The 41815-nt window shown below is 58.7% G+C and carries 43 protein-coding genes and 3 tRNA genes; 15 read left to right on the top strand and 31 right to left on the bottom strand.

The features are described 5' to 3' along the window. Window positions 1-165: 165 nt before the first annotated feature. The 5 genes from NE562_RS14250 to NE562_RS14230 all read right to left on the bottom strand — a co-directional run bounded on the left by NE562_RS14250 (window position 166) and on the right by NE562_RS14230 (window position 5942). Window positions 166-984, bottom strand: a complete 819-nt coding sequence (locus NE562_RS14250) for an aldo/keto reductase (protein ID WP_280963098.1) — start codon at window positions 982-984, stop codon at window positions 166-168. A gap of 58 nt (window positions 985-1042) precedes the next feature. Next, a complete protein-coding gene (locus NE562_RS14245) occupies window positions 1043-2227 on the bottom strand; it encodes an iron-containing alcohol dehydrogenase (RefSeq protein ID WP_280963097.1) in 1185 nt (394 codons plus the stop codon). A 108-nt stretch (window positions 2228-2335) separates the two neighbouring features. After that, entirely contained in the window at window positions 2336-2719 is a 384-nt protein-coding gene (locus tag NE562_RS14240) for a winged helix-turn-helix transcriptional regulator (protein ID WP_419196013.1), read from the bottom strand. A 35-nt stretch (window positions 2720-2754) separates the two neighbouring features. Then, window positions 2755-4329 (bottom strand): response regulator transcription factor, encoded by a 1575-nt coding sequence (locus tag NE562_RS14235; protein ID WP_280963096.1) that lies wholly within the window; start codon window positions 4327-4329, stop codon window positions 2755-2757. Next, window positions 4317-5942, bottom strand: coding sequence for a sensor histidine kinase (locus tag NE562_RS14230; protein ID WP_280963095.1), 1626 nt, complete (start codon window positions 5940-5942; stop codon window positions 4317-4319). Before NE562_RS14230 ends, NE562_RS14235 begins: the two co-directional genes overlap by 13 nt. Window positions 5943-6075: 133 nt before the next feature. Between NE562_RS14230 and NE562_RS14225 the strand changes: the two genes are divergently transcribed. The 3 genes from NE562_RS14225 to NE562_RS14215 all read left to right on the top strand — a co-directional run bounded on the left by NE562_RS14225 (window position 6076) and on the right by NE562_RS14215 (window position 9798). Then, window positions 6076-7374 carry an ABC transporter substrate-binding protein gene (locus NE562_RS14225; RefSeq protein WP_280963094.1) on the top strand — a complete coding sequence of 433 codons (1299 nt, stop codon included), beginning with the start codon at window positions 6076-6078 and terminating at the stop codon, window positions 7372-7374. A gap of 156 nt (window positions 7375-7530) precedes the next feature. Next, window positions 7531-8478 (top strand): sugar phosphate isomerase/epimerase family protein, encoded by a 948-nt coding sequence (locus tag NE562_RS14220; RefSeq protein ID WP_280963093.1) that lies wholly within the window; start codon window positions 7531-7533, stop codon window positions 8476-8478. Between the two features lie 27 nt (window positions 8479-8505). Further along, window positions 8506-9798: an MFS transporter gene (locus NE562_RS14215; RefSeq protein ID WP_280963092.1), complete on the top strand. Its 1293-nt coding sequence runs from the start codon at window positions 8506-8508 to the stop codon at window positions 9796-9798. A 408-nt stretch (window positions 9799-10206) separates the two neighbouring features. Here the strand turns inward: NE562_RS14215 and NE562_RS14210 are convergent, their stop codons facing one another. The 14 genes from NE562_RS14210 to NE562_RS14145 form a co-directional block, all read right to left on the bottom strand. After that, window positions 10207-10455, bottom strand: a complete 249-nt coding sequence (locus NE562_RS14210) for an AbrB/MazE/SpoVT family DNA-binding domain-containing protein (protein ID WP_280963100.1) — start codon at window positions 10453-10455, stop codon at window positions 10207-10209. 237 nt (window positions 10456-10692) lie between these two features. Continuing rightward, a tRNA-Val gene (locus NE562_RS14205) sits at window positions 10693-10768 on the bottom strand. Between the two features lie 3 nt (window positions 10769-10771). Continuing rightward, window positions 10772-10846 (bottom strand) — tRNA-Glu (locus NE562_RS14200). A 9-nt stretch (window positions 10847-10855) separates the two neighbouring features. Next, window positions 10856-10932, bottom strand: a tRNA-Met gene (locus NE562_RS14195). Window positions 10933-11018: 86 nt separating this feature from the next. Beyond that, complete coding sequence (locus NE562_RS14190; RefSeq protein WP_280963091.1) at window positions 11019-11792, bottom strand: transglutaminase domain-containing protein; 774 nt, start codon at window positions 11790-11792, stop codon at window positions 11019-11021. A gap of 82 nt (window positions 11793-11874) precedes the next feature. Beyond that, a complete protein-coding gene (locus tag NE562_RS14185; protein ID WP_280963090.1) occupies window positions 11875-12657 on the bottom strand; it encodes a hypothetical protein in 783 nt (260 codons plus the stop codon). Window positions 12658-12679: 22 nt separating this feature from the next. Continuing rightward, complete coding sequence (locus NE562_RS14180) at window positions 12680-13405, bottom strand: 16S rRNA (uracil(1498)-N(3))-methyltransferase (protein ID WP_280963089.1); 726 nt, start codon at window positions 13403-13405, stop codon at window positions 12680-12682. 60 nt (window positions 13406-13465) lie between these two features. Further along, a complete protein-coding gene (gene prmA, locus NE562_RS14175; RefSeq protein ID WP_280963088.1) occupies window positions 13466-14437 on the bottom strand; it encodes a 50S ribosomal protein L11 methyltransferase in 972 nt (323 codons plus the stop codon). A gap of 43 nt (window positions 14438-14480) precedes the next feature. Next, complete coding sequence (locus NE562_RS14170; RefSeq protein ID WP_280963087.1) at window positions 14481-15506, bottom strand: hypothetical protein; 1026 nt, start codon at window positions 15504-15506, stop codon at window positions 14481-14483. Window positions 15507-15558: 52 nt separating this feature from the next. Then, entirely contained in the window at window positions 15559-16995 is a 1437-nt protein-coding gene (locus NE562_RS14165) for a S41 family peptidase (protein WP_280963086.1), read from the bottom strand. A 21-nt stretch (window positions 16996-17016) separates the two neighbouring features. After that, window positions 17017-18714, bottom strand: coding sequence for an arginine--tRNA ligase (gene argS / locus NE562_RS14160; protein ID WP_280963085.1), 1698 nt, complete (start codon window positions 18712-18714; stop codon window positions 17017-17019). Between the two features lie 41 nt (window positions 18715-18755). After that, complete coding sequence (locus NE562_RS14155) at window positions 18756-19190, bottom strand: DUF1934 domain-containing protein (RefSeq protein WP_280963084.1); 435 nt, start codon at window positions 19188-19190, stop codon at window positions 18756-18758. 49 nt (window positions 19191-19239) lie between these two features. Beyond that, on the bottom strand, window positions 19240-20040 hold the full coding sequence (murI, locus tag NE562_RS14150) for a glutamate racemase (RefSeq protein WP_280963083.1): 801 nt from the start codon (window positions 20038-20040) through the stop codon (window positions 19240-19242). Beyond that, a complete protein-coding gene (locus tag NE562_RS14145) occupies window positions 20033-21103 on the bottom strand; it encodes a D-alanine--D-alanine ligase family protein (protein ID WP_280963082.1) in 1071 nt (356 codons plus the stop codon). The genes murI and NE562_RS14145 overlap by 8 nt, the downstream gene beginning before the upstream one ends. Window positions 21104-21329: 226 nt before the next feature. On the opposite strand from NE562_RS14145, the gene NE562_RS14140 reads away from it, so the two are divergent. From NE562_RS14140 to NE562_RS14110, 6 genes are all read left to right on the top strand, one after another. Then, window positions 21330-21647 carry a PadR family transcriptional regulator gene (locus NE562_RS14140; RefSeq protein ID WP_280963081.1) on the top strand — a complete coding sequence of 106 codons (318 nt, stop codon included), beginning with the start codon at window positions 21330-21332 and terminating at the stop codon, window positions 21645-21647. Further along, window positions 21644-22312 (top strand): DUF1700 domain-containing protein, encoded by a 669-nt coding sequence (locus NE562_RS14135; RefSeq protein ID WP_280963080.1) that lies wholly within the window; start codon window positions 21644-21646, stop codon window positions 22310-22312. The genes NE562_RS14140 and NE562_RS14135 overlap by 4 nt, the downstream gene beginning before the upstream one ends. Further along, window positions 22309-23169 carry a DUF4097 domain-containing protein gene (locus tag NE562_RS14130; RefSeq protein ID WP_280963079.1) on the top strand — a complete coding sequence of 287 codons (861 nt, stop codon included), beginning with the start codon at window positions 22309-22311 and terminating at the stop codon, window positions 23167-23169. Before NE562_RS14135 ends, NE562_RS14130 begins: the two co-directional genes overlap by 4 nt. An 81-nt stretch (window positions 23170-23250) precedes the next feature. Further along, entirely contained in the window at window positions 23251-23448 is a 198-nt protein-coding gene (locus NE562_RS14125) for a PspC domain-containing protein (protein WP_280963078.1), read from the top strand. Window positions 23449-23473: 25 nt separating this feature from the next. Continuing rightward, window positions 23474-23872, top strand: coding sequence for a hypothetical protein (locus NE562_RS14120; protein ID WP_280963077.1), 399 nt, complete (start codon window positions 23474-23476; stop codon window positions 23870-23872). Between the two features lie 74 nt (window positions 23873-23946). After that, the gene (locus NE562_RS14110; RefSeq protein WP_317863589.1) at window positions 23947-24792 is read left to right on the top strand and encodes a GIY-YIG nuclease family protein; all 846 of its coding nucleotides are present in this window, start codon (window positions 23947-23949) and stop codon (window positions 24790-24792) included. 98 nt (window positions 24793-24890) lie between these two features. Here NE562_RS14110 and NE562_RS14105 read toward each other — a convergent pair whose 3' ends face one another. The 4 genes from NE562_RS14105 to NE562_RS14090 form a co-directional block, all read right to left on the bottom strand. After that, the gene (locus NE562_RS14105; protein ID WP_280963076.1) at window positions 24891-25115 is read right to left on the bottom strand and encodes a hypothetical protein; all 225 of its coding nucleotides are present in this window, start codon (window positions 25113-25115) and stop codon (window positions 24891-24893) included. After that, a complete protein-coding gene (secG, locus tag NE562_RS14100) occupies window positions 25115-25351 on the bottom strand; it encodes a preprotein translocase subunit SecG (RefSeq protein WP_280963075.1) in 237 nt (78 codons plus the stop codon). The genes NE562_RS14105 and secG overlap by 1 nt, the downstream gene beginning before the upstream one ends. Before the next feature lie 114 nt (window positions 25352-25465). Continuing rightward, window positions 25466-25975, bottom strand: coding sequence for a hypothetical protein (locus NE562_RS14095; protein WP_280963074.1), 510 nt, complete (start codon window positions 25973-25975; stop codon window positions 25466-25468). A 12-nt stretch (window positions 25976-25987) separates the two neighbouring features. Next, entirely contained in the window at window positions 25988-26914 is a 927-nt protein-coding gene (locus tag NE562_RS14090; protein ID WP_280963073.1) for a sugar phosphate nucleotidyltransferase, read from the bottom strand. Window positions 26915-27170: 256 nt separating this feature from the next. On the opposite strand from NE562_RS14090, the gene pyk reads away from it, so the two are divergent. From pyk to NE562_RS14070, 4 genes are all read left to right on the top strand, one after another. Next, complete coding sequence (pyk, locus tag NE562_RS14085) at window positions 27171-28637, top strand: pyruvate kinase (protein WP_280963072.1); 1467 nt, start codon at window positions 27171-27173, stop codon at window positions 28635-28637. Between the two features lie 6 nt (window positions 28638-28643). Continuing rightward, the gene (locus NE562_RS14080) at window positions 28644-29852 is read left to right on the top strand and encodes an LCP family protein (RefSeq protein WP_280963071.1); all 1209 of its coding nucleotides are present in this window, start codon (window positions 28644-28646) and stop codon (window positions 29850-29852) included. Window positions 29853-29926: 74 nt separating this feature from the next. Then, a complete protein-coding gene (locus NE562_RS14075) occupies window positions 29927-31177 on the top strand; it encodes a M16 family metallopeptidase (RefSeq protein WP_280963070.1) in 1251 nt (416 codons plus the stop codon). Between the two features lie 133 nt (window positions 31178-31310). Next, the gene (locus NE562_RS14070; protein WP_280963069.1) at window positions 31311-32375 is read left to right on the top strand and encodes an acyltransferase family protein; all 1065 of its coding nucleotides are present in this window, start codon (window positions 31311-31313) and stop codon (window positions 32373-32375) included. Between the two features lie 50 nt (window positions 32376-32425). On the opposite strand, the gene NE562_RS14065 is transcribed toward NE562_RS14070, so the two are convergent. Both NE562_RS14065 and NE562_RS14060 read right to left on the bottom strand, forming a co-directional pair. Next, entirely contained in the window at window positions 32426-34372 is a 1947-nt protein-coding gene (locus tag NE562_RS14065; RefSeq protein WP_280963068.1) for an LTA synthase family protein, read from the bottom strand. 83 nt (window positions 34373-34455) lie between these two features. Beyond that, window positions 34456-34788, bottom strand: a complete 333-nt coding sequence (locus NE562_RS14060; RefSeq protein WP_280963067.1) for a hypothetical protein — start codon at window positions 34786-34788, stop codon at window positions 34456-34458. Window positions 34789-34916: 128 nt separating this feature from the next. On the opposite strand from NE562_RS14060, the gene NE562_RS14055 reads away from it, so the two are divergent. Next, window positions 34917-35162, top strand: coding sequence for a helix-turn-helix domain-containing protein (locus NE562_RS14055; RefSeq protein ID WP_280963066.1), 246 nt, complete (start codon window positions 34917-34919; stop codon window positions 35160-35162). A gap of 47 nt (window positions 35163-35209) precedes the next feature. On the opposite strand, the gene NE562_RS14050 is transcribed toward NE562_RS14055, so the two are convergent. Next, complete coding sequence (locus NE562_RS14050; protein WP_280963065.1) at window positions 35210-36118, bottom strand: helix-turn-helix transcriptional regulator; 909 nt, start codon at window positions 36116-36118, stop codon at window positions 35210-35212. 238 nt (window positions 36119-36356) lie between these two features. On the opposite strand from NE562_RS14050, the gene NE562_RS14045 reads away from it, so the two are divergent. After that, complete coding sequence (locus NE562_RS14045) at window positions 36357-36590, top strand: hypothetical protein (RefSeq protein ID WP_280963064.1); 234 nt, start codon at window positions 36357-36359, stop codon at window positions 36588-36590. A gap of 198 nt (window positions 36591-36788) precedes the next feature. Here NE562_RS14045 and NE562_RS14040 read toward each other — a convergent pair whose 3' ends face one another. The 5 genes from NE562_RS14040 to NE562_RS14020 form a co-directional block, all read right to left on the bottom strand. Then, window positions 36789-37394 (bottom strand): hypothetical protein, encoded by a 606-nt coding sequence (locus NE562_RS14040; protein ID WP_280963063.1) that lies wholly within the window; start codon window positions 37392-37394, stop codon window positions 36789-36791. Next, window positions 37382-38107, bottom strand: coding sequence for a sigma-70 family RNA polymerase sigma factor (locus NE562_RS14035; protein ID WP_280963062.1), 726 nt, complete (start codon window positions 38105-38107; stop codon window positions 37382-37384). Before NE562_RS14035 ends, NE562_RS14040 begins: the two co-directional genes overlap by 13 nt. A gap of 93 nt (window positions 38108-38200) precedes the next feature. Further along, window positions 38201-40222, bottom strand: a complete 2022-nt coding sequence (locus NE562_RS14030; protein ID WP_280963061.1) for a carbohydrate-binding domain-containing protein — start codon at window positions 40220-40222, stop codon at window positions 38201-38203. A gap of 29 nt (window positions 40223-40251) precedes the next feature. Beyond that, entirely contained in the window at window positions 40252-40929 is a 678-nt protein-coding gene (locus tag NE562_RS14025) for a DUF4956 domain-containing protein (protein ID WP_280963060.1), read from the bottom strand. Beyond that, window positions 40922-41647 carry a polyphosphate polymerase domain-containing protein gene (locus NE562_RS14020; protein WP_280963059.1) on the bottom strand — a complete coding sequence of 242 codons (726 nt, stop codon included), beginning with the start codon at window positions 41645-41647 and terminating at the stop codon, window positions 40922-40924. The genes NE562_RS14025 and NE562_RS14020 overlap by 8 nt, the downstream gene beginning before the upstream one ends. Window positions 41648-41815 lie beyond the last annotated feature (168 nt).

Raw genomic sequence — 41815 nt, 5'->3', positions numbered from 1 at the left:
GGCGATTAAATGAGAGCAAACCGAGATACATGCTCCCGGTTTTTATGGATTTTGCTCTTGCGGCAAAATCCTATTTTATGCGCGCTGCGGCGCGAAGGGTTCTTTGACACGCTGAACAAAAAGATCGCGCTGCTTTTCGCAGCGCGATCTTTTTGTATGCAACGCTTAAAAATCAATATGGTCCGGGTCCGGGCCCACGCGCTGATTTTTATCCAGCGCGTCGATCGCCCGCATATCCTCTTCGCTCAGTTCAAAGTCGAAAAGCGCCATGTTGGAAACGATGCGCTCCCGATGCGCGGATTTCGGGATGACCACAACATTTCGCTGAATGTCCCACCGCAGAACGATCTGCGCCGTGGAACGGCCGTATTTCCGCGCCAGTTCGCCCAGCACCTCGTCTTTGAGCAGGTTGCTGCCGTTGCCGCCGAGCGGGCTCCAAACCTCGACCGCGATCCCTTGGCGGAAGCATGCGTTGATCAGCGCCTGATTGTTGAAATACGGATGACTTTCAATTTGATTGATAGCGGGCCGCACCTTGGCGACCGCCGCAAGCCGCTCCAAATGGCTTTGATTGAAGTTGCTCACGCCGATGGATTTAATCTTTCCGGCCGCGTAAAGCTCCTCCATATCGGCCCACGCCTGCTCGAAGCCGTCCACGGGCCAGTGGATCAGGTACAGATCGACATAGTCGGTCTGCAAAGCGGCAAGGCTTTCCGAGAAGGCCTCCTTCGCACGGCGCTTGCGTACATCATCGTTCCACAGCTTAGTCGTCAGAAAAATATCCTGACGCGCAACGCCGCTTTCCCGCAATCCGTCGCCAACGCTCTGTTCGTTGCCGTAAAAGCGCGCGGTGTCAATATGCCGGTAGCCAGCCTCCAGCGCCCACTTGACCGCATTTGCCGTTTGCGCGCCGTCCGGCGTTTGAAATACGCCAAGGCCCAGCTGCGGGATTTTTTCGCCGCTGTTTAGCTTTACATACTGCATCGTTATTTTTCCTCCTGTCCGGTCCGTATGCCGCGCTCGCCGGGACGGCGCGCCGCGTTTAGCGTTCGCTTGCCATACGGTAAATTTCAAACATGTCGGTTTCATACAGCACGCTGGCGGAGCCCTTATGTCCGCCGCTTGCCAGACTGCATTTGTGCGCCATATCCCGCATTTCCGCTTCCGTCGGGTTTAGCTTTAATTCCCGGAAGGAAGTCGGCATGTGTATCTCGCGGTAAAAGTCCTCCATCGCCTCAATGCCTTTCAGCGCGGTCGCCTCAGGCGCGCCGCCATCCTCGACCCCCATCACATTGACCGCAAAGCGATGAAAACGGGGCAGGCAATCAAGGTACACGTACCGCGCCCAACTGCCCCAGATCGCGGCTAGCCCGGCGCCGTGCGCCACATCGTACTTGCCGCCGATCTCGTGTTCCAGCATGTGCGTGGCAAAATCTCCGCCATCGTTACCGCAGCCGGTCAGACCGTTGTGGGACAGGCTGCCCGCCCACATCACCTCGGCGCGCGCGTCGTAGTCCATCGGGTTGCGTACCAGTATCCTTGCATTTTTCATGACCGTTCGCATCAACGCTTCCGCAATGCTGTCCGTCACCTCCATATTGCCGCCGGAGGTAAAGTAGCGCTCCATGGTATGCATCAAAATATCCGCGCAGCCACAGGCGGTCTGGTAATCGGGCAGCGTCATGGTCAGTTCCGGATTCATAACGGCAAAGCGCGGCCTGCCCAGATCATCGTCGTAAGCGCGTTTGTCCATGCCCTCTTCCTTGGTAATGACCGAGCCGTTGCTCATTTCGCTGCCAGTGGCGGCGATCGTCAGCACCACGCCCACCGGTAAACAAGCGTCCGCCGTGCGGGTGTGCTCGTACAGATCCCAAACATCGCCTTCGTTCGCCACGCCGTAGCCAATCGCCTTAGCCGAGTCGATCGCGCTGCCGCCGCCCACCGCTAGGATAAAATCCACGCCTTCCCGTTTGGCCAGCGCAATACCTTCATATACCAGAGACAGGCGTGGATTAGGCACCGCGCCGCCCAACTCCACATAGGCAATCCCCACCTTATCCATGGAAGCCTTGACGCGATCGAGTAAGCCGGACCGCTTGACGCTGCCGCCGCCATAATGGATCAAAACCTTTTTACAGTTTTGCGCCTTGATCAGCGCGCCGGTCCGCGTTTCCGCTCCCCTGCCAAAGACCACCTTGGTTGGGGCAAAATACTCAAAATCATACATAAACGACACCTTCCTCTTGTCTCATTCGCAACTTTCCTTGCTACGATCACAGTATAGCTCCGTATGAGAAATAACACAAGAAGGCACTTTTTATTCCCCAGCGCACTTTTATGTGCCCTTATCGCTTTTTCCCTTTTCATCCCCGGCGCAGGTAGCGTGTGTAAGCCGGTAGCGGTCTCCCACATTTTCATAGCCCCAATCGCACATGGCGTCCAGAATGGGGTACAGCGTTTCTCCATGCTTGGTCACCGCGTATTCCACCCCAACTGGAACGGTCGGAATGATGGTACGTTCGATGATGCCGTCCTGTTCCAACTCGCGCAGTTGGGCGGTTAAAGTTTTCTTTGGCGCTTCCCGCAAAAAACGCAAGATCTCATTATACCGCTTCGCGCCCTCGTGCTGCAATAAGTGTAAGATCAGCGGCTTCCACTTGCCGCCGATCACCTTTAGCGTGATCTCCATTTCGCTTGCCACGGTTATCTTTTCCATCATACGCTCCCTACTTTCTCCGGCCGCTTGCTAGGCCCTTATTTACGGCTATGGTTTTGCAGCATTTGGTCGCGGTATTCGGTCGGCGTCAGACCGACGTTTTGCTTGAACACCTTGGTGAAATAGTGCGAATCCGCAAAGCCGAGCGAGTAGGAGAGGTCCTTGAGCACAATGGAGGGATCGGCCTCGATCAGTTCCTTGGCTCGCTCCAACCGCAGCCTGCTTAGGTAAGCGTTAAACAGCATCCCCGTCTTTTTCTTGACGAGCTGCCCCAGATAAATATGGTTGACATGGAACAGATCGCCCAGCTCGCGCAGCGTCAGCTGCTGCGTAAAAGATCTATCGATATAGGCGATCACCTGAGCGCCGATATCGATCGTTTCCGCCGGGTAAACAATGCTGTCCACAAGCCGGCATAGCGTTTCTTCCATCTGGGGGAGATCATAAAACCGAAGCAGATGGTATTTTTGCAGCGAAGGATCAAATTCCTGAATCGATAAGCGGTTGTCCACCTTTCCATCCAGCATGAGAAAAACGCGCGGCAAATACTCTAAGATCAGCCGCGGGGACTGCGCGGTTTGTGCGACGATTTGGCGGATCGCAGCTTTTCCCTCGCCCTTCAAATGCAGATCGAGCACGATTTCCAGCCGGTCAAGCAACGGCGTCAGGGCTCCCGCAACGCTCGCCCCGCCCTGTGCCGGGCCGACGAACACCGTTTGCTCCGTTTGTGTAAAGCGGTTGAACATCCGCTGTAAGCACTGCTGATACGCCTGCGTCAGCTGCGCGCATTCCAACGTATCGCTCCACGAAAGCCATAGCTTGGTTTCCCCGTCCAGCCGAAACCCCTGCGCGATGGCCTGATACGTCTTTTCCCGCACGGCCGCTGAAAGCGGGGCGCGCTCCCGGTAGGTACACACCGCGGCATAGATATTTTTATACACATGCAGCAGCTTGCAGGTACTAAAAAGATATAGCGCTTCCAGCGCCTGTTCAAGCTGCGCGGTCGCGGCGGTGGTAAGGGTGTGCGCGCTGTCTCCGCCGGGCGCGCAAAAATTGATGCACACACAGGCGCAGCAGGGATTGCGCAGCGGATAGCCAGCCTGATCAAGCTGCTCTTGCAGGTCCATATAATCAATTTTATAGGTAAAAAACCTTTGGAACAGGTTTGCGACCCGCTGCTCCTGATAATGCCTGCGGTATACCTGTGTTTGCTGCCGTTCCTGCCGATCGCTTCGGTATTGGTATACTTGATCGCGCGCTTTTTTCAGGGTTTCGATCAGCTCGTCCGAATCAATGGGCTTTAATATGTAATTGACCACGTTGAGCTGAATCGCCTGCTTGACGTAGACAAAATCATCGTAGCCGCTGATGATGATAAACTGCACTTCCGGAAAGTTGTTGTGACAGCGCCCGATGGTATAAAATCCATCCGCGATCGGCATTTTTACATCGGTAATGACGATAGAGGGCTTCAGCTCCTCGATCAGTTCATAAGCCCGGTGCCCGTCCGCGGCTTCGCCGACGCAGACAAGGCCCAGCCCTTCCCAATCCACGCGCTTGATAATGCTTTTACGTATCAAATCATTGTCGTCCACCACGATCACACGCAGCACGGGCCATCCCCTCCTTTTTCCTCCTCCATGCGCGGGATGCATATCTCCACCCGCACGCCGCCGAGCGGGCTGCGCGACAGCCAAATCGCTTTGCCGATATGGTATTGCAAGCAAAGCCTCGCGTGTACATTGCGCAAGCCGATATGCTCTCGCCGCTGAATGAAATGCGCAAAATTCTCCGCGTCCTGCCGCAGCGCGGCTTCCAGCTGCGCAAGCTGTTCAGGGGGCATGCCCGCGCCGTCGTCGTCGATCCATATGCGCAGCAGCTCCGTCTGCGCGCAAATGGTCAGGTCAATTTGATGCGGTTGGTTTGAACTGTCCGCGAAGCCATGCTGAAAGCAGTTTTCCAGCAGCGGCTGCAGCGTCAGCTTAGGCACCGGCTGCCGGAGCAACCGGTCGTCCACCCGGTATTCGCAGCGGATCAAGTGGTTAAAGCGCACGTTCTGTAGGTACAGATAGTCTTTGGCATATTGCAGCTCGCGCTTTAGCGGTATGACATCGGGCGCGCGCAGGTTATAGCGAAACAACGTGCCCAGCTTTTGCGTCAGCACGGCGGTTTGATCGGCGTCCTCCAAAATGGCTTGGCTGCTGATCAGTTCCAGCGTGTTAAACAAAAAGTGCGGATTGATCTTTTCTTGCAGCACATCGAGTTCGGATTCGATGCGCAGTAAATTTTCCTTTTGGTTTTTATCCATCAATTCGCCGATGCGCGCCATGAGCGACTGGTACGAACGGGACAATAGGTCGATTTCCTCTAATTCGGACTCATAAATGCTGACATATCCCAGATCGCCCATCTCATTGCGCTTGATCGATGCGATGAGCGAGTTGATCGGCTGGATCAGCCGCCCCGCGATGCGCCGGGAAAATACCGCGCTGACGGCGAAAACAAAAACGCTGATCGGGATCAGGCACAGCAGCAACAACAGAACCGACTGGTAGCCGCTTTCCATATCGACCGACGCGGTGCACGGCATGGCCGTCCCCTGCGTATCATGCGCCGCTTCACGCACATAGCGGTAGCCCCGCTGCACGTCAAGCAGCACCCGGCCCGCGCTGTCGCACACCTGATAGCCCACCGTTTCGGGCATGGCCTGCCGCACGGAACGACTCAGGCTTTCGAGCGGAACAGGAAAGCAGAGGTAGCCCAGCACCTCGCTTCCTGTAAAATTATAAAACGGCGTAAAGTAACCGATCTGTGTTTCTGAAAGGGTATGCACGAAGGTTTGCCGCGTCTGCGCAGTTTCGGGCAGCGCGGCCGGATAGCGGGTCTCGGGGTAGATCTGCCGACCAAGATCATAGAGCGCCACGCCGCCGGGCAGCTCGGGCGGCGCGGTTTCCGCATCCTCCATGCCGCCCTGCGCGGCATAGGCCAAATAGGTGCGGATGCTTTGGCTGCGGTTTAGCGTTTTGCCCTGCTGTTCATACGCTTCCCAAAAGCGTTCGACGGACCGGCGCAGCACCTCTGCATTTTCGGCCGCGTGGCCCGCGCTTTGTAAATGCACGGTAAGGAACATGGCCGAAATGGAAAGCACGAAAATAGCGGCGATCAAAATAGCCGAGATACGCAGATGGGACTGCATCAGATAGCCGCGAATCGACCGTGTCCGCATAGCTTCATATCCCTTCCGCCCATACGCATTGTTTACCGCTATTATAGCATGCGCAGCCCAAGCGCTCAAGCAGTTTGCAAAATCCGCGCTCATCCTGTACAATAAAAGCAATTAATGGGGGGTGGATCATCCGATGAAAGCGAAAAACGCGGCGGCGCTGGCGCTGGCGGCCTGCCTTACGTTGCTGTGCGGCTGTTCCAGGCGGCAGGCCCAGATCACCGAGCTGAATATTTTAAACTGGGGCTATGAGGATACGCGCTACACGAATTTGTACCAAGCCGTTCAGACCTTTAACGCGCGGCACCCGGACCGTCCCTATGCCTTGCAAGTAGAAAAATACCGCGACGCGGACTGGGATGAGTATCAGGCCCTTTGCGAAAAACGGCACGAGGAGGGACGGCTCGACCTGTTTGCGACCGGTCACGAATACATCGGCGCGCTGGCGGACGGCGGCGTGATCGCCCCTATGGACGAACTGCTGCGCGGCGAGCTGTTTCAGCAGGAGTACTTCCCCACCGTTTGGTCCAGCGTGGAATACGAAGGGCAATATTGGGGCATGCCGATCGATCTGGACGTGCAGATGGTTTTTATCCACAAGGACGCGCTGCGCGCCGCGGGCTACACGGCGGCGGAAGCCTCGGCCCTGCCCGAACGCACCGCGCGCGGCGAGTTTACCATGGAGGCGCTGATCGATATCGCCCGCGCCGCGAAAGCGCAGGGCGGCTTTCGGTACGGCCTGCTGCACCGCCCGCCGAACGGCCAATTTTTCTATATGCTTGCCAGCGCCTATGGCGCGCTGGAGGGCAAGCCGGACGGCTCCATCACCTTTGACGAACAACGTTATGCGGAAATGCTCCGCTTTTATCAATCGCTGACGCAGGAGGGACTGCTGCCGCCCGATCTGACCGAATGGGAATGGGTCGCCGTCAATCAGGCGTTCGCCAGCGGCGATACGGCGGTGTATTTCGGCGCCAGCTATTCACTGTACGACGTGATGATCGAATGCGGCGCGCTGGCGGACGATGTAATCGAGCAGTACGTGCCCATTCTGTTCCCCGCCGTACGGCAAGGCGGGCGGCCCATCACCATTTCCCACCCCATGGTATATGTCATCGATTCCGGCAGCCGCCACCAAAAGGACATCGAAGAAATCCTCACCATTGCGTTTGCGGATAGTCAAAACTCCGTCAACCATTGTGTGACCACCTACCACCTGCCGACCTCTGTTTCGGCCGCGGAGAACGCGGTATTTCATAACAATGCGTTTTTGACCGGATCGATGTACATGCTGGATTATACCATTTTCCTCCCGGTCACCGCCGACATCCGCACAAAAATGACGTATTTATTCGAGGATGTGTCAGCGGCCGAGCGCGCCGCCGACACCCCGGAAGCGCTGGCGCAAGCCGCCGCCTTCCACTTTTCCCAATAAAATAACCCCGCGGGTATGCCCGCGGGGTTATTTTATTCCCCCTTTGTTCTATAGTTTTTCCATTTTGCATTGCCGCGTCGGCCTGTATGCTAAATACATCCAAGCAAAGCCCCTGTTAAAAACACTTCACTGTAATCAAGAAAGGATGTCGCTGCAATGTTAGCATTCAACACCGATTGGCTCGGAGAGAGCCAAAACATCTACGAGATCGAGGATTGCCTCAAGGCGATCGCGGACGCGGGCTTTTCCCACGTGCACTGGTGCCACAACTGGGATGGCGAGTACACTTACTCCGTAATGGAGATGCTGCAAATCCGCGGCTGGATGGAAAAATACAACCTGAAAATGAAGGGCATCCACGCCACCGAAGGCCACCACCGCACCAATGTGCTCGGCAAGTACAAATACCGTTGGGAGCGCGAAAACCGCCGCGACTACACCTCGGAAAACGAGTTTAACCGCATTGCCGGCGTTGAGCTGATCAAAAACCGCGTGGACATGGCGTATCTGCTGGACACGTCCGAGATCGTTTTGCACATGCAGCTGCCCTACCGCGCGTTTGAAGAAGACCCGTCCTCCCGCGACCGCTACTACGCGCAGGTCTGCAAATCCTTTGACGAGCTGGAATTTTACTGCAAAACGCGCGGCGTGCGGCTGTGCGTGGAAAACCTGCTCGGCACGCCGAACGAACACCAGATCTATCAATTCGATCTGCTCTTTGACCGGTATGACAGCGATTTCCTCGGCTACTGCTGCGATACCGGCCACGCTCTGGTCACGAGCAAGACCGACTGCTTGGAATTGCCCAAGCGCTATGTGGACCGCATGTTCTTCATCCACACCTCGGACAACATCGGGCTTCAGTCCCCGGACTGCTGGGAGGACGATATCAAAATGACCCACTGCGACCAGCACCGCCTGCCGTTCGAGGGCAAGTATGACTGGGACGGCTTTGCCAAGCTGGTCGCGCAGTCGCCTTATGAGTATCCGATCGTTTTAGAGGTTTCCAGCAACGATCCCACGGATACGGGGTATCTGGCCCGCGCCCGAGAAACGGGAGAGCGCCTGCGCAAACTGGTGGAAGACTACCGCGGCGCGCTGTAAGGCGGCAATATAGGGGGATGCCTTTTTATGAACATTTTAAGCCGGTTAGGCTTTGATCGGAAAACACTCATTCGCTTTATCATCATTGTTGCAAACAGCCAGATCATCTATTCCTTCAACGCGATCCGCGAGGTGCTATACAATCCCTACGTCGATGCGCTCGGCGTTTCGCACGCGCAGTTCGGCGTTTTGATGGGAATCATCGGCGCTATGTCCACCTTTGGCAACGTGCCGCTGGGCTGGATTCAGGATCGTTTCTCGGCGCGCAAGGTACTGACCGTCGATACGCTGATCGTCGGCGCGGTGGGCCTGTTTATCGCGCTCACGCCCACCACCAATTTCGCGCTGCTGCTGCCTTGCTTCATCATCATCGGTCTGTTCACCGAACCGCTTTACTGGGCAACCGTTCTCAAAAGCGTGCGCGCGGTCGCGAAAGAGGATAAACAGGCGACCGCCTTCGGCTTTCTGGAATTTGGCCGCGGCTTAGCGGATTTCCTGCAAAACGGCGTTTGCATCATCCTTTATACGGTTCTGGGCAGCACGTTCTTCGGCATCAAGGCCGCCATGGTGTTCAACGCGGCGGTCACGCTGGTATCCGCGCTTCTCGTTTGGTTCATCGTGCCGGAAGAAAATTTGATCCAAGTAAAGACGGGCGCAGGCAAAACCAAGATCGCCTTCTCCGGTCTGATCAAGGCGCTGAAAATGCCGGAGATATGGATGACCGGCATCGCCGCCTCGTGCGTTTACGCGACCTTCACCGCGGTCAGCACCTACTTCGTTCCCTATTTGCAGTCCGTTTATCTGTTGCCCGCAGCCATGGTCGGCATCTTCGGCTTGGTCAACACCTCGGTGGTCCGCTTCATATCCGGCCCGGTATCCGGCATTTTCGCGGATCAAAAGTTTAAAACCAGCGCGCACTGGATGCGCTTCTGCTATATCATTCTGGCGGCCATGCTGGCCGTTTCTCTCCTGATTCCCAAGACCTCCACCCTCGTCATTCCGGCGATGATCGTGTTGATGATCATTTCCGTGTTCTGCTATTTGGTACGCGGCGTGTACTTCGCGCCCATCGGCGAGTCCAACGTTCCCGCGGAAATGGGCGCTGCCGCCATGTCGGTCGCCTCCTTTATCGGCTATTCTCCGCAGCTTTGGGGCTATACCGTATTCGGCGCCATCATCGATCATTTCGACCCCACCACGGCGTATATGATCATTTTCGCCCTGCTGGTCTGCCTGTCTCTTTTGGGCATTTTCATGACGACCCTGTTGGGCCGCCGCATCCTAAAGCACCGTGCACAGGCCGAAACCGCGCAAGGCTGACGCATCCCACTCAGTGCGTCGCCAAAACTGATCGCGAACGGCCCGATTCACCCTTTTTTCCCTCTTTGACAAATCCCCGGAGCGCCTACAGGCGCTCCGGGGATTTCAGACTGTCAAAAACTATTTTTGACAGTCTGTCGATCGAAACAAAGCCCCATTTCGATCGAGATTCCGGCTTCTGCGCGCGCCTTTTAGGCACACTTGAAGTCGGTTTGTATAGCCCGTAGGCCTCTATCCACTGACCGCCGCCGTGCGGCGATTAAATGAGAGCAAACCGAGATACATGCTCCCGGTTTTTATGGATTTTGTTTCTTAAAACAAAATCCTATTTTATACGCGCTGCGGCGCGAAGGGTTCTTTGACACGCTGAAATCCCCGGAGCGCCTTCAGGCGCTCCGGGGATTTGGTTTATGCATTAACATTGGTCATCTCTTTCAAGCAGTCCGGGCAAACGTTTTTCCCTTTAAACCGGATAACATCCCTTGCATTGTCACAAAAAATACAGGCCGGTTCGTATTTCTGCAAAACGATTAGTTCCCCGTCAACAAAGATCTCCAGCGCGTCCTTGATTTTTATATCCAATGTACGGCGCAGCTCCATCGGTATCACAATCCGCCCAAGCTCATCACTTCTTCTAACCATTCCCGTGGATTTCACACATATCACCTCTAGAGGAAATTGTACCATATATAGCCTATCTATGCAATCGGTAAATGTTTCCTCCCGCTGGCCCACCGTATCCATAAAAAACAAAAAAAGACGCCCCAAAACGTCTTTTTTGATGGTGGGAGTTAACGGGCTCGAACCGCTGACCCTCTGCCGGTTGGTTCATGATGAGCCCAGTCTGTTTTGCACCTGCAAAACAAAAAAGACGCCCCAAGGCGTCTTTTTTGATGGTGGGAGTTAACGGGCTCGAACCGCTGACCCTCTGCTTGTAAGGCAGATGCTCTCCCAGCTGAGCTAAACTCCCAAATGGTGACCCGTGCGGGAATCGAACCCGCGTTACCGCCGTGAAAGGGCGGTGTCTTGACCGCTTGACCAACGGGCCAAAGAAAAGTGGTAGCGGTAATTGGACTTGAACCAATGACCTTCCGGGTATGAACCGGACGCTCTAGCCAACTAAGCTATACCGCCATTTTCTCTCCTGTCGACCGTTCGTCGGCGACGTATCTTATTATAAGCCACACATGCGGGATTGTCAAGAAAAATTTTAAAATATTTTATCCGAGGTTGTCGAGTAATCGTTCATAAAACGAGCGATCCCAAACATGCGTTTTGGCAAGCTCGTCACCGGTGCGCATAAAATACTCCGAAAAGACATATTCCCCCCGGTCGGGCACGGGGTCGTCGAAGGTACAGTCGATATAATAGGTGGTTCCGTTCAGCCGCACAGCATTCCAGCCGTGATCCATCTCCTCCGAGGTGACATAGACCGCGCGAATGCCTACCGCTTCACACAGCATGGCGTATGCGCGCCCGTAGCCCGCGCACACGGCCTTATGATCCAAAAGCGCGCCATCGGCCGCAAACGGCGCGGAAGAGCCGACACGGCGCTCGCTCTCCGCCGTATCGGTATCGTAGCGGCACTGGCGAATCAGCGCATCGTGCAGCGCGCGCAGCTTGGCGGTTTCGTCCATATCCTCGGTGACGACGCTTTGGGCCAGCGTTTTGGCATATTGCCGGGCCTCATCCTGCCGCACCGGTCGCGAGACCTCGACCACGAGCGCGGTTGTGCCGCCCGGCCGCGTGGTCGCGCGCAGGGCAAACGAATACGGATAGATCGCTTCCAGCGCGGTATACACGTCGTCCAGATTGATCTCTTCGGTGCGGAACACGGTTTCACCGGTATCACCGGCGCGCAGCGCCGTTTCCAGCATCGCGGCAGCCTCATAGGGGTTTTGCACCCGCGCCGCCGCAAAGCGCGGGTATAGTAAGTACAGCGCCACACAGGCGACCGCGCCCAGAACAATCAGCGCCTTGCCAAACCGCTTCATGCCGCACCCTCCCCGCTTGTATCGTGATTTGCCGTAAACAAAGCGGACGACCTCCGCCGCCCGCTCCGATCGATTCTTACGATCACATCAGCTTTACCGTGTAGTAGACCGCGGTGATAAACAGATAACCCGCGGCAACGCCCATGCAGATCAAGCTAATGCTCGGCACCACGGCGGCCAGAACGGCCAGCACGGTCATCAGCACCGGCGTCAGCACCAGCATGCCGTAGGCATTGCGGCTGAAGCTCAGATCAACCTTACGGCCGCCCAGCGTAAAGCGGCCCTTTTTGCCGTGCACGGCGGCGAGGATGATCAGGCCGATCACGGCGATTGCCGCCATCACGCCCGCCGCGATAAACGCAAGGTTCGGATGCGAATCAGATACCTGCGCCCGGCGCACGACCCAGATCAGGCCGACCGCCGCACCGCTGTAAAGCGCGATGCAGAAAAATTCCGGCGCATAGGAATGAAACACCAGATAGTAGACAGCCAATACCGGCAAAATGACGTACAGCGCCTTGATCGGCTGCACGCCGTAATACCCGATCACGCTCATCGCGAGCACCATCACCACGCTGACGATCAGCACGTTGCGCCCGCATATGATGCGGCGCGCCGCGCTGCGCTTGCCCGTGCGCTCCCACACAAGCAGGTAGAGGCCCCAAAGGACGCCGATCGCGCCGAGCACCAGCAGTCCCTTCTGCACCGCCATGCCCACGGCCCATGTGTTCGCGTAATCCAGCAGCCGCTGCAAGATCATGAGCAGCAGCACGCCCATCAGGCACACGGTAAACACAGTGAGCACCTTGTTTGTTGTATATTCTTCCTGGCTGATTGGCTTTTTGCTCGTATTGCTTTTGGCCAACGCTCTCAACTCCCTTTTCTTCTTACATATTGCCGCCGGCATACAGCACCGCGGCCAGCGCCGCGATCGGCGCGGTCTCACACCGCAGGATGCGCGTGCCGAGCGATACGCTCACAAGCCCCGCCCGTTCCGCGGCATCCTTTTCGCTGGGGGCAAAGCCGCCCTCCGGGCCGATCACCAGCGATACGCTCCGCCCTACGCCGTTCGACAGAACGTCGCGCAGGCCGGTGTGTTTTTCGTTTTCATAAAAGAACAGCCTTGTCTCGGCTAAAGCGGCCCTTTCGATCGTTTTTTCGACCGAATGCACCTCATGCACCTGCGGAATGCAGCCTCTTCCGCATTGCTTCGCCGCTTCCAGCGCGATTTTGCGCCACCGGGCCACCTTTTTTTCGGTCTTATCCGGCCGCGACACACAGTGCGCCGACAGAAACGGAACGATCTCCCGAACGCCGAGCTCAACCGATTTCTGTACGATCAGCTCCATCTTATCGCCCTTGGGCAGCGCCATATACAGCGTAATATGCTGTTCCGGCTCGCCGGACGACGGCCGTTCGGATAAAACAAGGCACTGAACCCCGCTCTCCTTCGCCAGCGCGATCTCGCACTCGTAATCGGTGCCGGCGCCGTCGCACAACGTGATGGCCTCGCCCTCGCGCAGCCGCAGCACGCGGCAGGCATGGTGCGCATCCTCCCCAGTCAGGGTGATCACGCCGTTCTTCGGTTTGTCCGTCACAAAAAATCTCGGCATGTGTTTCGCACAAATCCTTTCCTATTCTAACAAATCTTCGGCCATTTTGCAAGTACTCGTTCAAACAGCGTTTTTCCGGGCGGTAAACGCGCTCCAATCGTCGCTTTGCGCGGCGTGGACGATCGCAAAGCCGGTCTCCGTCAATTTTTGGCAAACCTCGTCCGCGCGCTCGTTTAAAATGCCCGAGCAAATGAGCGTGCCGCCGGGCGAAAGCTTATCCCAAAAGAGCCGCGCCATGCCGATGATGACATCGGCCACGATGTTGGCCACGATCACCTGATAGCCCGTGCCGAGCTTTTCCGCCATCGCGGCGTCGCGCGCCGCGTCGCCGCAAAAGCCCTGCCCGATGGAAACATGGTTTTTCTCCGCGTTTTCCTGCGCGGTCTTCAAACAGTTCGCGTCGATATCGGCCACGGCCCGCACTTCGCCGCCCAGCATGGCCGCCGCGATTGCCAGTATGCCCGAACCCGTGCCCATATCGAGCACGGCGTCGCCCGGGCGCACGGTGTCTTCCAGCGCCGCGATGCAAAGCTGCGTGGTATCATGCGTGCCCGTGCCGAACGAAGAAGCGGGATCGATCTCCAAAATGCGGCGGCCCGCCGCATCCTCCACCGTTTCCCACGAGGGCTTGATCAAAAAACTTTTGCCGACCGGAAAGGGCTTGAAATACTGCTTCCAGCCCCATTCCCAATCCTGTTGACGGGTGACGGCGGTATCGAAACACAGCCGCCCCCAAGCGCTGCCCTCGTCCCGCGCTTTCAGGTTTTCCAGCGCCGCGCGGATGGCCGCGAGCTGCTTCGCCCCGGCTTCATCCTGCGGCAGATAAATCTTGAGGCAAGTCTCCTGCGTGGATTTTTCGCGCATGAGATCCTCGTCGACATAGTCCCAGTATATCTCTGTATCCGCGAGAAAATCCTGAAAATCCGCCGCATCTTCCAGCACATAGCCTTCCACCCCGTTTTGCAGGAGCATATCCGCTACCGGTTCGATGCCCGCGGTCGTCGTATAGATCGTTACCTCTTTCCAGTCCAACAGTTTCCCTCCCTGCGCCGTCTTGGCGCGCAATAGCCAAAAATTATAGACGGATGAGCCCGTACTTATGTTCCAAATAATGAAGAACTTCTTCCGGCTGCTCCCATGTGCCGTCGTACAGGGCAAGCCCCGGGTAGACGCGCAGCCCCTGCTCCAGCAGCTCGGCCGATTCCGCGCACAGGCAAACCGGGCGCGATATCATATAGCGGTGCTCCTCCAGCGCGACGACGTCCTCCTCGCTTTCGAGCACCAGCTTTAAAGCGCCCGCGTCGTCCTCCGCTTCAATCAGGGCTTCGCCCAAGCGGTGTCCGCATTCGATCTCGTCCGAGACATCAATCGTCGGATCGATAAAATGCGCGTTCGTGCCGTCCGGCGCGATAATAAAATCATCATGGTCGCGCGGCACGGCGGGCGGCTCGCCGATCAGCGCAAGCAGCGCTTCTCCGCTTTCGCCCGGCACGGGAAGGAGCAGCTCCACGCTCGGCAGCCGCAGCCCATCCCGCAGCCACTGGGCGCGCACGCACGCCCCCAGAGACAGCCGCGCATAAGGCGCGGTCTCCGTCAGCGCTTCGGAAAGCGCTTCGGGCCGATCCGCCCGCAGGATGACCGTTGTAACGCCGATGCGCTGCAATACGCCCACCGCGGCGCGCACCTCCGTGCCGTCCGCAAGGCGGCCCTCGTCGCCCGTCGCCTCCAGTTCCGCAATCACGGTGCGGCCGGTCAGATCGGTCAGCGCCAGCACGGCCGCGCGCAGCGTGGCAAAGGTCTCCGCGCCGGAGACGTAGTAAAACGCCGCGTCATCATGCAGCAGCGGACGAAACGCCCGCTTGCAATCCTCGATATAGCGCAGGGTCACCGGCCGCTCGATCGCGTCCGGGTCGGGCGCGGGCGGGCAAACCAGCGGCAGCCCCACAGGCAGCGGGCTCAACTGTTCCGCCCAGCGGGTACAGGTCGCCCCGTCAGGCGCGAGCGCCGCCGCAAAACCGGCGGGCCGCGCCGCGTAAAGCGGCAGTTCATCCTCCCCGGTCAATATGGTTTGCAGACTGTGGCACAAAGGAATGGTATCCATGTTTTCCTTTCTCCGCGCGCGGCGCGGACCGTTCATCATTTTGCCGCCGCGCTTACTTGATCGCAAGGCGGCACATTTCCAGCGCAAGCTGAAGCTGTGAATCGAGCACATAGGTCTGACCGTCCAGCGAGCGCATCGCCCCATCCAGCGCATCCAGCATCTCGGGGGATGCATACTGCGCGGGCGCCATCTCATAGGTCTGCCGGAAAGCGGCCACCGCGTCGAGCACGTCGCCGTCGAACGCTTGCTGCGCGCCGCCGAGCAGGCCGAGCAAATGCAGCCGTTCGGTCATGGCGTACACGCCTTCCGAGCTGTCGCCGAAATAAAGCGGCGTTTTGGTATCGAGCGGCTTAAGCGCCGCCGCGTTTACCGTGACCTGCTCGTTTTCGACCGTGACGTCGGGCTGGATGCCCTTGCCCTCATAGGTGCCGCTTTTCGGCAATTCCAGATCGAGCGTGGTGATCACGAGCTTATCTCCGTTCACCAGTTCCAGATGGAACTGGCCCTGTCCCTTGCCGTAGGTTTTGGTGCCGACCAGCGTGGCGGACGACGTTTCCTTCAGGCTGCCCGCCAGCAGCTCGGCCGCCGAGGCGGTGCCGCCGTCTACCAGCACGACGATCTTATCCATGCGGATTTGGCTGCCCGTCGAATAATGCCGGGTCAAGCCGCCCATGTCCTCGCGCCAGTGTACGCCGGCGAGATACACATCGGCATTCGGCACCATGGCGTTCGCCATTTGGATCGCGACGTCGATCACGCCGCCGCCGTTGCCCCGCAGATCCAGCACGACCGCCTTTGCGCCCTTGCCGGGCAGGCCGTTCCAGATCTCCTCAAAGGCCTTCCAGTCGTTTTCCGACCCCATCGCGGTCACCTTAATATATTCGATGCCCTCCGCGAGCGTTTTATTCGATACATAGGTCTCATTGATCTTGCGGCGGGTGCAGGTGACGGTCACGCCGCGCCCCTGCCGCTGCACGGTGATTGAAACCGTCGTGCCTTCCTGCCCGCGCAGCTTTTCCGCCACGTCGGCAAGGGGCGTATCCAAAACAGACACGCCGTCCACCTCGACGATGATATCGCCGATCTGCAAGCCGGCTTCCTCCGCCGCCGAATAGCGCATGACCTCGGCGATGCGCACGCCGTTCGCCGTCTGCTCCATGCCGACGCCGATGCCGACAAAGCCTTCGACCGAGGAAAAGCCCTGCGAATATTCCTCCGCGGACAGATACATGGAGTGCGTGTCCATCAGCGAGAGGATGTCGTTTAAAACATCGTATAATTCTTCCGGGTGCTCGGTCAGGTATTTGTTGATATAGTTTTGTAAAATATACGGGTTGTCCTCCGCTTTCAGACCAAAGCTGTTGATCAGCGCCCAAACGCCGTCAAACCACGTTTCGCTCTGTCCGTCGGCGGTCACCGCGCCGGCCGGCGCGGTCAGCAGCGCGGCGGATAGCGCCAGCGCGGCCAGTTTCTTGGCAAGTGCTTTCACGAAATTGTTTCCTTCCCGCCCTTACATTGTCTCGGGGGCCTCTACGCCAATGATCTGCAAAACGTTTTTGATGGTCTGCCGGGCCGCCATGCAAAGCGTCAGGCGCGCGTCGCGCACGCGCTTGTCGTCGTCCTTGATGCGGCAGGCGTTGTAGAAATGATGGAACTGCTGCGCGAGCGATACCGCGTATTTGTTCAGTCTGGAAGGATCGCGCACAGCCGCTGCCTGCGCGATCTCCTCCGGCAGCAGCGCGATGACCTTGATCAGCGCGCGTTCGTCCGCGCCTGTCAGCACGGACAGGTCGGCCGCCTGCGGGTCGGGCAGCGCAAAGCCGCTTTCGGCGGCGTTTTTCAGCACCGAGCAGATGCGCGCGTGCGCGTACTGCACGTAATAAAGCGGATTATCCGAATCCTGACGCACCGCCAGATCGAGGTCGAACTCCATCTGGGTTTCGGCCGCGCGCGAATTGAAGAAAAAGCGCGCCGCGTCCACCGGGATCTCGTCCAGCAGGTCGGTCAGCGTCAGGCTCTTGCCGGTGCGTTTGGACATGCGGACGACCTCGCCGCCCTGCATCATGCGAACCAGCTGCATCAGGACAATCTCCAAGCGGTTCGACCCGTCCAGTCCGATCGCGTCGAGCGCGCATTGCAGCCGTTTGACGTGGCCGTGGTGATCCGCGCCCCAGATGTTGATGACGCGGTCAAAGCCGCGTTTTTCAAACTTATTGCGGTGGTAGGCGATATCCGCCGCGAAGTAGGTGTAGAAACCGTTCGCGCGGCACAGCACATCGTCCTTATCGCAGCCAAAATCGGTGGAACGCAGCCAAAGCGCGCCGTCCTCGGTCCGGTAAGTCGCGCCCTTTTCGGTCAAAAGGTCAATGGTCTTCTTGACATAGCCGGAGCCATGCAGCTCGCTTTCGCGGAACCAAACGTCGTAATCGATCTTATAACGCTTCAGGTCTCGCTCCATGCGGGCGATGTTGGTCGGCAGGCCATAGCCCTCGATGATCTGAAAGCGCTCCTCGGGGGACTTGTCCAGCAGGCTGTCGCCGTATTTTTCAACCAGATCGTGGGCCAGCGCCTTGATATCGTCGCCCTGATACCAAGAAGGATCGAACGCGACCGCGTCTTCCCCGCGCACCTCTTGTATATAGCGGCCTTCCACCGAGTGGGCGAACTTGTCCACCTGATTGCCCGCGTCGTTAATATAGAATTCACGCGTCACGTCGTTGCCCGCCCAGTCGAGCACCTCGGCCAGACAGTCGCCCAGCACGCCGCCGCGGGCGTTGCCCATGTGCATCGGCCCGGTGGGATTGGCCGAAACAAATTCGACCATCACCTTTTCCGGCCGCGCGGCCGCCGTGCGGCCATAATCCCCGCCCTGCTCGCTCACCGCGCGCACGGCGTCGCCATACCAGCTCTGCGCCAAGGTAAAGTTTAAAAAGCCCGGCCCCGCGATCTCGACCTTTTCAAAGCAGCTGTCCGCGAGCTCTAAATTGTCGCGTATCGCCTCCGCGATCTTGCGGGGGGCCATGTGCAGCGGCTTTGCGCACTGCATGGCAAAGGTGCAGGCCCAGTCGCCGTTCGAGGCGTCCTTCGGCGTTTCGACCGTAACGGGCGGCAGGTCGCCCGCCGGAAGCGTTCCGGCTTCGGCGGCCTTGCGGCAGGCGGCTTCGACCACGCGCCTTGCCTCGGCCCGTGCGGATTCATATGCGTTCATGGTTTCACTCTCCAAATTTTCTTTATTTACCCCGCCCGGCGTTACGCCAGCGGCTCCGATGTGACCGTCATCTCAAAGTGATGCTCGCCCATCACGCTGTTGTCTACCTCGACCGTGTAGTCGAGAATCAGCTCGCCGCCGTTTTCCCCCACGGTGTTGCGTACGTGCGAGGTGTGGGTCGCGATCGTCATGCTGGTGCCGATCGGGGTCTGGTACAGGCCGACGTGGCGCTGGTTTTCCGCAAACAGCATGCGGGAGGGATAGGTGCCCGTGCGGATGAGCGAGACCGACTTGCCTTCGAGCTTGACGGTGGTCAGCGTGCCGTTCAGGCCGGTCAGTTCGCTCTCCTCATAAATAATATAGTATTTTCCGCCGCGCCTGTAAAGCTTCGCGGCGGTGACCAGATCGATCTGCTCCTCATCGCAGTTTTCAAACTGCTGGGTGGACAGGATCGACAGCCAAACATCCTTTTTCATATATAAACTTCCTTAAATTCCCAATTCCCAACTCCTGATTTAGAAGTTGTCAGTATCCCGAAATATCGACCAGCCCGGCGGAGCCCGTCACATCCTCCTGCAAGAACAGGCTGGCGAGCTGGGCAAAGCCCGCGGGATCGTCGGAAACGAAATAGCGGGTCTCCCCCGCGCCGCTGGACGCGGGCGCGACCGCGCGCCGCAGAGCGTTCGCCGCTTCCGCGCCGGAATCGACCAGTGTGACGGAGGGGCCCATAAAATCCGCGATCACCTCGTGCAGCAGCGGATAGTGCGTGCAGCCGAGAATCAGCGTATCCACGCCCCGTTCCCGCACCGGCTGCAAATATTCCCGCACGACCGTTTCGATCACGACATCGCCGCGCTTCACGCGCCCGTTTTCCACCAGCGGCACGAAAAGTGGGCAGGCGACCGTTTGCACGTCTAAAGCGGCGTCCGCCTTTTTCAGGCTTCGTTCAAACACGCCGCTGCGCACGGTCGCCGCCGTGCCGATCACGCCGATCCTGCCGTTTTTCGTCACCGCCCGCGCTTTCTCGCACGAGGGTTTTACCGTGCCGAAAATTGGCACGTCAAATTCGCCCTGCACCGTGTCCAGCGCCGCGGCGGACGCCGTGTTGCACGCCACTACGATGGCTTTCAAATCGTATTCCAGCAAAAAACGGATATCCTGCCGGGTGTATTTGATAATGGTGTCGCGGCCGCGCGTACCGTAGGGCACGCGGCCGGTATCGCCGAAATAGATGATGCTTTCCTCCGGCATGATCTCGTGCAGGCGGCGCACCGCGGTCAGGCCGCCCAGCCCGGAATCAAACACGCCGATGGCGCGGTTATCCATGGTGCTCCTCCAGCGCGAGCGAGACCAGCCGGTCGAGCAGCTCGGTATAACCGACGCCGCTGTGGGCGAACAGCTTGGGGTACATGGAGATCGAGGTGAAGCCGGGAATGGCGTTCAGTTCGTTGAAAACGATCTCGCCGCTGTCATACGTGCAGAAGAAATCGACGCGCGACAGTCCCCGGCAGCCGAGCGCCGTATAGACCTTGATCGCGTTTTGCCGCGTTTCTTCGAGCTGCTCCTCCGTGATGCGCGCGGGTATGAACAGTTTGGAGGCTTCGTCGGCGTATTTCGCGTCGAAGGTGTAGAATTCCTGCGCGGGCGCGATCTCGCCCACGGTAGAGGCGACCGGCGACAGATTGCCGAGCACCGCGCATTCGATCTCGTGGCCGCTGATGAATTCTTCGACCAGCACCTTGGAATCATATCCAAAGGCGGCCTTCAATCCCTCGGTCAGTTCCCGCATATCGGCCGCCTTGGCCACGCCGACCGAGGACCCGGACGAGCAGGGCTTGACAAACACAGGGAAGGAACCGATCCGCTCCGCCGCCGCGCGCGCGACGCCTGCGGCGTCCGCCGCGAATTCATGCTTGAGGGCCAGATAATAACGCGCCTGCCGCACCTGCGCCGCGTCGACCAGCACCTTGGTGATGGATTTGTCCATCGAATTGGCCGAGGCCGCGACGCCGCAGCCCACATAGGGGATGGCGGCCAGCTCCAACAGGCCCTGTATCGTGCCGTCCTCGCCGCCGATGCCGTGCAGCACGGGGAATACGCAGTCCACCCGAACGGTTTGAACCCCGCCGTCCGTCAGCAGGACAAGACCGTGCGCCGCCCGATCTGGAGACAGGATAGCCGGAACAAGGCCGGACTCCTCCTGCCAGAGACCTTTTTCAATTTTATCCACATTATAGTCGGGATATAGGTACCAGCGGCCCTCTTCCGTGATGCCGACCGCCAAAATTTCATATTTATTTTGATCCAGATTACGCAAAACAGAGGCCGCCGAAAGACACGAGATGCTGTGCTCGCTCGACACGCCGCCGAAAACAACTGCTAATTTCACGAATTGATTCTCCTTTTATGAAAGGTGATCGCCCAGCGATAAATATTTCTATACAGATAGCATTATACGCTATTTGCGGCGTAAATACAATGAAAAAGCGTGGTGAAACGCAGAGCGATTTGACGAAATTTTCTAGCTTTATCCACTTATTTTTGAAATACCTGTTGACAGACTATATTATATGTCATATAATATTGTACACAAACACAGAAACGAGGTGGCATTTATGTCATACCCCATCGCCTCCTCCCTGCTGGACGGAATTGTGCTCTCCGTGGTAGAACGGGAAAGCACCTATGGTTACCGCATCACGCAGGAGATACAGCAGGTGATCGAAATTTCGGAATCGACCCTGTACCCCGTGCTGCGCCGTCTTCTGAAGGACGGCTACCTTACCACCTATGACGAAGCGTACGCCGGGCGCAACCGCCGTTACTACCGGATCACCGAGCACGGCCGCGCCAGACTGCGCCAGCACCGGATCGATTGGCAAAATTACCGGAACAGCATCGATCACATCTTTTTCGGAGGGCAAGCATCATGAACAGAAACGAATATATGGCCGCGCTGCGGCGGGCTCTTTCCGGCCTGCCGGATGAAGAGCGCGCAAATGCCCTGCGTTATTACGAGGAGTACTTTGACGACGCCGGGCCGGAAAACGAAGGGGAGGCCATAGCGGGCTTAGGCGCGCCGGAAAGCGTGGCCGCGCAAATCCTAAACGATTACCGTGAACTGACCGTGCCGCCGCATCGCCCGGAGACGGGCGGCGCTTCGTACACCGCCGCCGGCGAAGCCGCGAACAGTCCCAAGCGCCGCTGGCGCGGCATCAACCCTTGGCTGCTCGCCCTGCTGGTGCTGCTCGCCATTCCGGTCGGCATCCCGCTCGCGGCGGCTGTCGGCGGCGTTCTGGTTTCCGTGCTGGCGGTACTGGCCTGCATCGTCCTTGTGGTTTTTATCATTTTCGCGGTCATCCCTTTTGTCTTGTTGGTCTGCGGCGCGGCTTTTATCGGCGTTTCATTCTTTTTATGGTGGACGCCGGCCAGCGCCGTGCTGACGCTTGGCGCCGGTCTTGCCGTGCTCGCGATCGGCATACTGGTCACGATGCTGATGATCAAGCTGTGCACCCTGTTCATCCCACCCATCTTCCGCGGTTTTGTCGCGATCCTGCGCTGGCCGTTCGATAAGCTGAGAGGAGCGATGAGAAAATGAAAAAACTTATGATTGCCTGTCTGGTACTGCTGCTCATCGGCGGCGGCCTTGCGATCGGCGGCGCGGCCGCCGGCGGCAGGCTCTACGGCAGCTATTATGACGGCTCGCTCCACCCGATCACCGATTCCATCAGCGACGCGCTGGACGCGGTGGACCGATTTTCCGATCGCAACCTGTTTCGCCGCGGCCTGCATTATGAAAGCGGCTACGCGGCGGACGGCAGCTACCACTCCGGCTGGTTTGACGACCGCCACGGGCTGGACGATTTCGACGACCTGCCGGACGATATGGAGGATAATTTGTCCTACCTGCCCGACCCCGACATTCGCGAGCTTGAATTTGCCTTTGGCGCGGGCGCGTTCCGCATCCAACAGGGCGATGAATTTGCGGTAACGGGCGGCGTTGTGCAGGACAGCTTGATGAACGACGACACCTGGGAGCTATCCGTGCGCGGCCGCACGGGCGACGGCAAGGTCGTCATCACGCTGCCGGAGGCGGCCTACGATAAGATCGAATTTTCCATCGGCGCAGCCACGCTTGAGATCGAAACGCCGCTCGCCGCCCACAAGGCTGAAATAGCGGTCGGCATGGGGATCCTATCCGTAAAAGAAGCGCTCGACGTCGACAAACTCGAACTGGACTGCGGCGCGGGCAGCGCCACCGTCCTGCTCGCGGGCAGCGCCGGGGATTACGGCTACGAGATCGCCGCTTCCGCGGGCAGCGTGACGCTTGACGGAACCGAACTCGCCGGCGGCGGCCCCTTCGGCACGCACCGCGCCTCCAAAAACGGCACGCGCGAGCTTGAACTGAGCGTCGGCGCGGGCACCATTGAACTGACGACCGCCGGCACGGTTTAAGCCGAACCGGCGCGTAAAACAAAGTTTATTCTTGACGAATCCGACCAAAACCCGTATGATAAGAGAAAAGGAGCCTTTGCTATGAAAAACAAGAGACTGTATCGCAGTGAGACCAGCCGCATGCTGTGCGGCGTGTGCGGCGGTATCGCGGATTATTTCGAGATCGACCCCACGCTCGTCCGCCTCGCTTGGGTGTTGCTCTGCGCACTCGGTTTCTCCGGTATCGTCGTATATATCATCGCGGCGATCATTATTCCGACGCAAAGCGCCGTCCAGTAACCAAACAAACGAGAGGATGTGCCCCATGAGCGAAAACAAAGAATCCATGACGGATCTAGACGAAACTTCCGCCGAGCCCACGCAGGACGAGACCGTTCTCGAAGCGGATGAGGCGGAAAACGCCGAAGCCGATCTCGTTCTCACGCCGGAGGAGGCCGAGGAAGAGATCGAAACGCCGCATGAGGATCGTGTTTTCGGCTTGCCGCGCATGTGCTTTCACGGCGTCGCGCTCGGTATCGCGGCCGGCTATATTCTGACCGGTCTGTACGGCGTGATTATGAATAAGCTGACCGGCTCTACCAAGATGCCCAGTTCGACCATGGTCGCGCTGGTCTGCGCCGGCATCGGCTATCTGATCACCAAGCGTATCTATGATAAGAAAAAGAAGGCAGAGGAAGCCGCCGCCGAATCAGACGCGGAATAACGAAAATAAAGCCGCCGCAAAGAATGGCTTTGCGGCGGCTTTCGCCTGCCCAAAGATCGGAAAGGAAGTGCTGTATGCGCGCATACGCCTATATGCTCCGCTGTGCGGACGATACCCTGTACTGCGGCTGGACCAATGATTTGACACACCGCCTCGCGGCACACAACAGCGGCCAAGGCGCCAAATACACGCGCGGCCGCGGGCCGGTGCGGCTCGCCTACAGCGAACTGTTCGCAACGCAGGGCGAAGCCATGCGGCGCGAAGCGCAGCTGAAAAAGCTGACCCGGCCGCAAAAAGAGGCCTTGCTCGCCGTTCCCGACGGCGCCGAACTGCTGACCGTGTACGACGGAACGGGCCTTGCCTGCGGCGAACGGCCCCGCGCCGAGGTGCACGCGCAGGGCCTTTTCCACCATGTATGCCACCTGTGGGTGTGCGGCGTATACGAGGGCGAGCCCGGCCTGTGGCTGCAACGGCGCGCGGACGACCGGCCGCTCTACCCCGGCCATTATGATTTGACCGCCACCGGCCATATCGATCCCGGAGAAACGCCGGAAACAGCGATCCTGCGCGAAGCGCGGGAGGAAGCCGGTCTGCGCCTTGCGCCGGACGCACTGGTCCCCGCAGGCGCTTACCGCCAGCAGTACGACCGCGGCGAGGGCGGCGGTTTTGACGATGAATTAGCCTACGCCTTTCTATGCCGCATGGACGGTCTGCCCCCCTTCGCCCCCGGGCCCGAGGTGTCCGCCCTTGTGTTTGCCCCGCTTTCGGCGTTTGCCCTCGCGCACGAGGAAAGCGCGCCGCCGCTTCCCGCCCGCGCCCCCGGCGGCGGCGCAGTCTCCATTCCGCGTGAGTTGTTTTGCTGCTTGCACCAACAGGAGTGGGAGGGCGTGCTGCCGGTTCTTCAAAATGTAATGAAATAGCGAAATAATACATTTTGTATATGCGTGCGCCCGCCAATTCTAAACAAGTGCAAAAAACAACAGAACCCCGTTACGCTGTAACGGGGTTCTGTTGTTTTTCATCTTTTCGTCAGTACGCCGATGAGGATGCAAGCGGCCAAACTGGCGGCCGCGCCGATCGCGGAGATCAGCGCGCGCTTCTGGCAGGCCTTTGCCTTAGGGTCCTCCTGCTGGTCATCCTCTTCGCTTCTGCCGCAGATCATGCCGTATTGCACCTGCTGTAACGCGGTAAACGCGGCCAACAGGATAAAGGCGACCAGCAACAGTCTCTGCGCCGTCTGCATCAGTGCAGCAGATTGAGCACGAGGGCGACGACAACGAATACCACGCCCATGGCAGTGGTCAAACGGGCAAGAATCTTATCCGCGGCGCTGGCCTTGCCGGCGCCGAAAAAGGTTTCCGCGCCGCCCGAAACAGCGCCGATACCCTGCGATGCGCCGCTCTGGAGCAGCACGACGATGATCAGAAACAGGCTCGCTACGATCATAACGATAGATAAAGCGATTTGTGCGGTAGTCATGTTTTCCATTCCTCCAAAATATCCGTACCGCGCCCGCAAAAGGAGCGCGCATATCCGTGCGTATATGGTACTATATCACAGATATGATGCTTTTTCAAGCTTTTTTTGCGTTTTTTACAGCAAGGGCTTCAGGATGTTCTTGAGCGGTTCGCCCATGCGGTTGGTATGGATCTTACGCGCCGGGAGCTCGACCACGGCGAAGCGGATGGTGCTCCAGCCGTTTTGCGGTTTATCGTAATGCCGCTCCTGCCCCAGTCGTTTCAGCTTTTTCTGCACCGTCCGGTCGAGCTGCTCCGCGACTAAAATGAGCGAAATGATGGAAAACTCATGCGACAGATCGGCCTCCACCAAATCGTTTTCCAGTTGTTTGGCGTATTCCCACCAATCGTTCAGGCCCGTTTCGTCAAGGGTGGGCGCGGCGAACAGCGCGCGGTACTCGTGCGCGTGGCTGGTGCCGCCGGTCGGCATGATGCCGAGGATTTTGCGCTCTTCCTTCAGGCTGAACGTGCTGTACAGCGCGGCCATACGGCCCAAAAGCGACATGTTTTCGGTGCTTTCAAACTTAGCATCCTGTCCCGCTCGCAGGCGGTCGCGCAGGGCGATAAACTCCGTGGAAAAATCCATTTTCGTTGCTCCTTAATTTTCAGCCTTTTCGGGGTACAGCCCTTCGGCGGTCATGCGGCGGATGGCCTCCTCTACGATGGGCTTGTCCTCCCGATACGTCACGCCGTACCAGCGCGCCACGGTGGAAAGCACCTTGGCGGTCGCTTTGCCCGCGCGCAGCAGCTCGTCCACCGCGAAGGGCAGGTAATATTCGCCCTTCATCGGGTTTGCGGGCAGCCGTTCGGCGAAAAAGCGGCAAAGGCCCGCGTCCAGCTCCTCCGCGAACGAAGGGGTGAAGCCCCACAGGTTCAGCGAGATCAGCGTGCCCTCGGGCAGCGCGGTCTCGGGCAAGTCGCCGTCCGGCGCGCAGCGGATCACGCCGTCCGCGTCCCGCTTGATGGCGGTGCGCTCCACGATATCGGTCAGCATGCTGTTTGCATCGATCGTGCACACGCCGCGCGATACCGTACCGTTTTCGGTCAGCGTGTTTTCCACGCGGTAGCCCACCATGCAGTAGCGGCCCACGCCGTCGTCCCGCGCGCTTTCCAGATAGGCATATACCTTTTGGAATGCGTCCGCCCCGTAAAAATCATCCGCGTTGACGACCGCGACCGGCGCGCCCGCGAACAGATCCTTCGCGCACCATACGGCGTGCGCCGTGCCGAGCGGCTTTTCACGCCCTTCGGGCGCCGTAAGGCCCGCGGGCAGGCGGTCCAGCGTTTGGTAGGCGTAATCGATCTGCATCAGCTTTCGCGCGCGCCGTCCGATGGCGTTCTCGAACGCCTCTTCCAATTCGGGGCGAATGATGAACACCGCGCGCCGGAACCCGGCGCGGAACGCGTCGTAAAGCGTATAATCCAGAATGATCTGCCCATCCGGGCCGACCGGATCGATCTGCTTGAGACCGCCGTAACGGGATCCCATCCCGGCGGCCATAATTACCAAAATAGGCTTTGCCATAAATAATTTCCCCTGTTTCTCCGCAAAATGTGAACAAGCCGTAAATATCTGGCGGTTCTTGCTTCATTTATTATACTAAACCGTATCAGAAAACACAAGATGTTTGATACCTGTCCGCCGTTTTTTGTAGAAAAGCATGAAATTGAACCCGACGCCGCGCGGAAGATTGCATTAGGCCGCGAAAACTGTTAAAATAGATGCGTTAAAAAGTTATCAGAGTGATGAAAATCGTTTAAGAGAGAGGGAAACGGAAACGATGCGTAAAACTAAGATCATCTGCACGCTTGGCCCGGCGACAGAGGGCCCCGTGCTGGCCGAACTGATGAAGGCCGGTATGAATGTGGCGCGCCTGAATTTCAGCCACGGCAACCATGAGGAACACAAGGCACGTATGGATGCGATCAAGGAGACCCGCCGCGCGCTCGGCGTGCCGGTCGGCATCATGCTGGATACCAAGGGCCCGGAGATCCGCATCAAGACTTTTCAAAACGACCGTATCGACATTCAAGAGGGACAGGCGTTCACCCTTACCACCCGCGACGTCGAAGGGGACGAGTCCATCGTTTCCATCACCTATACCGGCCTGCCGATGGACGTCAAGGTCGGCACCCGTCTGCTGATCGACGACGGCCTTGTCGCGTTCGACGTGACCGAGGTGAAGAACGGCACCGATATCGTGTGCCGCGCGCTGAACAACGGCCCGCTTTCCAACCGCAAGTCGGTCAACGTGCCGGGCATCAAGCTGAACATGCCCTACCTCTCCGAAAAGGACAAGTCCGATATCGAATTCGGCCTGTCGCAGGATATTGACTTTATCGCCGCCTCCTTCTGCCGCACCGCGCAGGATGTGCGCGATATCAAGGGCATCCTCAAGGCCTGCGGAAAAGAGGACGTTGAGATTATCGCCAAGATCGAAAACATGGAAGGCGTGCGCAACGTACAGGAGATTTTGGACGAAGCCAACGGCGTCATGGTCGCCCGCGGCGATCTGGGCGTGGAGGTTCCCTTTGAGGAACTGCCCGAAATCCAGAAGTGCCTGATCAAGACCTGCATTTCGCGCGGCAAGCGCGTCGTCACGGCCACGCAGATGCTTGAAAGCATGGCTAAAAACCCGCGCCCGACCCGTGCGGAGGTATCCGACGTTGCCAACGCCGTTTACGACGGCACCTCGGCCATCATGCTTTCGGGCGAGACCTCGGTCGGCAAATATCCGGTCGAGACCGTTCGTACGATGAGCATGATCGCGGAGAACGCGGAGCGCACCATCCATTACGACCGCCGCCGCACCACCCGCCTTGAATTCCAGAACATGGACGTTTCGGGCGATGACAAGACCAACGCCATCGCGCACGCGACCTGCTCCACCTCGCATGATCTGGGCGCGAAGTGCATCGTCGCCTTCACGGAGTCCGGCTCGACCGCGCGCGCCGTTTCCACCTACCGACCGGGCGCGCCGATCGTCGGCGCAACGCCGAGCGAGAAAACGTTCCACCGCCTGACGATGAGCTGGGGCGTCATCCCGATTCTGGTTCCTCAGCGGCCTTCTTCCGGCACCCAGCTGTTCGAGCTTTCCGCCCATGCGGCCGTCAAGGCCTGCGGCTGCAAGGCTAGCGATATCATCACCGTGACCGCCGGCATGCCGGTCGGCAAGGTCAACTATACGAATACCCTGCGCGTGCTGCAACTGACCGAGCAGATCCTCGCGCAAGGCTTCCGGGACTGATAAAACATGTCTGTCAAACGCTTGCAGCGCACGCTTGTGCGCGTGCTCTCCGTCGTCGTCATTCTCGCGATCCTAATCTGCATCGGGCTTTATGCCTACCGCACCTTCTTCGGCTACAATTACGATTCCTCCCTCTTCGGGCAGGATCTGGCCGCGGGCGTGCAGGCGGATGAGAACATCACGAATATCGCCCTGTTTGGACTGGATACCCGCGAAGGGGACACACAGTCCCATTCGGACTGCGTCATGATCGTCACGGTGGACAACACGCGCGGCAAGATCAAGCTGATCAGCCTGATGCGGGACAGCCTCGTCCCCATCGACGGCCACGGCAGCCAAAAGCTCAACGCCGCCTATTTTGAGGGCGGCCCCTCGCTTGCCATCCGCACGCTGAACGAAAATTTCGGCACCGATATCAGCGATTATATCGCGGTCGATTTTGAACAGCTCGTCACCATCATAGACGCGCTGGAAGGCGTGACCGTCAACGTGAAGGATAACGAGCTCACGGAACTTAACCGCGTCATCCGCGACTACGGTATCGAGCAGGGCAAGACCTTTGAGCCCGTCGCCGCCGCAGGCGAGCAGAAGCTGGACGGCGTGCAAGCGCTTTGTTACAGCCGCATCCGCAAGGGCGGCACGGGCGACGACTGGGGCCGCGTGGAGCGGCAAAGCGTCGTTCTCTCGGCCCTGTTCGACGAGGTGCAGAACCTGAACGCCAGCAAGCTGCTGGGCTTGATGCAAAAGCTGATGCCAAACGTCACCACCTCGCTCTCGGTGAGCAAGATCGCGCCGCTGATCGTCGGCGCGGTCAAAAACGGTATGCCCGCGCTGTCCCATACCCGGCTTCCGCTGGACGGCGAATGGGAATACGCCGGTTCATCGGGCGAGTATATCCTGTTCGACCTCGACGTGGCGGCCGATCATATTCAAAAGTTTATCTATGACGATGTATTCCCCGGCGACACCTCGTCCGCCCACACGCCGCAGACCGGCGCGGGCGACGATACCAATACCGGCCCCATGGGCGGCGTTGATTTTGATACCGAGCCGACCGCCCCGGCTTCGACGAACGGCGGCGGCAACAGCGACGAGGTCGATCCGGCCTCCCTCGCGGAGGAGGGCGCTACCTACGACCCCGAGACCGGAGACTATATCGATATCGACGGCGACCGCTACCGGCTGGACGATAACGGCAACAAGGTCTACTATTAAACACGCTGCAGCGTAAGAATTTATCATGATCCGATCGGGGCTCAGGCTCCGATCGATCTTTTTAGAGGTTTGAAATGTACGAAAAAAAAGTTTTACCAAACGGCGTGCGCCTAATCATGGAGCGGATCAATACCGTACGGACCGCTTCCATCGGCATTTGGGTCAAAAACGGCAGCCGGTATGAGCCCGCGCCGCTCGGCGGCGTTTCGCATTTTATCGAGCATATGATCTTCAAGGGCACAAAAAAGCGCTCGGCCCGCCACATCGCCATCGCGATGGACGCGCTGGGCGGTCAGGCAAACGCCTTTACCGATAAGGAGTGCACCTGCTACTATATGAAGGTGCTGGACAGCCGCCTCAAAACCGCCGCTTCGCTGCTGGCCGATATGTTCATGAACTCGCTGTTTGCGCAGAGCGATCTCGAGCTGGAACGCGGCGTTGTTTTAGAAGAGATCGATATGTACGAGGACTCGCCCGAGGACGTCGCCATTGAAAAGCTGTTCGAGACCTGCTATGCCGGTTCCTCACTCGGCCGCCCCATCCTCGGCACGGCGGAAACGCTCTCGCACATCGATTCGGCCGCCATGCACGCCTACCTGCACGAGTATTACCGGCCGGCGGACACGGTCATCGCGATTTCCGGCAGCTTTTCGGACGAGGATATCGATTACATTGCCGAGCTTTTTTCCGCCATGCCCGGCGAAGGCCGCAACGAGGTGACCCCCGCCCTTTATCACCCCAGCATTGTGCTGCGCGAAAAGGATATCGAGCAGAACCACCTGTGCCTAACCTTCCCCGGCGTGTCCCTTCTGGATGAGCGCCGGTTTGAGATGAACCTGCTTTCCTCCATTCTCGGCGGCGGCATGTCCTCCCGCCTGTTCCAGACCGTGCGCGAGCAAAACGGCCTGTGCTACTCGATCTATACCTTCGGCACCGCGCATCTGGATACCGGCATTCAGTCCGTCTACGTCGGGTTGGGCGCGGAGACCGAGCAGCAGGCGCTTGAGCTGATCTGCCGCGAAATACGCGAGTTCTGCCAGTCCGGCCCCGCGCAGGACGAGCTGGCCCGCTGCCGCGAGCAAGTCAAGACCACGCTGCTGATGGGGCTTGAAAACACCGGCACGCGCATGATGACCATCGGCAGGAGCGAGACCATGCGCGGCGAGGTCGCCAAGATCGAGCAGGTGCTCGCACGGTACGACGAGGTGACCACCGAGGGCGTGCTGGAGCTGGCCCGCGAGGTGTTCGACTTCTCCCGCGCTTCCCTTTCCGTTGTCGGCGCGCCAAAGGACGAGGACGCCTACCGCGCCTTGCTTAAAAACTGATCTTGCCGCAAAACGTATGCACGACCGGCACAGCCTGATGGCTGTGCCGGTTCTTTTCTACGCCGGTATTGACATTGGCGCCGCGAACGCGTATTATATGAATGAATTATTCATTTATACAGGAGGGTAATCTTTGAGAAAACACTTTATCGACAATGTGCGCTGGCTTACCGTGCTGCTGCTTTTTCCATACCACACCGCCCGGATATTCGACGGTGTCCAGCCCTTTTACGTCAAGGGCGCGGAAATGCGGGCCGCGACCGTTTTTGTGCTGGCCTGTACGCCGTGGTTCATGCCGCTGCTATTTGTGGTGGCCGGCGTCAGCACCCGGTACGCCCTGCAAAAGCGCAGCACCGGGGCGTACATCCGGGAACGTTTTGCCAAGCTCTTCGTGCCCCTGATCTCCGGCACGTTGCTTCTGGTGCCCATGCAAACCTACTTTGCGGAGGTTTTTCATAACGCCTACACGGGCGGCTACTTCGGCCAATACCTGCTGTTCTTTACCAAACCAACCGATCTAACCGGCTACACCGGCGGCTTTACCACCGGGCAGCTTTGGTTTATCTCCTACTTATTTCTGATATCGCTGATCGCGCTGCCGCTCATTCGGCTCGCGCATAAACGGCGGATCGGCTGGCATGACACACCAGCGGCTCTGGTCCTCCCCTTGTGCTGCATGACATTGCCGTTTTCCTACCTGCTCGATATCGGCGGCAAAAGCCTTGGGGAATATCTGGTTCTGTTTTTATTGGGCTATTTCGTATTAGCGGAAGAGCCGGTACAGGCTTTTACCGGCCGGTACCGGTTGGCTCTCCTGTCGGCCGGGGCTTTGCTTACCGCCTATACCGTGGTGAACCGTGTTTCCCTCAAGAGCGGCATGGGCAGCCGGGCCATCATGCTCTTCACTTCATGGATCTGCATTTTGGCCATCCTTGGCATGGGGCGCCGCCACCTGAATTTTCAAAACAAATGGACCCAGCGCTTGTCCGCGTCGTCTTTTCCTTTTTATCTGTTTCACCAATCCATTATCGTCTGCATTGGCTTTTACTGCTTGCAGACCGACCGACCGGACAGCCTGCAATATGCGCTCATTTTATCGGGCAGCATCGTTTTAAGCATGTTGCTCTATGCGCTGTGTAAACGGTTTCGAGCGCTCCGCTTTCTGTTTGCAATCAAAGGCACCACGCCGCAACCATAAAACAAACCGGCTCACCGCATGCCTTGATAGGCGCGGTGAGCCGGTTTGTTTTATGGCTCCTCTACGGTCTCATACTTCATCCGGTAATAGATGCGATCCTGATATTCCCGCACCAGCGCGGCCTGTTCCACCGGGGTCTGTTCGTGGTACGCGCCCGCGGCGTCGATCGCCGCGCCGCGCTGCACGACGGGCAGCGCGCGCCGCACCTCGTCCACAAAGCTGAAAAACGGATCGTCCGTGCCCAAGCCGACCGCGCGCAGCACCGCTTCGCCCAAAAAGCTGGCGCTCAGGTCTCCGTTCGGCCGCAGGCCGATGCGGTCGGCCAGCGTTGCAAAATCAAGCGCCTGCGCGCCCGCGCTGTTTGCCCACAGCAGGTATGGAGGGGCATAGGCGTCCAGCGAGCTTTGCTCGTCCGGGCCGGCGTCCATATCCATGCCGAGCGCGCGATAGCACATATAGTCCTCGCCCAGACTGGGCAGATGGTCGCCGTAGAACAGCAGCAGCACGGGCTCTTCCTGCTGCTCATAGTAATCGGTCAAACGGCCCAGCATGGCGTCCGCGTCCCGCACGCCGGAGGTATAGACGGTCAGCATGGTCTTTGCCTCTTCCGATATCTCGCGCTTGAGCTCAAGCTGCGGCAAATCGACCGCCTTGCCGTATTTGCTTTCCGTATAGGCCATGTGGTTCTGAATGGTCGTTACATAGCTGAAAAGCGGCGCTTCATCCTGCTTATGCTTTTCAAAGTCCGCGATCATATAATCGGTAAGCGCGGCGTCCGATACATAGCCGCCGCGCTGGGCGGCGTCCGCGAACGCCTCCTCAAACACGATCTCCTGCGCGCCCAGATAGCGGTAAATGTTTTGCCGGTTGTAGAACCACGCCTTGCCGGGGTGGATAAACTGCGTTTGCCAGCCGCTGTCCGCCGCCGTGCGGAAGATAGAACCGACATTTTTGTGCAGCGCGCGGAAGGAAGAAATGCCGGTCTCGCTGAGCAGCGCGGTCTGCATGCCGGTGAGCACGTCGAATTCGGTGTTGGCCGTGCCGCCGCCGTAGTTCGGCACGATCAGCCTGCCGCTGATCGCGTGTTCGGACTGCTTTAAGGCATTGAAATTCCGCAAGGGATCGTTTTCCGGCGACCAATCGAACGCGTCGTGATTGGTGATATCGCAAAACGCTTCACTCATGACGAAGATCACGTGCACCCGCTCGGGATCGGCCGCCGCCGTTTTTGTCTGCGCGATCGCTTGCTCGGTCGCGGCTTTATCGAAGCCCTTTGGCTTTTGCACCGAATAAGCGGTCGCCGTATGCAGAAAACTATAGTTGAACCCCGCCTGCTCGTACACCGTGGTCATATTGAATCGGTTGGTAACCGGAAAGCCCGCGAAGATATCCGCGGAGGTATAAACGGTGGGCGTCAGCGCCACCAGCGTGCCGAGAAGCGCAAAGCAGCCCGCCAGACGACCGACGACCCTGCCCGCGCGCGGCAAGCGCACGGGACGCGTGCGAAACAGCGCAGCGCACACGATGAGCGCCGCCAGAGCAAACAGGCATAGGCCGACGGCCTTCCAGTCCACCGTTAGATCATAACCGCCCGCCGCCTGCACCGCCTCGCGCACCATGGTAAGGTCCTGCAAGACAAGCGGATCGTCCCGCGCGTCGATCTTCATGCTGTTGGCAAAATTCAAAAGGCCGAAAACAAACAGCGTGACCGCGGCGGCCGAAAACACATTACCGAACAAAAACGCGCACGCGCCAAGCACCAATATGACCGGCAGCCAGTTGAGCAGGCCGAGCAGCGGCGTTGTAAAAAACGTAAGCGGGATTACAGGCGCCGCTTGCAGCACCAGCAGCCAAATAACGACGGACAGCGCCAGCGCCAGCGGGATGTTCAGCAGGGCCGCATAGCGGCAAGGCAAACGCAACGCTTTCTTTTCCGATCCGGGCCGGCGGCCATGCGCCGTATGCGCGCCCCGGTGCGCGCCACTTGAATGAAACATGTGTTTATTATACACCTTGGGAACCGGTTCTGGCAAAGGGCGCGCATAAAAAAAACGGGCCATGAGCCCATTTTTTCCGTATGTTATTGCCCAAGGCAGATCAGACGCGGCGGTGCGGGAGCCTTTAACAGCGCGGCTATGGTTTGGTCGCGCGCGGCTTCCTCCTCCGTATAGGGGCACAGCACCACGTCGGCGCGCTCCGACGCTTTGGCGTTTTCATGCAAACGCACGCCGGAAACAATACTTTGCATTTGCTTGATCGCATCCGCGACCGCGGCGGCAAATGCGCCGGTGGAAAGCATGTAAAATTCTTTCACATTTTCCGCTACAATCAAATGCGCCAATATTTTCTCAACCTCTTTATTTTCCACCTTTTTAATCGTCATTTCACCGCAAATAAAGCACTTTTTCGCCATTTATCGACCCTCCACTGTATATATATAGTAACTGTTTTTATTCATCTTGTCAATTCCGTTTTATCAGGCGTATAGAAAAGGTGACCAACTACCTATACGATAAACACAGAGAGGGGTGGTGTCTTTCCATGAATGAGCAAAAAACCGTATTCCAAATCAATGATTACGGCCATATTCATCTAAAGTTAAGTGAAATGCTCGAAGCGAGCGGTCTGTCCCGCAATGCGCTGGCCCGCAATGCCCATACCCGCTTTGAGGTGATCGACCGCTGGTGTGAAAACCATGTGGAGAAGCTTGATCTGGACATTTTGGCCCGCATTTGCTACGTACTGGAATGCCGGGTCGACGATCTGATCGAATATGTGGAAAAATAAAAGAGGCAGGGACATTCAGTTTTGAACGTCCCTGCCCCTTTTTGTATTCAGCCCGTGCCGCCCCGCTGCTGGAATTCCTTTGGCGTACAGTGCATGATCTTCCGAAACACCTTGGTAAAATAGCTGTTCGAGCTGAAACCGCATTCCTCGCTCACAGCCAGCACGGTTTTGCTCGTCTGTACCAACGCCTGCGCGGCCATATGGACGCGGTATTGGTTCAGATAGGCCACCGGGCTGATCGACAGGGTTTTGCGGAAGCAGCGCAGGCATTCCCGCTCTCCGATCTTGGCCGCCGCGGCAATATCGGCCAGCGAGAGCTCCTCCGCGAAATGCGTTCTGATATATGTGATCATTTCCTTGAGCCGCTCGACGTTAACGTCGTTTTTGGGAAGGCTTTGCTCGCGCAGCCCGCGCGTTTGCTCAAACAGCATCATCCATAGGTCCGCCAAATGCCGCTGTACCTGAAATTCAAACCCCGGCTGCTTGGCGCCGTCGCCCGCCATCGCCCTGAGCAGCGCCGCCACCATCAAGGCGCCCTCTTCCTGATCGGACAAGATCGGATAGACCTGTATGTCCGCGCACTGCAAAATAGGCAGAAAGTACTTTTGCTCCAGCGTGCTGTTATACGCGCCGGACAGAAAATGCTGGTCAAACAGAATGGTGCGCAGCCGGCAGCAGTCCTGCCCGCCGGCCGGTTGGATTCGATGCATGGTGTTGCTGTTGATAAAAAGCGCCTGACCGGCGCGAACGGTATGCATGCCCTCGGACCAGTGGTACTCTATCTCGCCTTCTAAAATATAGGAAAATTCAAACAGCGTGTGCCAATGCCACGGGATCTCGTGGTTGAAAAAAAGGTCGAGCCGGTCCTCGTGCACATGATAAGGCACGCTCGGCTGCCGCTGTTCCAACAACTCGCGCTTATGCTCGTCAATATCCAGACGTTTGATCGGTTCCATAGGCAGCCCCCTGACCAGTCGTTATTTTGCTATTTTTTCGCCGAATGCTACCATCCCGGCGCATAGCTCGCGCCGTCTCACGGCCGCCGGCATGTAAAAAAGCCGCATGCCGCCGCGTTTCCGACCAAGCGTATTTTGTCCGAAACATGCCATTCCCTGTCGGCTCCTGTCTGTCATTCCGCGCCCCGGCGGCGTATGATAAAGGTACGATGACAAACCAAGTAAGGAGGCGCTGGAAATGAAGATTTATAAAACCAGACGGCTTGATCGTCTCACCGACATCATCACGCACTGTACTTCCCCGGTCTACATGGTTTTAGACGGCGGGCGCTCGCTCGATCTCCAGCGTCAACCCGATACGCTTGCCTTGTTCCAAAACTTCTGCTGCTGCAAGGACACGCCGGAGATCGAACTGAATTTCTCGAACCTTACCGACGCGCGGCGAGTGCTCGAATACTTGATCGGCGCATAGCGGGCCGCCGGTCGGTTTTGTTTCATTATACCCCTCTTGACGACCGGACGCAACAGGGATGCGCCCGCCGCCCGTCATGCGGCGCTTGCGCGGAAAACGCGGCTTGAGCGCATACAATACGCCTCATTTTTCATCCTAACTCATAGAAAGCACGGCAGCCGCACTGTAAACCAGTGCGCCGCCGTGCTTTCGTCTGTTTTATTCCGCCGGTTTAGGCGCGCGGCGGCGCTCCTCATGGCTGACCGGAACGATCTCTGCCGGTGGACGGCGCTTGCCGTCGCGCCGCTCGCCGCTCATGCGCTCGCCTATGTGCTCCTTCAACACGCCCGCTTTGTCTTTCCCTTTGGCGGAGACCGATATCCGCATCAGGTCGTCGTCCGTGCCGCGCAGATAACCGTCCTCATACAGCGTTTCGACCGTATGATCGAGCGCGGTATCAATATGGGTGAACCGTTTTACCTCGCGCGCAAGCTCGTCCGCCAATGCGTCGGACGCATCGTCACCCGCGCGTACGTCCAGCACCTGATCGAAACGGTTGAGCGTGTATTCGATCGAAGAATCCGCGTCGATACCGACATAGGCGTACGGCTCGTAGGCGGCGTATACGCCGGTCGTCGCCATCGCGCACAGCACGGCGACGCAGGCCGCCCAAGTCAGCGGTTTCTTCCATTTTCGGCCGCGGCGCGCGCCTATGCTGACGTGCTGCCCCACCGACCGGCCTTTCGCGTCGATCAGGTAAACCACGCCGTCCAATCCAAGCGCGGCCGCGCGCCCGCCGCGCGTCTCTACGATCACCGCCCGCATAAGCCGGCCTCCCTCCGTATGGTCTGTAAATATTCCGAAAGCATGGGATAGTCGCCGTCCAGCAGCAACGCGGCGGCGATGATATAGCGCCGGTGCCGCTCGATCAGTTTTTTAGGAACGCCGCTCGCGGCCGCGAGCGCCTTGATCGGCAGGCTGTGCGTGTTTTGCAGTTCGGCAAACAATACGGCCGTGCGCAGCAGCGCGGCGATGGCGCGCGCGCAGCCCTTCCTTGTTTTATCCGCGCGGGGCGAGCAATCGGCGAGATCATAAAAGGAAAAGCCGTATTCGCCAAACAGCGCATCCGCCGCTTCGATCTCGTCCGCCGCGCTGGCCGGGCCGGGCTCGGCCAGCTTTTCCGCCACGGCAAACTGTACGGCCGCGTCCGCGCAGGCCGCGTCCACATCGCCGTCAAAGGTCTGCGGGGCGAGCGACACCTCGGGATCGAACCGGCGCGCGGCGCGGTAATAATCGGTCAGCCGCCGCCCGACCACCAAATACGCAAACGAGCCGAACGAGCCGCTTTCCGCGTCGTATCCGCGCACCGCCTCGTAAAAGGCCAGCATGGCGACGGAAAACTCATCGTCGCTGCGCGTGACCGCGCGGCCCGCGTATTTGGAAGCCGCGCGCAGGATGAACGGCTCCTGCGACTGGATGAACCGCTCTAAAAACGGCTGATCCTGCTTTGCGCGCACCGCTTGCTGGCTGATCTGCATGTAGCAGCCGCCTCCCCTCTTCTTCTGATGGGTTCATTATACATAGCGGCTGTGTCGAGACTGTGTAAAAACCGGGTTCGATCGATGAAGAAATTAGAAAAGCGCCGCAAGCCACTGCCAGAGCGCGCTGTTCATGAGCCCGGAGGACGCCGCATACCGCACGGCAGCGCCCAGCCAGTCGCGCACCGGCTGAGCGGCCGCAGCGTCGTCGTTTCCAGTCTCGTCAAACCCGGCTTCGCTGAGGGAAAACGAGGTGTCCGCATCGCCCGTTCCGGTCGCCTCCGTCGCTTCCGCGGAAGCGGCCTCCGCGCCGTCGACCACCAGCGTATAGGTCTCGCCGCCCGCTACCGCCGGTGAACAGAACACCACGCTGTCCGCTGTTTTTCTCGCTTCGGTGTTGTATAGCGTCTCTCCCGCGCCGTTTTTGATCACCAGCGCGCTTCCCTTTGTTATGCCAAGGGCGCTGGCGGCCGCCTCACCTGCGTCGCCCATACCGCTCTCCGGCCGCGTGCCCATCCGGCCTTTTTCCGGGCGTGTACCGGTCTCGTCGTCCATCGGCGCGCCCTCCGCAGGTGGGCTGGGGCGCTCTCCATTCTCGCCGGACGGCGGGGTGCCGCCTTCCTGCGTACTGTTTTCCGGCCTTTGGCCGCCTCCCATGCCGCCGTGTCCGCCCATACCGCCGCCCATTTGGCTGAGCTGGCCAAAGGCCACATAATCCTGCGTGCCCGCCGAAGCGGTCGGCGCCTGCGCCATCTGGCTCATGCCGACGGCGAGCAGCGTACCGCCCGTCTGGGTAAACGCGCCGTCGTAATCGAGGGCGCCGTCGCCGCCGCTCGCCGCGCCGAACACCTCTACCGTGCCGCCTGTCATCACGATATCGCCGTTGGAATCCAGCCCGTCGCCGCCCGCGTCGATCGTAAGCTCGCCGCCGAGGATATAGAGCGCAAACGCGTTCTGGACGCGGCCATAGTCGCCGTTCGCGGCGTTCACGCCGTCATCCGCCGCGGTCAAGTCGATATTACCGCTGTATAAATAGATCTTAGCGCCTTCCAGCCCTTCGTAGCAAGCCGCAATATCGATATGAGGCGTCGCCGTGGACGACGAACCCTCGGTTCCGATCGCCAGCGTGTTATCCGCGTGGAACGCATCGTCGCCAGTTGTGATGGTATAGCTCCCGCCCGTGACATAGAGCACATCGTTCGAGTGAAAAGCGTCGTCCGCCGTATCGACCGTAAAGACGCCGCCGGTGAGCGAGAGCGCGCCCGCTGCCTTAAAGCCTTTGCACGAGCCGTCCGTATCCGAGAGCGTCGTTTGGTACCCGCCGTTCGTGGTCACATCAAACGTGCCGCCGGTAATCGTCAGGCTGCCGTCCGCCTGCACGCCGTCGCCGGTCGCGTTGAGCCGCAGCGTGCCGCCGGTGATCGTGATGTCGCCTTTGGAGACCGTATCGGGCGCGGTCTCGTCGGTCGTATCGGGCGAAGCCTTGATCGCGTCGCCGCCCGCCGTGATCGTGAGGTCGCCGCCGCGTATGGTTAGCGCGTCGTCACACGAAAGTCCGTCGTCCGCCGCTTCGATATCGAGCGTCAGCTCGTCTACCGTGATCGCGGACTCCGCCGCGCCCTTGACGCCGTTTTTGAAATTGCCCGCCACATGCAGCGTACCCGTGCCGGAAAGCATGAGGCTCGCGCCGCTTTTCACCTTGATCGCGGCCTTTTCCTCGTTTGTCGCGGCCGAATCGGCCAGTGTGTTATCCGTGCCCGCCGCGGCGAGCACCGTCGCCGCGCTGTCCTTATTCAGCGTGAGCGCCGCGGTGCTTTCAGAGGTCAGGTCAAGCCCGCCGAGCACCAGCGTAACGTCCTTTACCGCTTTCTTGACGGTAATACTGCCGTCCGCGCACGCGCCGGAAAGCACATAGGTGCCCGCCTCTGTAATGGACACGGCGGCGCCGTCGATCTCGTAGCCGCCGTATAGGCCCGCGCCCGTGGCCCCCTTGTTCGTAAACGCGATCAGCGTCGCGTTTTTTTCGGTATAGCTGTCCGTGGCCGCGCAGGCGACCGCCGGCAGCAGGCACGCCGCCAAGCACGCGGCCAGCAGCGCGGATAATAACCGTTTCATGCTGTCTCTCCTTTCCGTATGACCCATTATCACAGGGTCTCCCGTACCTGCGGCACCTTGCCGCAGATGATGTCCAGATTGCCGTTGCGGCAGCGGATCGCGTCGAGCATCTCTTTTTCGATCTCCGCCGAGCGCAGCGTGATATGATAATGCAGGTTGTAAAGGCTGCCCATACCGGTCGTGCGCACGGATACCAGCTCGGCCTCGCGGGTGTAGGTATCAAACAGATCGTCGAACAGGCCGGTGTAATCCAGATTTTCCGGAATGGTGATTTTCAGCTCCTTTTGCTCCTCGGGCTTTTTGCCAAACGACAGCGCCGAGTAAACAGTCAGCAGCAAGCAAACCGCAAGGCCCGTTGCCGCCGCGATGCCGATATATCCCATGCCGGTGGCAAGCCCCAGCGTCATGGCCAGAAAAATACAGGTGATATCGCGCGCCGTACCCGCCGCCGAGCGGAAACGCACCAGACTGAACGCGCCCGCCACCGCCACGCCCGCGCCCAGATTACCGTTCACCAGCAAAATAATGGACTGTACCAAGACCGGCAGCAGCGCCAGCGTGATGGCCATGGACTGTGTATAGGTATTTTTGAACATATACACGGCGGCGACCAGCGCGCCGAGAAACAGCGACACCGCCATACAAATAAAAAAGCTCTGCGGCGTGATGCCCGCCGCGAGAATAGAACCAAACAAAGCGTCAAGCACAGAAAACACCCCGTTTCTCTTCGGACCGGTCGAGCAGCATGGTCTGATAGGCGCTGCCGTATTTGGAAAAGCTGCAAGAAAAAATGCCTGCTTCGGAAAGCGCGCGCGCCAGCCACAGCGGCGTGGCTTCGGGTATTTTGATCTCCATCAGGCAGGTGTCCGGCGCAAGCAGCTGCTCGCCATCCGGCCCGGCGGCCAGATCGAGCGCGTCCGTGCGCCATCGGATGCATGAATCAAAGGTGACGCGCAACTCAGGCTGATACCGGTCAAACAGCGCCAGCCGGTCGTAGCAAATACACATGGCCGGTCTCAGACCTGCGTAAAACGTGCGGAACCAGTCGATCTCGCGGGATATCTGGCTGTCCTCCGGCGCGGGCGCGCCGGCCAGATAATCCAGCGCCTCGTCATACCGCATGGCGATCCGCCGCTTGTACACCACGTGGTCGTATTTCTTTTTGATCTCCACAAAGGCTTCTGTACCGGCGTTCGGCGTTTGATAGGTGCGTAGGCGCAGCTTTTCCTTATACGCGGGCCGGTCGAGCGAGCGGCGGATCAGCCGGAAATCCGGCGTGTCGTAATAAATGTTGCCGATGGTCGATTCCGCGAACCGATCGCGCGCCATGTGCGGGGCGAGCGCTTGCGCCAGCCGGTCGTACTGGCGTTGGGTGACGACATATTTTTTCTCGTAGCGTTTAAAAACGTCCTGATAGGCACTCATGGTGACTTCCTCCCTGTATGCGTGTTTTGCCGTTCACTCTTTCATGCGGCCATGTTTTTTCTATTTTTGGGGCTGGTCACCAAATCTTCACACACCGTCACACAATCTCCACAAATCGGGTAGGAGGTAGACAATTAATTTATCTACCGACCTCCCCCACCACCGTGC

The sequence above is a fragment of the Butyricicoccus faecihominis genome, assembly GCF_024462775.1.
GTDB classification, from domain to species: domain Bacteria; phylum Bacillota; class Clostridia; order Oscillospirales; family Butyricicoccaceae; genus Agathobaculum; species Agathobaculum faecihominis_A.
This window is presented reverse-complemented; position numbering and strand designations above follow the sequence as displayed.

Coding starts and splice junctions, on each gene's coding strand:
- NE562_RS14050 (WP_280963065.1), bottom strand. CDS start 36,118: ATGGAACCGATCAAACGTCTGGATATTGACGAGCATAAGCGCGAGTTG.
- NE562_RS14075 (WP_280963070.1), top strand. CDS start 29,927: ATGTACGAAAAAAAAGTTTTACCAAACGGCGTGCGCCTAATCATGGAG.
- pyk (WP_280963072.1), top strand. CDS start 27,171: ATGCGTAAAACTAAGATCATCTGCACGCTTGGCCCGGCGACAGAGGGC.
- NE562_RS14030 (WP_280963061.1), bottom strand. CDS start 40,222: ATGAAACGGTTATTATCCGCGCTGCTGGCCGCGTGCTTGGCGGCGTGC.
- NE562_RS14060 (WP_280963067.1), bottom strand. CDS start 34,788: ATGGCGAAAAAGTGCTTTATTTGCGGTGAAATGACGATTAAAAAGGTG.
- NE562_RS14120 (WP_280963077.1), top strand. CDS start 23,474: ATGAGCGAAAACAAAGAATCCATGACGGATCTAGACGAAACTTCCGCC.
- NE562_RS14230 (WP_280963095.1), bottom strand. CDS start 5,942: ATGCGGACACGGTCGATTCGCGGCTATCTGATGCAGTCCCATCTGCGT.
- NE562_RS14095 (WP_280963074.1), bottom strand. CDS start 25,975: ATGGATTTTTCCACGGAGTTTATCGCCCTGCGCGACCGCCTGCGAGCG.
- NE562_RS14240 (WP_419196013.1), bottom strand. CDS start 2,719: ATGATGGAAAAGATAACCGTGGCAAGCGAAATGGAGATCACGCTAAAG.
- NE562_RS14225 (WP_280963094.1), top strand. CDS start 6,076: ATGAAAGCGAAAAACGCGGCGGCGCTGGCGCTGGCGGCCTGCCTTACG.
- murI (WP_280963083.1), bottom strand. CDS start 20,040: ATGGATAACCGCGCCATCGGCGTGTTTGATTCCGGGCTGGGCGGCCTG.
- NE562_RS14065 (WP_280963068.1), bottom strand. CDS start 34,372: ATGTTTCATTCAAGTGGCGCGCACCGGGGCGCGCATACGGCGCATGGC.
- NE562_RS14130 (WP_280963079.1), top strand. CDS start 22,309: ATGAAAAAACTTATGATTGCCTGTCTGGTACTGCTGCTCATCGGCGGC.
- NE562_RS14125 (WP_280963078.1), top strand. CDS start 23,251: ATGAAAAACAAGAGACTGTATCGCAGTGAGACCAGCCGCATGCTGTGC.
- NE562_RS14055 (WP_280963066.1), top strand. CDS start 34,917: ATGAATGAGCAAAAAACCGTATTCCAAATCAATGATTACGGCCATATT.
- NE562_RS14180 (WP_280963089.1), bottom strand. CDS start 13,405: ATGCCGAGATTTTTTGTGACGGACAAACCGAAGAACGGCGTGATCACC.
- NE562_RS14105 (WP_280963076.1), bottom strand. CDS start 25,115: ATGCAGACGGCGCAGAGACTGTTGCTGGTCGCCTTTATCCTGTTGGCC.
- NE562_RS14090 (WP_280963073.1), bottom strand. CDS start 26,914: ATGGCAAAGCCTATTTTGGTAATTATGGCCGCCGGGATGGGATCCCGT.
- NE562_RS14080 (WP_280963071.1), top strand. CDS start 28,644: ATGTCTGTCAAACGCTTGCAGCGCACGCTTGTGCGCGTGCTCTCCGTC.
- NE562_RS14170 (WP_280963087.1), bottom strand. CDS start 15,506: ATGGATACCATTCCTTTGTGCCACAGTCTGCAAACCATATTGACCGGG.
- NE562_RS14215 (WP_280963092.1), top strand. CDS start 8,506: ATGAACATTTTAAGCCGGTTAGGCTTTGATCGGAAAACACTCATTCGC.
- NE562_RS14250 (WP_280963098.1), bottom strand. CDS start 984: ATGCAGTATGTAAAGCTAAACAGCGGCGAAAAAATCCCGCAGCTGGGC.
- NE562_RS14245 (WP_280963097.1), bottom strand. CDS start 2,227: ATGTATGATTTTGAGTATTTTGCCCCAACCAAGGTGGTCTTTGGCAGG.
- NE562_RS14020 (WP_280963059.1), bottom strand. CDS start 41,647: ATGAGTGCCTATCAGGACGTTTTTAAACGCTACGAGAAAAAATATGTC.
- NE562_RS14035 (WP_280963062.1), bottom strand. CDS start 38,107: ATGCAGATCAGCCAGCAAGCGGTGCGCGCAAAGCAGGATCAGCCGTTT.
- NE562_RS14190 (WP_280963091.1), bottom strand. CDS start 11,792: ATGAAGCGGTTTGGCAAGGCGCTGATTGTTCTGGGCGCGGTCGCCTGT.
- NE562_RS14045 (WP_280963064.1), top strand. CDS start 36,357: ATGAAGATTTATAAAACCAGACGGCTTGATCGTCTCACCGACATCATC.
- NE562_RS14220 (WP_280963093.1), top strand. CDS start 7,531: ATGTTAGCATTCAACACCGATTGGCTCGGAGAGAGCCAAAACATCTAC.
- secG (WP_280963075.1), bottom strand. CDS start 25,351: ATGACTACCGCACAAATCGCTTTATCTATCGTTATGATCGTAGCGAGC.
- NE562_RS14135 (WP_280963080.1), top strand. CDS start 21,644: ATGAACAGAAACGAATATATGGCCGCGCTGCGGCGGGCTCTTTCCGGC.
- argS (WP_280963085.1), bottom strand. CDS start 18,714: ATGAACGCATATGAATCCGCACGGGCCGAGGCAAGGCGCGTGGTCGAA.
- NE562_RS14110 (WP_317863589.1), top strand. CDS start 23,947: ATGCGCGCATACGCCTATATGCTCCGCTGTGCGGACGATACCCTGTAC.
- NE562_RS14155 (WP_280963084.1), bottom strand. CDS start 19,190: ATGAAAAAGGATGTTTGGCTGTCGATCCTGTCCACCCAGCAGTTTGAA.
- NE562_RS14040 (WP_280963063.1), bottom strand. CDS start 37,394: ATGCGGGCGGTGATCGTAGAGACGCGCGGCGGGCGCGCGGCCGCGCTT.
- NE562_RS14140 (WP_280963081.1), top strand. CDS start 21,330: ATGTCATACCCCATCGCCTCCTCCCTGCTGGACGGAATTGTGCTCTCC.